The sequence below is a fragment of the Agromyces agglutinans genome (assembly GCF_009647605.1).
In the GTDB taxonomy this organism is placed as follows: domain Bacteria; phylum Actinomycetota; class Actinomycetes; order Actinomycetales; family Microbacteriaceae; genus Agromyces; species Agromyces agglutinans.
The window spans coordinates 225,562-282,512 of record NZ_WJIF01000002.1; the positions used below are offsets into that span (position 1 = coordinate 225,562).

The window sequence follows — 56,951 nt, forward strand, 5'->3', positions numbered from 1 at the left end:
CCGGCCAGCATCATGGCGGCGGCTCCCAATGCGGTGATGGTCAGGGCGGTCTTGCTGGCCTTGCTGTTCACGGTGTCGCCTCCTTCTGTGCGATGCGGATGGATGGTGGTGCGAGTGGTGCGGGTGAAACCGGTGGTGCGGGTGAAACCGGTGGTGCGGGGTCAAACCGGTGGTGCTCCCGGCCTGCGGCGGATGCCTCAGGCGTGGGTGATCCCCGCGGCGAGCGTGGCGCCGTCGGCGGGGTGGATGACGAGGAATGAGCCGGCGGACCGGTTCGCCTCGTACGGCTCGAGCGGCAGGTCCGCCGCGAGGCGGAGGGTCGCACGCCCGATGTCGTTGACCTCGAGCACGGTGGCCGGCTCGTGGGAGAGGGTGTCGAGGTCGCGACGCGACGTGACCTCGGAGACGAGCGCCTGCACGACCTGCGTGCCGTGCTTGACGAGCACGCGCGACCCGGCGGCGAGCGGCCGCGCATCGAGCTGGAACAGCTCGGCGTCGATCTCGCGCCGCGCCGCGGGCAACGAGCCGGCCCCGCCGATGACCGCGCCGCGCGCGGCGTCGACCTCGTCGGCCAGGCGCAGCGTCACCGACTGCGGGGCGACGGCCTCGTCGGCCGGTTCGCCGGCGACGTCGATCGCCGCGACGGTCGTCTCGATGCCCGACGGATGCACCGACACGCGGTCGCCCACGCGCACCCGGCCGCTCGACACCCGGCCGGCGAAGCCGCGGTAGTCGCGGTACGCCTCGGCGGTCGCGGGGTCGTCGGCGAGGTCGGGCGCGAGCCCGCCCTGCGGGCGGATGACCAGCTGCACGGGGAGCCGGAACTCGTCGTACTCGGTCTCGAGCTCGTCGTGTGCGGGCAGCGCCTCGAGCAGCTCGAGCAGTGCCGGCCCGTCGTACCACGGCGTGTTCGCGGAGCGCTCGACCACGTTGTCGCCCTCGAGCGCCGACACCGGCAGCACGTGCACCTCGCCGAGGCCGAGCTCGGCCGCGACCCGGCGCACCTCGTCGTCGACGCGCGCGTACGCGGCCTCGTCGTAGCCGAGCAGGTCGATCTTGTTCACGGCGATGATCACGTGCGGCACGCGCAGCAGGGCCACCACGGCGAGGTGGCGGCGGGTCTGCTCGAGCACGCCGTTGCGGCCGTCGATGAGCACGACGACGGCGTCGGCCGTGGTGGCGCCCGTGACCATGTTGCGCGTGTACTGCACGTGGCCCGGGCAGTCGGCGAGGATGAAGCTGCGCGTGCCCGTGGAGAAGTACCGGTACGCGACGTCGATCGTGATGCCCTGCTCGCGCTCCGCGCGGAGCCCATCGGTCAGCAGCGCGAAGTCGAAGCCGGTGCCCTGGCCGAAGCCGCGCTCGGCCGAGGTGCGCGCGACCTGCTCGAGCTGGTCGGCGAGGATCGCCTTCGAATCGTGCAGCAGCCGGCCGACGAGCGTCGACTTGCCGTCGTCGACCGAGCCGGCCGTGGCGAAGCGGAACAGCGTGCCCATCAGAAGTACCCGTCCTTCTTGCGGTCCTCCATGGCGGCCTCCGACAGTCGGTCGTCGGCGCGCGTGGCCCCGCGCTCGGTCACGGTCGTGCGGGCGACCTCGCGCACCACGGCCGCGACGTCAGAGGCATCCGATTCGACGGCGCCCGTGCAGCTCATGTCGCCGACCGTGCGGTACCGCACGACGCGGCGCTCGACGGGCTCGTGGGGTGCCGGCTGCGACACCTCGCCGACCGCGCGCCACATGCCGTCGCGGCGGAACACCTCGCGCTCGTGCGCGTAGTAGAGCGGCGGCAGTTCGATGCCCTCGCGCTCGATGTATCGCCACACGTCGAGCTCGGTCCAGTTCGAGATCGGGAACGCGCGCACGTGCTGCCCGGGCGTGTGCCGGCCGTTGTACAGGCTCCAGAGCTCGGGGCGCTGGTTGCGCGGGTCCCACTGGCCGAACTCGTCGCGCAGCGAGATGATGCGCTCCTTCGCGCGCGCCTTGTCTTCGTCGCGACGCGCGCCGCCGAAGACGGCGTCGTGGCGGCCCGCCGCGATCGCGTCGAGCAGCGGCAGCGTCTGCAGCGGATTGCGCGTGCCGTCGGCCCTCTCCTGCAACCGGCCGTCGTCGACGTAGTCCTGTACGGATGCCACTTCCAGGCGGATGCCCAGTCGCGCCACGGTCTCGTCGCGGAACGCGATGACCTCCGGGAAGTTGTGGCCCGTGTCGACGTGCAGCACCGGGAACGGCACCCGGCCCGGCCGGAACGCCTTCGCCGCGAGGTGGAGCACGACGACCGAGTCCTTGCCGCCCGAGAACAGCAGCACGGGCCGCTCGAACTCGGCGACGACCTCGCGGATGATGTGGATGCCCTCGGCCTCGAGCAGGTCGAGGGTGTCGAGGCGGGCGTCGAGGCGGGCCGGAGCGCCGGCGACGGCCCTTGACTCGGTTTCAATCACTGTGCAACCCGCATTCCGTCTTGCCGAGCCCGGCCCAGCGGCCAGACCTCGGATCCTCTCCGGGGGCGACCCGCTTCGTGCAGGGCTCGCACCCGATCGACGGGTAGCCCTGCCCCAGCAGATCGTTGACGGGCACGCCGAAGGCGCCCGCGTAGTCGAGCAGGTCGTCGAAGCTCCAGGCCGCGAGCGGGTTGACCTTGACGAGGCCGTTGCGCTCGTCCCACTGCACGAGCGGCGTGTTCGTGCGCGTGGGCGCCTCGTCGCGGCGCACGCCCGTGAACCACAGCTCGTAGCCGCCGAGCGACCGCTGCAGCGGCTCGACCTTGCGCCGCGCGCAGCACAGGTTCGGGTCGCGCGAGAAGAGTTCGGCGCCGAGCTGCGCGTCCTGCTCGGCCACGGTCTGCTCGGGACGCACGTCGACGATGCGCACATCGAGGGCCGCGGCGACGAGGTCGCGCGTCTCGTACGTCTTCGCGAAGTGGTAGCCCGTGTCGAGGAAGAGCACGTCGACGCCCGGCAGCGACTGCGCGACCACATGCGGCAGCACGGCATCGGCCATCGAGCAGGCGACCGCCGCGGCATCCGTCGAGAAGTTGGCCGCGACCCAGGCGACGACCTCGTAGGCGGATGCCTCGTCGGCCGCGCCGTTGCGCAGCGCGGCGTTGCCCGCCTCGGCGAGGGCGCGCAGCTCGTCGGCGCCGCGTTTCGTCGGTCGAGTGGCGCGACCGGCGGCGCCGAGGTTGCGCGCGCTCACTGGAGGGCCTCCTCGTCGGCTCGGTGCGCCCACTCGGCGAACGTCTCGCCGACGGCGGCGTCGTGCTCGTCGAGGAAGCGGCGCACGACCCGCTCGACGTAGTCGGCGAGCCCCGTCGCGGTGACCTTGAGGCCGCGCACGGTGCGGCCGGTGCCGGCCTCCTCGCGGTCGGCCGAGGCGAGTCCGCCGCCGAGGTGCACCTGGAAGCCGGGGGTCTGCCCGCCGTCGCCGTCGGGCAGCAGCTGGCCCTTGAGCCCGATGTCGGCCGTCTGGATGCGCGCGCACGAGTTGGGGCATCCGTTGACGTGCAGCGAGATCGGATGCGGCAGGTCGATGCCCGCAAGCCGTTCTTCGAGCGCGATCACGGCGTCGGTCGCGGTCTGCTTCGTCTCGACGATCGCGAGCTTGCAGAACTCGATGCCCGTGCACGCGATCGTGCCGCGGCGGAACAGCGACGGCCGCGCCTGGAGGCCCAGCTCGTCGAGCTCGGCGATGACCTGCTCGACCTCGTCGGCCGGGATGTCGAGGAGCACGAGCTTCTGGTGCGGCGTCGTGCGCAGGCGCTTCGAGTCGTGGCGCTCGAGCAGGTCGGCGAGGGCCGTGAGGGTCGAGCCCGAGATGCGGCCGACGAAGGGCGTCACGCCGATGTAGGCGCGCCCGTCGTTCTGGGCGTGCACGCCGACGTGGTCGCCCTGGGTCAGCGGCTTGGGTGCGGGCGGCCCGTCGGGCAGGGCGTAGCCCAGGTACTCGGTCTCGAGCACCTCGCGGAAGCGCTCGGCACCCCAGTCGGCGACGAGGTACTTCAGCCGCGCGCGGTTGCGCAGGCGCCGGTAGCCGTAGTCGCGGAAGATCGAGACGACGCCCTCCCACACCTCGGCCACGCGCGCGGGTTCCACGAAAGTGCCCGTGCGCACCGCGAGGTGCGCGTTGGTCGAGAGGCCGCCCCCGACCCACAGGTCGTAGCCGATACCGAGTTCGGGGTGCTCGACCGCGACGAACGCGACGTCGTTGATCTCGTGCACGACGTCCTGGCTGGGATGCCCCGTGATCGCGCTCTTGAACTTGCGGGGCAGGTTCGCGAACTCGGGGTCGCCGATGTACTTCCGCTGGATCTCCTCGATCTGCGGCGTCGGATCGATCAGCTCGTCGGCAGCGATGCCCGCGACGGGCGAGCCGAGGATGACGCGCGGCACGTCGCCGCAGGCCTCGGTCGTCGACAGCCCGACGCTCTCGAGGCGGCGCCAGATCTCGGGGACGTCCTCGACGCGCACCCAGTGCAGCTGCACGTTCTGGCGGTCGGTCAGGTCGGCCGTGTCGCGTGCGAACTCGGTCGAGATGCCGCCGATCGTGCGCAGCTGCTCGGTGGTGAGCTGCCCGCCGTCGATGCGGACGCGCAGCATGAAGTACTCGTCCTCGAGCTCGTGCGGCTCGAGCGTCGCGGTCTTGCCGCCGTCGATGCCGGGCTTGCGCTGCGTGTACAGGCCCCACCAGCGGAACCGGCCGTGCAGGTCGGTCGGGTCGATGCTCGCGAAGCCGCCGGCCGCGTAGGTCTGCTCGATGCGCTCGCGCACCGCGAGGCCGCCGTCCTGCTGCTTCCACGCCTCGTTGGCGTTCAGCGGTTCGGTGCCGTCGACCTTCCACTGTCCGTTCGGCTTCGACGACGGGCGAGCGGGGCGGGCGGCGCCGGCGGGGCGAGCCGGGCGCTCGGCGCGCTCGCGCGCGCCGGTGCGGGTCGGCTCCTCGGGCCGCACGGTCGCCTCGCTGATCGTCATGCCCCGAAGCTAGGCGAGGCGTGCCGAGGCGGCATCCCGGTTCCGTCGCCTTCCGACACGTCGGGTCACGCGGCGTCACACGGTGCGAAAAACCGTCACAGAGTTGACGCCACGGGCCCGTCGATGCAGTCGAGGTAGCGGTCGACGACCAGGTCGACGAGCTCGGGCGCCGGGTCGTCGGCGTCGAGCAGCGGTCGCGTGATCAGGTCGCCGCCGCCCTTCGCCGCGAGGTCCTGGAAGTAGCCCGGCGCGAGCAGATAGCTCGAGACGAGGACGCGGTCGTGCGCGGCGCGCGCCGCTTCGACCGCCGTGTGCAGGCGGGGTTCGGCGGCGGCGAGGAAGCCGACGACGACGGGCCGGCCGAGTTGCTCGGCCAGCATGGATGCCTCGCGCCGGCAGTCCTCGTTCGCCCGCTCGTCGCTCGAACCGGCCACGGCGAGCACGACGGCGTCGGCGGCGCGCGCGCCGGAGGCATCCGCCCGCAGTTCGCCGAGCCGGCGCGCGAGCACGCGGGCCAGCCGCGGATCGGGACCGAGCGCGGCGGCGAGGTGCACCTCGGGATGCGCGGCGGTCGCCTCGGTCAGGTCGACGTGCACGTGGTAGCCCGCCGACAGCAGCAGCGGCACGACGACGACCGGCGATCCGGCCGGCAGCGCGGCGAGGGATGCCTCGACGTCGGGGTCCTGCACGTCGACGTGGCCGAGCCGCACCGTGACGTCGGGGAGCCGTACCGCGACGGCGTCGACCAGGCGGCGCACCGCGTCCTGCCCGGCGAGCGAGGCGGTGCCGTGCGAGATCGCGAGGAGCGCCGGGGTCGTCATGCCCCTATTGTGCCGCGCAGCTGCCGCCGGCCGCGTTCACGCGCCGCCGCTCGACGCGCCGCCGCTCGACGCGCCGCCGCTCGCGTTCACGCGCCGCCGGCCGGCACGCGCTCCCCGAGCGCGCCCGCCGCTTGCCGCGTCGCCTTCACCGGGATCAGCAGCACGAGGCCCAGCGCGAGCACGAGCACGATGCCGAGGATGCCGAAGTACGGCGCCCCGCCGATGATGACGAACAGCGAGAACGCCGTCGGCGCGAGGAAGCTGACCGCGCGCCCCGTCGTCGCGTAGAGGCCGAACACCTCGCCCTCGCGGCCGGGCGGGATGAGCCGGCCGAGGAACGAGCGGCTCGCCGACTGCGCCGGGCCGACGAACAGGCACAGCGCGAGACCGGCCGTCCAGAACACGATCTGGCCGCCGTCGTGCAGCAGGAACACGAGCGAACCGCTGATGACGAGGCCGATGAGGGCCGCGACGATCACGGGCTTCGCGCCGAGCCGGTCGTCGAGTGCGCCGACCGCGATCGTCGAGATGCCCGCGACCACGTTCGCCGCGATCGCGAACACGATCACCTCGCCCGCCGAGAATCCGAAGACGGATGCCGCGAGCACGCCGCCGAACGTGAACACCCCGGCCAGCCCGTCGCGGAACACCGCGCTCGCGAGCAGGAACCACACCGTGTTGCGCTCCTCGCGCCAGAGCCGTGCGATGTCGCGTCCGAGCCGCGCGTACGAGGCGAAGAACCCGACGCGGTCGCGCGCCGCGCCGGCCGGCGGGCGGAACTCGGGCACCGCGAAGAACACCGGCAGCGCGAACAGGCCGAACCACAGTGCGGAGACGATCATGGCGACGCGAACGTCGAGGCCGCCCTCGCCCGTGACGCCGAACAGGCCGACCTCGGGCTGGATGAAGCCGAAGTACACGACGAGCAGCAGCACGATGCCGCCGACGTACCCCATGCCCCAGCCGAAGCCCGAGACCTTGCCGATCGATCGTGGGGTCGAGACCTGCACGAGCATCGCGTTGTAGTTGACGCCGGCGAACTCGAAGAACACGTTGCCGGCCGCGACCAGCGCGAGACCGAGCAGCAGGTACGCCGGGTCGGGTTGCACGAAGAACATCGCCAGCGTGATCGCGACGACGATGTACGTGTTCACGGCGAGCCAGAACTTGCGCCGGCCGCTCGTGTCGGAACGCTGCCCGGTCACCGGCGCGAGCACCGCGATCAGCAGGCCCGCGATCGCGAGCGCCCAGCCGAGCTGCGCCTCGACCGTGCCCGTCGGGCCGAACGACTCGCTCGTCAGGTACACCGTGAACACGAACGTCGTCACGACCGCGTTGAACGAGGCCGAGCCCCAGTCCCACAGGCCCCAGGCGAGGATCCGGCCCTTGCGCGCGCCCGCCTCCTGCACCGCCTCGACCTGCTCGGTCGAGACGCCGATGGTCGCCGCCGCGCCGTCGGGCGGTGTCAGCGGGGTCGGCGGGAAGTTGCGCGGCGGTTCGGTCGGGGCGTTCGGGTCGGTCATGTCGGCAGTCTCATTCCGTCGGGTGAACGAACGATGACGGATGCCGCGTGGCCGAGGCATCCGCCGGCCGTGCCGCCGAAGCGGGCGGTCGATCGTCGGCGATCTGCGCGGAACACTACCGGGTCGGATGCCTCACCACCCGCCGATCTCGCCCACGAGCTCGCCGAACAGCTCCTCGGCGTCGCACTCGAGCCGTTGGCGGGTGAACCAGGTGCACATGTTCACGCAGTCGCGATGCAGCAGGTCGAAGCCGCTCGGGTTCGCGATGAGGTCGATCACCTGCGGCAGGTCGATGACCACGAGGCGGCCGTCGTCCACGAGCGCGTTGTACGGCGACAGGTCGCCGTGCGCGAGGCCCGCGCGGGCGAGGATCCGCATGAAGTCGACAACCTGGTGGAAGAGATCGCGGAGCGCCGGGGCATCCGCCCGCACCTGCGCGAGTCGCGGCGCGGCGACGCGACCGTCGCCGACGAACTCCATCAGCACCTCGGTCTGGCTCACCTGCACCGGGTAGGGAACGGATGCGCCGAGCTGCCACAGCCGCGACAGCGCCTCGAACTCGGCGCTCGCCCACTGCACGCGCGCGACCTCGCGGCCGAACGTGGTGCCCGCCTTGACGGCGCGCGCGTCGCGGCTGCGGCGCGTGCCGCGGCCCTCGGTGTAGATCGCCGACCGGTGGAAGTCGCTGTGCTCGCTGCCGCGGTACCGCTTCGCGGCCAGCAGTACGCGCTGCCCGACGGCGTCGGGCCCGGCGTGCGGAGAGCCCGGCACCGCGCGTTCGATGAGGTGGAGGTCGGCCTCCTTGCCGGTCTTGACGACGCCGAGCTCGGTGTCGATCGCGGCCGCGCTGGTCACGACCCAGTCGGGTCGGGGCAGCGGCCCGCGTTCGCTGGGCAGGGTCGCCGGCCACGTGGACCAGCGCTGGTCGTCACCGGGCTCCGCGTCCTGGAAGACGAGGGCGGGATCGGCGCCGAGCGACGCCGGGTCGAAGGGGTGCTCGAGGGAATCGTCGAGCGACGAGAGGAAGTTCACGGTGGGTTGCTCCTGATGGGGAGGCCACCGTGCGACGACTAGCGGCGGGCGGCCTCGAGGGAAGGGATGTCTGCTGAGCGCTCGACAACGACAGCGTTCATGGCTCACTCCCTTCGACTCGTTCCACTGCGGCCCTGTGCCTCTTCGGCCCGACGGCTCGCATGAGTGGATGCCGCACCCGCGGCCTGCACGAGGCTACGCCCTCGCGCGCCGCACGTAAAGCACTCCCCCTTCCTTCCCTTCCCCCTCCTTCCCTTCCCCCTTCCTTTCGAGTGTCCAGTTGGGGCGGGTTCTGCGAGCCGAAACCCGCACCAACTGGACACTCGATCCGCCGAGGCCTACGCGAGCTCGCTGCGCGAGGCGAGGGCCAGGGCGAGATCGCCGAATGCGCGCTCCCGGTTCGAGCGCGCCCCGACTCGGATGACGATCCATCCGGCGCTCGCGAGGGCGCTCAGCCGTTCGAGGTCGCGCGCGAACTGCAACGTATCGGTGCGGTGATGATCGCCCTCGTACTCCATGAGCACCTTCTCGCGACGGAATACCAGGTCGCCGTAGACGCGACCCGTGGGCAGGTCGATCGGACCGTTGCATTCGGGCTCGGGAAAGCCGCGCCGGATCACGTCGAGCCGGAGCAGGCTTTCGCGACGAGAAGCGGACCCGGGCCGGATGTCTCGCCGCGCACGGTCGCGGGCGAGCGTGCCGCGCGACCCGCGGTGCCGGTCGATCGCCGCGTCGAGCTCCTCGACGCGAATGAGCGGCCGGGGCCAGCCGAGCAACCGGTCGCCGGCTGCGACGAGGTCGTCGTGCGAGAACGCGGGGCCGCGCATCGAGGCGAGCTGGCACCAGGCGTCTGCGGCGGAGACGGTTCGCACGCCCTGCCGTGAGCGGATCTCGATGCGCGAGGCATCCAGTCGATGACCGACGATGCCGCGCATGCGGGGCTCGCGCCCGCTGAGCGCGGACACGTGCAGCGGCGACTCGCGCATCGACGGCAACGGCAGGCCGAAGAGCTCGGCGGCCGTGACGTGGCTGAACGCATGCGCCGACGGCATTCTCGTGGCGTACGCCCGGCAGCGGTCGACCGCGTCTTGGGCGAGCACGGGCGATCGGACGCCGCGGAAGGGCCGCTCCAAGTCGTTCGCGCGCAGTCGGCTCCGGCTGACTCCCGCCTCCGTCGCCTGACGAACGGTGAACGGCCGGAAGGCGAGCTCGAAGGGGAGCGGAGCACGGCGGGTCATCTGCCCAGCGTGGGCCCGGACCACCCCCGGGCGGCGGGCCGGCTCGAGTGCGTGGGCCGGTCTCGCACGCTGCTCCGTGTGGAGGAGTACACCCACTCGGCCCGTTGGCTCGACCGCGGGCTGAGCGTTCGGGCTTCACTCGCCGGCGAGTGTCCAGTTCTGGTGAGTCGCGGCGGGCATGACCCGCTCGAACTGGACACTCGACGGGTGCCCGAGCTCCGGTCAGCCCACGTCGGCCAGCGAGGTCACGAACTGGGCGCCGCTCACGAAGATGGTCGCCTCGTTCGCGTGGATCATGGCGGGGATGTAGTTCGCGTCGTAGTCGGCCGGCGCGACGATCGTGCCGGGCACGGGGTCGTCGGTCTCGGTCCAGCCCGCGACGAGCAGGGTCTGCTTGCGCGACTCCCAGTCGGAGTCGGCCTCTGGCAGCCGCACGACCCAGAACCCGATGTCGGAGTTCGGCTTGGCCCAGTGGCAGGAGAGGGCGCCCACCGCCACGAGCTCCTCCATGACAGGGCCGAGTGCGAAGGTCGGCTCGGGCCGGTAGGTCAGGCCCTCAGCGGCGAGGTCGGCGTACTCGGCCTCGGTCAGCACGGTGTCGCAGGTCGGCTCGGCGACGGGGGCGGGGGTCGCCGAGGGGTCGGCGGTCGGGGACTGCGACGCCGAGGCCTCGGTGGCGGAGGACGGCTTGGGCGAGGCCGATGACGACGAGGTGCCGGGCGACGCGGTGCACGCCGCGAGCGCGACGAGCACCGAGGCGGCGAGCAGGGTCGATAGGGTCCGGCGGTGGAGGGGCGTCATGGCGTCACTGTAGGGGATGCCGCCCACTCGTGGGTCAGGGCTCTCCCCGATGCGCGGCGTTCAGCCCTCGGTCGCGAGCTGCCCGCAGGCGCCGTCGATCTCCTTGCCGCGCGTGTCGCGGATCGTGGTGGGGATGCCGGCGGCCTCGAGCCGGCGCACGAACTCCCGCTGCACGTCGAGGTCGGACGCGGTCCAGATCGACCCCGGCGTCGGATTCAGGGGGATCGGGTTGACGTGCACCCAGCCGTGCCCGCGCTCGTTCAGCTTCTCGGCGAGCAGGTCGGCGCGCCAGCCGTGGTCGTTCATGTCCTTGATCAGTGCGTACTCGATCGAGACGCGGCGACCCGTCTTGTCGAAGTAGTCGCGCGCGGCGTCGAGCGCCTCGTCGACCTTCCAGCGCGAGTTCACGGGGATCAGCTCGTCGCGCAGGCCGTCGTCGGGCGCGTGCAGGCTCAGCGCGAACGTCACGGGGATGCCCTCGTTCGCGAGCTTGCCGATCGCCGGCACGAGGCCGACGGTCGAGACCGTGATGTTGCGGGCTGACATGCCGAGGCCGTTCGGGGCCGGGGCGACCATGGTGCGCACGGCCTGCATGATGCGCGCGTAGTTCGCGAGGGGCTCGCCCATGCCCATGAAGACGATGTTGGAGACGCGCTCCTGCGAGTGGTCGTCGCGCTTCTTGCCGCCCAGCGCGCCCGACGCGATGACCCGGTTGGCCTGCACGATCTGGTCGACGATCTCGGCGGCCGACATGTTGCGCGTGAGGCCCTGCTGGCCGGTCGCGCAGAACGGGCAGTTCATGCCGCAGCCGGCCTGGCTCGACACGCACAGCGTGATGCGGCCCGGATAGCGCATGAGCACCGACTCGACGAGCGCGCCGTCGTGCAGCTTCCAGAGGAACTTGATCGTGTCGCCGCGGTCGGTCTCGAGGCGCTTCACCTCGGTGAGCAGCGGCGGCAGCATGCCCGCGACCAGCTCTTCGCGGCCGGCGGCGGGGAGGTCGGTCATCTCGGCGGGGTCGGTGGTCCACCGTGTGTAGTAGTGCCGCGCGAGCTGCTTCACCCGGAAGCCGGGGAGGCCGAGCTCCTCGGCCTTGCCTTTCCACTCCTCTGGCTTCAGGTCGGCGAGGTGCACCGGCGGCTTGCCGCGCTTGGGCGAGGCGAACTGCAGCAGCGGCCGCCCGTCGGCGCCCTTCTGCTGCTGCCAGCCCTCGGTCGCAGGCCGTACCTGGCGCGCGCCGGTTCGGCGGATCGCCGGACGGGCGGGCTCGGCGGTCTCGAGATCGGCAGGCATCCCCTCAGGGTACGCGGGCTTGCCGAGCATCGGCTGGATGCGAGGATGCCTCGCCGGCCCGGCCGCCGTCAGGTCAGGAGGAAGTACGCCAGCGCGGCGAGGCCCACCGCGACGATGACGACGCGATACACGGCCTGGGGGATGCGCCGGCCGTAGCGGCCGCCGAGGGAGCCGCCGACGAACGAGCCGATCGCGATCGCGATCGCAGCGGGCCACGCGACCTCCGTCACCGACACGAACACGACGGCGGCCGCGACGTTCGCGACCGCGGCCATCGCGTTCTTGTAGGCGTTCGCGCGCACCAGCGTTCCGGCCAGGGTGATCGACAGCAGGGCCAGCAGCAGCACGCCCTGCGCGGCGCCGAAGTAGCCGCCGTAGATCGCCGTGAGGCCCGCGACGGCAAGCGTCGCGCCCCGGTGATCGCGGTGGTCGCCGCCGGCCCCAGCGTGCCGGCGTGCGGTCCAGCGCTTGATGGCCGGGCCGAAGACCACGAGCAGCAGTGCGAGCACGATGAGCACGGGCACGATCACCTCGAACGCCTCGCCGGGCAGCAGCAGGAGCAGGAGCGCGCCCGCAGTGCCGCCGGCCGCCGAGAAGCAGAGGATGAGGGCGAGCCGGCGCCACTCGCCGGTGAACTCACGCCGGTTCGCCCAGGTCGCCGCGAGGGAGGCCGGAAGCACGCCCACGTTGTTGGTGACGTTCGCCAGAACGGGCGGATAACCGAAGGCGAGCAGCGCGGGGAAGGTCACGAGGGAGCCCGAGCCGACGACCGCGTTGATGGCACCGGCGAGGACGCCCGCGAGACCGAGGACGAGGAACTCGACGGGGTTCATCGGGTGCGGCGTCTTGCGAGGGGCATCCCACGATTCAATCAGCCGCGGCCGCGCAGCCGGGAATACCGCCGCCGCGACCATAGTTGAGTCAACTGCACTCAAGTTTCACCGTCTCAACTTGACACGTTCACCGGGCCGGAGGACACTTGAGTCGGCAAGGCTCAACCTTGTCACCACCTGACTTCGGCTGCGGGCCAGAACGGCCGGGCCACCAGTCCGAGAACGACCGCCGGGCATCCGCGCGGCCGGTTCCGGGCAGAAGGAGAAACACACATGTCACGTGCAGTTGGAATCGACCTGGGCACCACGAACTCGGTCGTCTCGGTCCTCGAGGGCGGCGAGCCCGTCGTCATCGCGAACGCCGAGGGCTTCCGCACGACCCCCTCGGTCGTCGCATTCACGAAGGACGGCGAGGTGCTCGTCGGCGAGACGGCCAAGCGCCAGGCCGTCACCAACGTCGACCGCACCATCGCGTCGGTCAAGCGCCACATCGGCACCGACTGGAAGACCGACGAGATCGACGGCAAGCGGTACACCCCGCAGGAGATCTCGGCGCGCATCCTGCAGAAGCTCAAGCGCGACGCCGAGCAGTACCTCGGCGACACGGTCACCGACGCGGTCATCACCGTGCCCGCGTACTTCAACGACGCCGAGCGCCAGGCCACGAAGGAGGCCGGCGAGATCGCGGGCCTGAACGTGCTGCGCATCATCAACGAGCCCACGGCGGCCGCTCTCGCGTACGGCCTCGACAAGGGCAAGGAGGACGAGCTCATCCTCGTCTTCGACCTCGGCGGCGGCACGTTCGACGTGTCCCTCCTCGAGGTGGGCAAAGACGACGACTTCTCGACCATCCAGGTGCGCGCGACCGCCGGCGACAACCGCCTCGGCGGCGACGACTGGGACCAGCGGGTCGTCGAGTGGCTGATCAAGCGCTTCAAGGAGTCGACGGGCGTCGACGTCTCGAAGGACAAGATCGCCCTGCAGCGCCTCAAGGAGGCCGCCGAGCAGGCCAAGAAGGAGCTCTCGAGCTCCATGGCGACCAGCATCCAGCTGCCCTACCTCTCCCTCACCGAGAACGGCCCCGCGAACCTCGACGAGAAGCTCACGCGCGCGCAGTTCGAGGACATGACGAAGGACCTTCTGGACCGCACCAAGAAGCCGTTCGAGGACGTCATCCGCGAGGCCGGCATCAAGCTGTCCGACGTCGCGCACGTCGTGCTCGTCGGCGGTTCGACCCGCATGCCCGCCGTCGCCGACCTGGTCAAGCAGGAGACCGGCAAGGAGCCCAACAAGGGCGTGAACCCCGATGAGGTCGTCGCCGTCGGAGCCGCCCTCCAGGCGGGCGTCCTCAAGGGCGAGCGCAAGGACGTGCTGCTCATCGACGTCACCCCCCTCAGCCTCGGCATCGAGACCAAGGGCGGCATCATGACGAAGCTCATCGAGCGCAACACGGCCATCCCGACCAAGCGCAGCGAGACCTTCACGACCGCCGACGACAACCAGCCGTCGGTCGCGATCCAGGTCTTCCAGGGCGAGCGCGAGTTCACGCGCGACAACAAGCCGCTCGGCACGTTCGAGCTGACCGGCATCGCGCCGGCGCCCCGCGGCATCCCGCAGGTCGAGGTCACCTTCGACATCGACGCCAACGGCATCGTGCACGTGTCCGCGAAGGACAAGGGCACCGGCAAGGAGCAGTCGATGACGATCACGGGCGGCTCGAGCCTCCCGAAGGACGACATCGAGCGCATGGTGCGCGAGGCCGAGGAGCACGCGGCCGAAGACAAGAAGCGCCGCGAGTCCGCCGAGACCCGCAACTCGGCCGAGCAGCTGGCCTACTCGGTCGACAAGCTGATCAAGGACAACGACGACAAGCTGCCCGCCGACGTCAAGACCGAGGTGCAGGGCGACGTCGACGCGCTGAAGACCGCGCTCGCCGGTGACGACGACGACGCCGTGAAGTCGGCGTTCGAGAAGCTGTCGCAGTCGCAGGGCAAGCTCGGCGAGGCGATCTACGCGCAGCAGCAGCAGACGGATGCCTCCGCCGCTGCCGGCGAGGACGCGACCCCGACGGGCGAGGCCGGCGACAGCACGTCCGACGAGGACGTGGTCGACGCCGAGGTCGTCGACGACGAGGACGAGAAGAAGTAACCATGGCAGACGAGCAGAACCACGACCACGAGGAGCCGGTGGTGCGCGACAAGCGCCGCATCGACCCCGACACCGGCGCGGTTCGCCAGCCCGAGGCCGAAGGGGCGCCCGAAGCGGGCGCCCCCGAGGCGGGCGGCGCGGGCGCCGAGGCATCCGGCCTGCCCGACGACGAGACCGAGCTGACCGTCGACGACATCCTCAACGCCGCCCAAGCCGAGGTTTCCGAGCCGACCGACGAGCACCTCGCCGACCTCAAGCGGGTCACCGCCGAGTACGCGAACTACCGCAAGCGCACCGAGGCGAACCGCGAGGTCGAGCGCGAGCGCGCGATCGGCCAGGCCGTCGCGGTGCTGCTGCCCGTGCTCGACGACCTCGACCGTGCCGAGAAGCACGGCGACCTCGAGGGCGACGCGCCGTTCGCGACGATCGCGGCCAAGCTGCGCGGCCAGGTCGAGAAGCTCGGCCTCAAGCCGTTCGGCGAGGTCGGCGAGCCGTTCGACCCGCAGCGGCACGAGGCGATCTTCCAGCAGCCCGCCGACGACGTCGAGGTCGACACCGTGGCCGATGTCGTAGAGACCGGGTACACCCTGGGCTCGACCCTCATCCGCGTCGCGAAGGTCGTCGTCAAGACGCCGGCCTGATGACCATTCCGGCGGGCGAGTAGCGACGCAGGAGCGTATCGAGGCCACGTCACCCGGTCTCGATACGCTCCGCTCCTCGACCAACGGACACGACAGAAGGGAGGTGCCGGTTGGCCAGTCAGGATTGGTTCGACAAGGACTTCTACGCCACGCTCGGCGTCTCCAAGGACGCGAGCGACGCCGACATCAAGAAGGCGTACCGCAAGCTCGCCCGCAAGTACCACCCCGACCAGAACCCGGGCGACGCCGCGGCTGAGGCGAAGTTCAAGGAGATCAGCGAGGCGAACTCGGTGCTCTCCGACGCCGAGCAGCGCAAGGAGTACGACGCGGTCCGGGCGATGGGCTCGGGCGCGCGCTTCACCGCGCCCGGCGGCGGCGCCGGCGGCTTCGAAGACGTCTTCGGCGGCATGTTCGGCCAGCAGGGCGGCGGCACCAGGTACACGTTCCAGCAGGGCGGAGCCGGCTCCGACTACGACGACCTGCTCGGCGGGCTCTTCGGCGGCGGCCGGTTCGGGCAGTCGACGGGCGGCTACCGGGGATTCGGCGGCCCGACGCCCGGCCGCGACGTCACGGCGACGACCACCCTCGACTTCCTCACCGCGACGCGCGGCGAGCAGGTGACGCTGCAGACCTCCGAGGGCAAGCCGATCACCGTGCGCATCCCCGCGGGCGTCGCCGACGGCCAGAAGATCCGGCTGCGCGGCAAGGGCCACCCGTCGCCCGACGGCGGCGAGCCGGGCGACCTCATCCTCACGGTCAAGGTGCGCAAGCACCCCGTGTTCGAGCGCGACGGGCTGAACCTGCGCGTGAACGTGCCCGTGACCTTCGCCGAGGCCGCGCTCGGCGCCACCATCGAGGTGCCCACGCTCGGCGGCAAGCCGGTCAAGTTGAAGGTCGCCGCCGGCACCCCGAGCGGCCGCGTGCTGCGCGTCAAGGGCCGCGGCGTCGAGACCGCCAAGGGCACGGGCGACCTCCTCGCCGTCGTGCAGGTCGCGGTGCCCTCGCACCTGTCGAAGGATGCCAAGGAGAAGCTCGAGGCGTTCGTCGCCGAGCTGCCCGACGAGGACCCGCGCACCGACCTGCTCGCCCAGGCCGGAGGCTGAGCGTGAACGAGACCAGCCCGCTGTTCGTCATCTCGGTCGCGGCTGAACTCGCCGGGATGCATCCGCAGACACTGCGCCAGTACGACCGCATCGGCCTGGTCTCGCCGACGCGCACGGCCGGCAAGTCGCGCCGGTACTCTATGCGCGACGTCGTGCAGCTGCGCGAGATCGCGCAGCTCTCGGCCGAGGGCGTGAGCCTCGAGGGCATCCGGCGCGTGCTGGGTCTCGAAGACGAGGTGACCGCGCTGCGCGCGCGGGTGCGCGAGCTCGAGGCCGCGCTGGCCGACGAGATGCTCAATCGCCCCGGCCGCCGCGTGTTCGCGGCGGGCACGGCCGGCGAGATCGTGACCCTGAAGGCCGGTACGCGCACGCGCCGCGAGAACGCCGTGGTGGTCTGGCGGCCGCTCGAGCGCTGATGGCCGAGCCGCCGGCATTGTGTACGACCGGCCGGGCCCGCGGCCGCGATCTGGCACACTCGTCGGACCCGACCGAGAGGATGCCATGACCGCGCCGTACCCGCAGACGCCCGACCTCCGGCAGGTCCCGCCCGCTCCGCCGGCGCGCCGCGCCCGCCCGCCGCTTCCGCGCGAGCACCGCACCCCCGCGTTCATCGCCGGTGGTCTGGGCACCCTGCTCGGCTCCTGGGGGCTCTCGGCGCTGTCCGCCGCGCTGCTCCTGGGCTTCATCGGGCTCGTCTTCGGGCTCGTGGCGAGCAGCATCCGGTCGAGCGACCCCACGAACGGCTTCGTCGAGTTCGTCGACTCCGTGCCGGCCTGGGTCGGCGTCGTGGCCGTCCTGACCACCGTCGTGCTGGCGACGGGGCTCCTCATTGCAGCGGTCGTCGTGCCGCGGGCGATCCTCCGGCGTGCGGGCGTGCATCGGCCCACCGCCGTCACCTGGAGCGCGCTCGGCATCGGCATCGTCGCCAACTGGTTCCTCGGCGGCATCCTCTCGATACCGTTCTCGCTGATCCAGACCTTCACCGTCGACCCCACCGCCCTGCTGGTGCTCGTGCTCATCGGGCTCGTCGTGTCGCTCGCGGCGACGGCCGCGATCGGCGCCTTCGCCGGCTGGTGGATGGCCCACGCGTACCGTGCCCAAGCGGCCCCGGCACCCGCCGCCCCGATCCCGGGGCCGATTCCGGCACCCGGGCCGGCGCCTCAGCGCCCCCAGGCCGAGGCCGGCGCCTCGATGATCTCGTAGGGGCGCGAGCTCCAGTGGGTGCCGTAGCCGTAGTGGCTCGACGCCCACGGCGAGGCCCAGATCGCCTGCGCGGTCGCGTCGGCGGAGTCGCCGCGCTGGAGCGCCGCGTCGACGGCCGGATACCGGCCCGACTTGAGGTTCTCGGCCGCGTAGTAGGCGGCATCGACGAGGGTGGCGTAGCTGCCGAGCCCCGAGCCGCCGCCCGAGCCCTGCCCGTTGTTCAGCGGGTTGTTGCGGTTCCACCAGTTGTCGGCGCCGTTCTCCTGGCGCATCCACCGCATCATGAACGTGATGTTCTCGTCGGTCATGGGCCAGCCGCCCTCGACGAGCACGAGCTTGGCCCAGTCGAGGTTGGTGCCGCCCTGCACGAGGGTCTGCGGGCCGGTCGACGCGGTGTACGACTGGTGCACGATCGTCTGGCGGGCGGCGTCATCGGCGACGTCGACCCGCTGCACGTCGTCGCCGAAGCGGGTCTCGGCGACGGATGCCTCGGCCACGGCGTCGAGCGGCGGGGCGGTCGGCGCGAGGGCGAGCGTCGCCACGATGCCGAACACGGCGGCCGTCGCGAACAGTCCGGCGACGCGACGGATGCCTCGGGTCCGGCCGCGCGGACGCGAAACGGACGGCGCACCCCTGCGGGGCGCGCCGTGCCTTCCCCCTGCTTGCTCCGGCTGACGCATGCGGGTGCGAGGGTAGCAAACCGAACCGGATGCCTCCAGTGAGCGGGGCTCCCGGTGGTCGAGGAGACGCCGGAGCGCGTCCTCGACCACCGAGGTTCGTCAGCCGATGCGCACGCCGTCGATCGTCAGCCACCACGACTCGTCCGAGAAGTCGGCGGGGTCGATGACGCCGCGCTCCTGGGCCCAGTCGATCAGCAGCTGCCGGATCTCCTTCTGCTCGTCGTAGACGACGGGTGCCGACGCGATGTGCGGGAACCCGCCGCCGCCCGAGCGACGGTAGTTGTTGACCGCGACGACGACCTGCTGGTCGTCGGCGAGCGAGGTGCCGTCGGCCAGCGTCAGCTTCTCGATGCGCGCACCCACCGGCTGCGACAGGTCGATCTCGTATTCGAGGCCCGAGATGATGTCGAGGTTGTAGTCGGGCGTGTTGCCCGCACCGGTGTGCGCCTCGGGGTCGAATGTGCCGCCCGCGGGCACCTGCGCGTAGTACTTCGCCGAGTACTCGAGGTAGTCCTTCACCTGCGCCCCGGTCATCTGCACGGCCTGCAGCGTGTTGTCGTAGATGTACAGGCCCGCGATGTCGCGCACCGAGACATCCCCCTGCGGGAAGATCGCCGTGCGACTGAAGGGCGCCGCGATCGACAGCACCGGCAGCCCGTCGGCCGCGGTGCCGGCGATGCCGGCGGCGACGGTCTCGGTCTGCACCTGCTGGATGAAGTCGATGATCGGCGTGTCCTCGTACCGCGACGCGGTGGCCGGCAGCGCCTCGGTCGACTGCGCGACGACCTGGTTCACGTACGCGACGGTCGTCGCGTGCTGGTCGGCGACGAGGTCGAGGATCTCCTGCGACGGCGCGAAGCCCTTCGTGCGGATGGCGGATGCCTCGGCGTCGACGACGTCCCACTGGCCGCGCACCTTCTCGAGGTCGAGGTCGACGCGCGAGACGGTCGATCCCCAGCGGTAGGGCTGGGTGAGGAGCACCTCGTCGCCGGTCTCCTCGTTGACCACGACCTGGCTCGGCTTGTCGAGGTGGGTGTGGCCGACGACCATGACGTCGATGCCCGGCACCTCGCGCGCGATCGCGTCGGATGCGTTCTCGGGGGCCGCGATCGACTCGTCGTACGAGGAGGCGCCGGTGCCCGAGTGCGAAAGCACGACGACGACGTCGGCGCCCGCGGCGCGAACCTTCGGCACCCACTCCTCGGCCGTCTCGACCATGTCGCGGAACTCGAGTTCGCCCTCGACGTTGGCCTTGTCCCAGATCGCCGATCCGGGCGTCGTGAGCCCGAGGATGCCGACGGTCACGGGTTTCTGGCCCTTCACCTTCTTGCGCACGAGCGTGTACGGGTCGAACGCGGGCTCGCCCGAGTCGACGTCGATCACGTTGGCGCCGAGCAGCGGGAAGCCCAGGTCGCCCTCGTACGCGTCCAGCAGGTCGAGGCCGTAGTTGAATTCGTGGTTGCCGAGCACCTGCGCGTCGTACCCGATCGCGTCGAACGCGGCCGCCATCGGATGCGTCGCGCCGGTCTCCTGCACCGGCTCCTGCACGGCGTAGTAGTAGCTGAGCGGGGTGCCCTGGATCGCGTCGCCGTTGTCGACCACCAGCAGGTGGTCGTCGCCGACCTCGTCGCGCACGGCATCGACGACGGATGCCACGCCCGCGAGGCCGACCGTGTCGCCCGCGCGATCGGTGTACGGCGCGTTGCTGAAGTAGTCCCAGTTGGCGACGCGGCCGTGCAGGTCGGTCGTCGCGAGCAGCGTGAGGTCGAGCGCGTGCGCGCCGCCGCCGTGCTTCGCGCCGGATGCCTCGGGTGCGGCCGCCGCGGGCGCCGCGGCGAGGCCCGCGAGCACGAGCGCTGCGACGGTCGCGGTGCCGAGGGTTCGAGTGGTTCTCAAGTGGATTCCTTCCATCGGGGATGAGGGCCGGGTGGCCCTCGCATGGGGGACACCGTATTCCCGGCGGGTTCCGGGCGTGTGAACCGCCGCGCACGTCGGGGTGAACGCCGACGCGGCTACCCTTGCCCGGATGGACTTCGCAGCACTCCGCCGGTGGCCCGACGTCGAGGGGCCCGACCTCGCGGCGTCCGATGCCGCCGATCGGCTGATCCTCGACGAGGCGGCGGGCGTGGTCGCGGCCGTCGGCGCCACGGACGCCCCGGTCGCCGTCATCGGCGATACGCACGGCGCCCTCGCGGTCGGTGCGGTCGTGGGGCTCGGGGCGACCGACGTGCGCGCGCACCAGGACGCGCTGCTCGGCGAGCGCGCGATCGCCGCGAACGCTGAACGGCTCGGGGTGGCGGGGGCGATCCGCGTGGGAGCGCTCGATGCCGACCTGGTGCGCGGCGCGCGGCTGGTGCTGCTGCGCCTGCCGCGCTCGCTCGACGCGCTCGACGAGCAGGCCGCCCTCATCGCCGCGCACGCCCACCCCGCGGTGGTCGTGGTCGCGGGCGGGCGGCTCAAGCACATGACGCTCGGTATGAACGACGTGCTCTCCCGTTGGTTCGGCCGGCTCGACGTCTCGCACGCGCGGCAGAAGTCGCGGGTGCTCATCGCATCGGCGCCGACTCGACCGCCGGCACCCGGCGCGTGGCCGCGACACGCGCACGACGCCGCGCTCGACCTCGAGGTGGTCGCGCACGGCGGCGTGTTCGCCGGTGCCGCGATCGACATCGGCACGCGGTTCCTGCTCGAGCACCTCGATGCCGCGCTCGCCGGGGGCCCGGCGCCGCGCACCGCGGTCGACCTGGCCTGCGGCACGGGCGTGATCGCGGTCGAGCTCGCTCGACGCCTGCCGTCCACGCGCGTCACCGCGACCGACCAGTCGGCTGCGGCCGCAGCCTCCGCTGCGGCGACGGCGGCGGCGAACGGCGTCGGCGACCGGGTCGAGGTGCGCCGCGCCGACGGCCTCGAGACCGAGCCCGGGGCATCCGTCGACCTGATCGTGCTCAACCCGCCGTTCCACGCCGGCGCCGCCGTGACGACCGCGCTCGCCGAGCGGCTGTTCGCCGACGCCGGACGCGTGCTGGCGCCGGGTGGCCGCCTCGTCGCCGTGTGGAATTCGCACCTGCGCTACCGGCCCGCGCTCGAGCGGCGCGTCGGCTCGACCGTCCAGGTCGCCCGCGACCCGAAGTTCACCGTCACGGTCTCGACCCGCCGATGACGGGCGACGACGTCCGCGCGCCGGTCCCCAGAAGTGCGGGGATGCATCCGTCGGCGGGAAGTGTCAGTCTGGAACGGTGACGGACACGCTCGAACGCACCGACCTCGACCAGGAGACGCTCCGCGTCCCCGAGGCGTCCTGGCGCACGATCGTGTGGGACGACCCGGTCAACCTCATGACCTACGTCACCTACGTGTTCCGAAGCTACTTCGGGTACCCGCGCGAAGAGGCCGAGCGGCTCATGCTGCTCGTGCACCACGAGGGCCGCGCGGTCGTCGCCACCGGCAATCGGGAGGCGATGGAACGCCACGTGCACGCCATGCACGGCTACGGCCTGCAGGCGACGGTGTCGAGGGCCGAGCCGTGATCGTCGCCGGCCGCGGCGCGGGCGACGGCGTGCGCCTGGTGCTCGAGGCCGAGGAGGCGATGCTCCTGTCGGAGCTGGCCGACCAGGTCGACTCGGTGCTGCTGCTCGGCACCGACGACGACCCGGCGCTCGGCCGGCTGCTGCCCGACGCGTATCCCGATGACGTCGACGCCGGCCGCGAGTTCACGCGCTACACGCGCGACAACCTCGTCGACGGCAAGCGGCAGGCCGCGCAGTCGGTGCGCGACGCCACCTCGGTGGGCGACGGCGAACGCCTCGTCGAGATCGAGCTCGACCAGGTGCAGGCCTGGGGGTGGCTGACCTTCCTCACCGACCTGCGGCTCATCCTGGCCGAACGCGTCGGCATCATCGAGGAGGGCACCCCCGAACAGGACGAGCAGCGCGACGACTACCTGCGCGCGGCCTACGAGTGGGCGGGCTTCGTGCAGGGCTCGATGCTCGAGGTGCTCGACCCGACCGAGTCCTGACTGGCAGTCTGGTGCCAGCGCCCACGGGCGCCGCGGCACCCGCGGCCTCCGCGGGGGCGCGACGGAGATCCAGGGGGAGACGGATGACCCACGCCAGACCGCACGCGAACGAACGCGCGACCCCGCTGCGAAGCATCCTGCGCCGGCCCGCGGCGAATGCGGAGTCGCTCGAATCGGTCGCCCTCGTGATCGGCGCGATCGGCTTCGTCGTGATCGGCCTCATCGCGCTGGCCGCGTTCTGGGGTCGCGACCTGCCGATCGCGGGTTCGGGCTCGCTCGCCGAGTTCGTCGCGATCTCCGCCGCCCTCGTCGCCGTCGTCGCCTTCGTGCTCGGGCGGCTCGTGCTGCGGAGCCCGTCGCCGCAATTGCGGTCGGAGATCGGCAACGGGCTCGACGTCGAGGGCACGCGCCTGCACTGGTTCGACCTCGTGGCGCTGGCCCTCGCGCACGGCGCGATCGTGCTGCTGGGCTGGATCGGCCTCGGCGACCTGCTCGAGCGCAGCTTCATCGGGGCGGTGGTGTTCACCATCCCGGGTGCGGTGCTCGCCGGCGTCGGCGCCGCGGTCACGATGTACGCGGTCTTCCTCTCGGCGGCCCGGCTCACGCCGATGCTGCTCTCGCTCGTGCTCGCGGTGTTCCTCGTGGTCGGGGCTCTCGCCAGCATGCTGAGCTCGAGCGACCCGCTCTGGTGGCAGAAGAACCTCTCGGCGCTCGGCATCACGGGCGACTTCTCGTCGCTCGCGTTCAACGTGACGCTCATCGTCGCGGGCGCGATCGTGACGACGATCGCGCGCTACGGCACCGCGACGCTGCCAACCTCGACGCCGCTCGAACTGCGCCACCGCAACGTCATGCGCATCGGGCTCGTCCTGATCGGCGTGTTCCTCGGCTGCGTCGGCATCTTCCCGGTGAGCGAGTTCTTCCTGCTGCACAACACCGTCGCCACCGGCATGGCGGTCGCGTTCGCCGTGATCGTGATCGGCCTCCCGCGCTTCGTGCCGTCGATGCCGCACGTGTTCGTGATCCTCGGCTACGTGTACGTCGCCGTGATCGTGGTGCTCGGGGTCTTCTTCGCCGTCGGCTACTACAACCTGACGGCGGTCGAACTGGTCGCCGCGGTGCTCATCTTCAGCTGGATCATCGTCTTCCTGCGCAACGCGGGCGCGATGCGACCGGATGCCTCGGTGCCCGTCGATGTCGCGACCGGGGCGGCCGCCCCGCAGACGACGGATGCCCCGGGCTCGGGGCCCGGGGCATCCGTCGTGGTGTGAGGCGGAGGCCTACGCCTGGTGGGCCAGCGCCTTGGCCTTCAGCAGGTCGTACTCCTGCTGGGTGATGGTGCCGGCGTCGAGGAGCGACTTCGCCTTGGCGATCTCGTCGGCGGGGCTCGCCGCGGTACCGGCGGTGGCGCGAATGTACTCGTCGGTCGCCTGCTGCGCCCGACGGGCATCCTTCTGCGCGCGCTCGGCCATGCCGTTGCCCCGGGCGATCAGGTAGACGAGCGCCGTGAGGAACGGCACGAAGATCAGGAAGATGATCCAGACCGCCTTCCACCAGCCGTTCAGCTTGTGGTCACGGAACAGGTCGCTGATGATCGCGATGACCGCCCAGAGGTAGGCGAAGAACGCGAAGACCCAGATCGTCCACCAGATGATGTCCCAGAAACTTTCCCAGAAGCTCAATGAAGTGCCTTTCTTCGGTTGTGTGAGCCGGCCGCAGGGGGCGGTCGGCGGTTCGCAACCGGATCGGGAAGGCGACGGTGCTCCGGCAATGCCGTGATCATCCCCCTGATCGTCGGTGTTCCCCGGGTGCAGCGTAGCGCGCCGGTCGACTCGGTGTCAGCGTCATTCCGCGGGATTTCGGGCATCGGTGGCTCCGCGCCGGGCGCGTGTCGTCGTCGGCGCGGTCGCCGCGGCCGGTAACGTCGCGCTCGGGGAGGGCGGCATGACGGACTGGTGGGGCACGCTCGACATCGACGGGTGGAGCCTGTTCGCGGCCGTCGCCGTGCTCATCGCGACGTGGATCGTGGCGCGCCTCGCGAGGTCGGGCGCTCGCCGCGTGGTCGCGCGCGTGCCGAACCTCTCGTTGCCGGTGCAGGTCGGCGCCGTGCGCATCACGGGCTACGCGGTGTGGTTGATCGGCATCGGCGTGGCGTTGAGCTTCCTCGGCGCGTCGGTGCAGCCCGTGCTGGCAGTAGCGGTCATCGTCGCGGTCGTGCTGGCGCTGATGCTGCGCGGCGTCGCCGACAACTTCGCGGCGGGCATGGTGCTGCAGACCCGACGGCCGATCGACGTCGGCGATCTCGTGACGTCGGGAGACTTCACCGGCGAGGTGCTCGAGGTGAACGGGCGCTCGGTCATCGTCCGCACCGGTGACGGGCGCACCGTGCACCTGCCGAACGCGACCGTGCTGCAGGAGCCGCTGGTCAACCACTCGGCGCACGGCGCGCGGCGCAGCGAGGTGCAGGTGCGCATCGCGGATGCCGCGGGCTCCGGTCTCGACGAGGCATCCGGCGACGACGAACCGGGCGCGAGCGGCGGCATCCGGTCGGCGATCGGCGAGGCCGCGGTCGCCGTGCCCGGGGTTCACCATCGCGAGGCCGTGCACGTGCTCCCGGTCAGTCGCGGCGGCGGCCGCGAGGTCTATCGCGTGCAGTTCTGGCATCATCCGGCGCACGGCGTGACCGTGACCGGCGACGTGGTCGACGCCCTCGCCGAGCTGCTCGATCGGCGCGGCATCGCCGGCGCCGTCACGAGCGAGCCGCCCCCGCCGGCGCTCGCGGCGGCGACGGAGGTGTGAGATGACCGCGGGCGACGACCTCAGCGGGGCGACGCCGACGCCGCGGCAGTTGCTCGCGCTCTCGGTGCCGGCGCTCCTCGTGGGCGCACTCACCGCGGTGGTGCTGTGGCTGCTCGATGTCGTGTCCGAATCGCTGGGCGACCTGATCTGGAAGGCCGTGCCCGGGTCGCTCGGCTTCGATCCGGACGCGTCCTGGTGGATCCTCCTCGTGCTGACCTCGACCGGCGTCGCCGTCGGGCTCGTCACCTGGCTCGTGCCCGGCCACGCCGGGCCGGACTCGGCGACGACCGACCTGCTCGAGCCGCCCCTCCGCCCGTGGGTGGTGCCGGGGCTCGCGCTCGCGGCCGTGATCGGGCTCGCGGGCGGTGTGAGCCTCGGACCGGAGAACCCGATCATCGCGATCAACGCGACGCTCGTGGCGTTCCTCTTCGCGCGGCTGCTGCCGAAGGTGCCCGTCCAACTGGCCGTCTGGCTCGCCGCCGCGGGAACCATCGGCGCGCTGTTCGGCACGCCGGTCGCCGCAGCACTCGTGTTCACCAGCGCGATGGCCGGGACTCCGGTGCGCGGGCATCTCTGGGACCGGCTGTTCCTTCCGCTCGCTGCCGCGGGCGCCGGATCGATCACGATGCATCTGCTCGGCGCGCCGTCGTTCGGATTCGAGGTTCCCGCGTACCCCGGCCCGGCGGCCCTGGACCTGCTGACCGGCTCGCTCATCGCTGTCGGCACCACCGTGGTCGGCCTCGCTGCGCTCGCGGTGTTCCCGTGGGTCCATCGCGCGTTCCACGCACTGCGGCATCCGCTGCTGATCCCCGTCGCCGGGGGCCTGGTGCTCGGCCTGCTCGGCGTGCTCGGCGGGCCGCTCACGCTCTTCAAGGGACTCGAGGAGACCGGCGAGCTGCTCGAGAACTCCGACGAGTACGCGGCCGGCCAGCTCGTGGTGCTCGCGCTCGTGAAGCTCGTGGCGCTCGTCGTCGCCGCATCGTCGGGGTTCCGGGGCGGACGGATCTTCCCCGCGGTGTTCGTGGGCGCCGCGCTGGGGCTGCTCGGCCACGCGCTCATCCCGGCGGCGCCGCTGGCACTCGCCGTGGCGTGCGGGGTGCTGGGCATGGTGCTCGTCGTCGGCCGCGACGGGTGGGTCGCGCTCTTCGTCGCCGTCGCCGTCGCGGGCGACGTGACGCTCCTGGCCGTCCTCTGCGTCATCATCCTTCCGGCGTGGCTGCTCGTGTCGCGGGCGCCCGAGTTCCGAATCGTCGAGCCGGAGCCGTTCCCCTCGGCCGCACCCGGTCGATAGGGTCGGGCGAGGGGATGGGGGGATCCGTGCAGAAACCGCTCGTGGGACTGAGCCGGCGCAATCTGCTGCGCGAGCTCACGGCCGGCGTCACGTTGCTCGCGATCGCGATCCCCCTCAACATCGGCTACGCGCAGATCGCCGGCCTGCCCGCGACGGCCGGCCTGTACGCGCTCATCGTGCCGACGGTGATCTACGCGCTCACCGTGTCGAGTCGCCAACTCGTCGCGTCTCCGGATGCCGCGGCCGCCGCCCTCGTCGCGAGTTCGCTCGGCGGGCTCGCGGTGGCGGGGTCGGCGGACTACTCGACGCTCGCGCTCGCGCAGGCGATCCTCGGCGGCGTCATGTTCCTGCTCCTGGCGTTCTTCAAGCTCGGCTTCCTGGCGAACTTCCTGTCGAAGCCGATCCTCGTGGGCTTCGTCGGGGGCTTGGCCCTCGACATCCTCATCAGCCAGATCGCGAAGATGCTCGGCGTGAAGATCGACTCGGGCGGCGAGTTCGTCGACAAGGTCGCCGGGCTCGTCACCGGGCTGCCCGGCCTCAACTGGTGGTCGGTGGCGATCTCCGTCGTCGCGGTCGCCGTGCTGCTCCTCGGCAAGCGGTTCGCGGGCGCCGTGCCCTGGGCGCTCGTCGTGATGATCCTCGCGACCGTCGTCGTGCTCGTCTGGCACCTCGACGAGGCCGGCGTCGCCGTGCTCGGCGAGGTGCCCGCCGGCCCGCCGGCGATCACCTGGCCCATCATCGACTGGACGATGTGGCTCGCGCTCATCCCCTCGGCGATGGCGCTCACGCTCGTGACGACCGCAGAGGGCCTGCTCGTCTCGCGCTCGTACGGCGAGAAGAACGGCTACCGCACGAGCCCCAACCGCGACCTGTTCGCCTTCGGCGTCGGCAACATCGCGGCCGGCGCCAGCGGGAGCTTCACCTTCGGATCATCTACCTCGCGCACCGCGGCGATGGACCAGGCCGGCTCCCGCACGCAACTGCCCTCGCTCGTGCTCGCGGCCGGGACGCTGCTGCTCCTGCTGTTCGGCACCGCGCTGCTCGCCGACATCCCGTCGCCGGCGATCGGCGCCATCGTGGGCGTGGCGATCCTGCCGCTGCTGGGCATCCGCGAGTTCCGCGAGCTGTGGCATGCCGACCGCTTCGAGTTCCTCATCGGCGCGGCGTGCTTCCTCGTGACGCTGTTCGTCGGCTCGATCCCCGGCATCCTCGTCGCGTTCGTGCTGGCGCTGCTGAACCTCGCCAAACGCGCCGCGAACCCGGCGATCGACGTGCTCCAGGCCACCGGCGAGCCCGGCGACTCCCTCCTCGACGGGGCGGCCAAGGGCCAGGTCACCGCGCCCGGCGTCATCGTGGTCCGTCTCGCAGCGCCGCTGTTCTTCGCGAACGGCAGCGTGTTCTCCGACGCGGTGAAGCGCGCCGTCCGGGCAGCCGACGGCGAGGTCCGCCACGTCGTCGTCGACATGGAGGCCGTCACCGATATCGACGTGACCGGCGCGGAGAGCTTCGAGGCGCTGCTCACGTGGCTCGAGCGCGAGGGCATCGACCTGTCGTTCAGTCGCGTGCGCCCCGACGCGGTGCGGCGACTCGAGCAGCTCGACCTGCTCGGCGACCGGGCGAGGTACGTCACGAACCGCGAGGCCATCGCCGCAATCGCCGGCGAACGACCGGAAGACGAGGAATGAACATGGGCTCCGTCATCGGCGACATCCTCCCGCTCGCGCTCGGCGTGGCCATCAGCCCCGTGCCGATCATCGCGGCGATCCTGATGCTGCTCTCGCCGCGGGCGAAGGGCACGAGCCTCGGTTTCCTGGGCGGTTGGGTGCTCGGCATCGTCGTCGCGGTCGTGCTCTTCACGCTGCTCGCCTCGGTGCTGCCCGAGGACGACCCCGACGCCTCGAAGCCGATCGCCGGCACGATCAAGCTCGTGCTCGGCGTGCTGCTGCTCCTGCTCGCGGTGAAGCAATGGCGCAGCCGGCCGAAGCCCGGCGAGGAGGCCGCCCTCCCGAAGTGGATGGGCGCGATCGACCAGATGACGGCGGTCCGCGCGCTCGTGCTCGGCTTCCTGCTGTCGGCGGTGAACCCGAAGAACCTGCTCATGGCCGTGGCGGCCGGCACGATCATCGGCACCGCGGGGGCGAACGGAGGCGAGATCACCGTTGCCATCGTCGTGTTCGTGCTCATCGCGGCGTCGTCGGTCGCGGTGCCGGTCATCGCCTACCTCCTCGCCTCGCAGCGCATGGCTGCGCCGCTCGAATCGCTGCGGACGTGGCTCGTGCACAACAACGCGACCGTGATGGCGGTGCTGCTGCTCGTGATCGGCGTGGTCGTCATCGGCAAGGGCATCGGGAGCTTCTGACGTGAGCGAGGCGTCGCACGAGGCATCCGCCGGCCTCTCGCGCGGCACGCGGGTGCTGATCGCTCTCGCCGCAGCCGTGCTCGTGTTCGGCGGGGTGTGGCTGGCCCGAGACATCCTCGCGCCGGCGGCACTCGCCGCGGTCGTGGTGATCATCGCCCACCCCGTGCGACGACCGCTCGAGGCCAGGGGATGGCCGCGGTGGGCGGCCACCACGGCCGTCATCGTCGTCGCCTACCTGATCCTCGCGCTGCTCGCCGTGCTGCTGCTGTTCGCGGCCGCGCAGTTCGCGGGCATGCTGCCCGACTACGCCGACGACCTCGAGGCGGTCGCGGCATCCGTCACCGACGCCCTCGCCGCCATGGGCCTGGCCGACCAGGCGGCGGATGCCGCGTCATCGGTGCTGAACGCCGACACGCTGGTCGGCATCGCGACCGGGGTCGCCGACGCGGTGCTCGGATTCGCGACCGCGTTCTTCTTCGTGCTCGCCTACGTGATCTTCATGGCGGCCGACGCGGCTCGCTTCGCGCGGGCCGGCGGGGTGTTCGGCTCGCCGGGCGCCGACGCCGTCGGCGCCCGCTACTTCACCGGAGTCCGCCGGTACTACGTCGTCAACGCGACGTTCGGCGCCATCGTCGCGGTGCTCGACGGCCTCGTGCTGTGGGGACTCGGGATCCCGATCCCGATCGTGTGGGCCATCCTCGCGTTCGTCACGAACTTCGTGCCGAACATCGGCTTCGTGCTGGGGCTCATCCCGCCGGCGGTGCTCGCCCTCGTCGTCGGCGGCTGGCCGCTCGCGCTCGTCGTCGTCCTCGTGTACTGCGTGATCAACGTCACGCTGCAGGTGCTTGTGCAGCCGAAGTTCGTCAGCGACGCCGTCGACCTCAGCCTCACGCTCTCGTTCTTCTCGGTCGTGTTCTGGGCGTTCGTCATCGGGCCCGTCGGGGCGATCCTGTCGATTCCGCTGACGCTCCTCGTCCGTGCGCTCGTGGTCGAGCCCGACCCGACCGCGGAGACCCTCCGGCGCCTGTCGGGGAACCCGAAACTGAAGGAGGCCGGCCATGTGGTGGAACCGTCGTAAGGGCGGCGCGAAGTCCGCGGACGCACCCCCGCCCGAGCCGGCCGTGCAGGCGGAGCCCGTGCCGTCCCACCGCGCCGCGTTCATCCTGCTCGGCCTCGCCGGCGCGGCCGTCGCGAGCTTCGGGCTCGCCGCGATCGCCGACGTCTTCGTGTGGAGCTTCTTCGCGCTGGTGCTGACCATCTGCGTGTACCCGCTGCGCGCCTGGCTCGAACGGCACGGCGTGGGGAGGGGTCTCGCCACGCTGACCGTGATCCTCGCGGTGGTGCTGCTGCTCGGCACGTTCGTGTTCGCGTTCTTCTTCTCGTTCACGCAGTTCCTCACGCTGCTGCCGCAGTACGCCGACGAACTCGAGTCGTGGGCGGCGGGCGTCGGCTCGTGGCTTTCGGGCCTCGGGTTCGGCCAGGCCCAGATCGACGAGATCGTCACCTGGTTCGACCCGGGAAAGGTGCTCGACGTGATCGGCGGCGTCGTCGGCAGCGCCGCCGGGTTCGTCACCGCGGCCGTGATCCTGCTGACCATGCTGCTGCTCATGGCGATGGATTCCTCGTACGCACGCACGCTGGTCGCCAAGATCTACCCGACCCGGCCCGTGCTCGCGACCGCGAGCGTGGCCTACACGATCGGCGTTCGGCGCTACATGGTCGTGACCACCCTGCTCGGCATCGCGCAGGGCCTCATCAATTGGATCGCGCTCGTGCTTCTGCAGGTGCCGGGCGCTGCGCTCTGGGGCGTACTCGCGTTCCTCTGCAGCTTCATCCCGAACGTCGGCTACTTCATCGCGATCATCCCGCCGATCGTGTTCGCCGCCCTCGTCGGCGGGTGGCCGCTCGTCATCGCGGTCATCGTGGTCTACGGCGTCATCAACGCGGTCGTGCAGTCGGTCGTGCAGCCGCGCGTCGTCGGCAACGCGGTCGCGCTCAGCCAGTCGATCACGTTCTTCTCGGTGCTCTTCTGGGCGGTGGTACTCGGCCCGATGGGCGCCATCCTCGCCATCCCGCTGACGCTGCTCGTGCGGATGCTCCTCGTCGACTCGAACCCCAACGCGGGCTGGATGCGCGAGGCACTCGGCGACTTCGACGAGGCGAAGAAGATCATGGACGCCGAGGATGCCGCGTCGAAGGCGCGGCGACGGGAGCGCAAGGCCGCCAGGGGCTGATCGGCGGGCGCTTCGGCCGGGAGCATCAGGCGGCGGGCGTCGACCCGTGCCGGCCGGGAAGCCGCCGGGTGAACGGCAGGGCGACGAGCGCCGCCGCCGTGCACGCCAGCATGCCGGCCTTCACCCCGACGAGTTGGGCGGCCGAATAGCTCTCGACGACCTGCGTGGCCTGGTCGGTCGCGAAACCGGCGTCTAGCAACGCGCGTTCGACCTGCGCCGGCGGGAGGTACTCGATGCCGTCCGCCACTCGCACGTGCGCTTGGTCGGCGACCGCGGCCTCGATCCCGGGGTCTTCGGCGATGAGCCCCAGCACCGAGGTCGCGAGGGCGCCCACCATGAACGAGCCGATGAGGGCGGTGCCGAGCGAGGAGCCGAGGTTCTGCGCGGTGTACTGCAGGCCGCCGGCCTCACTGCGTGCGGCCGCCGGCACCGACGACTGCACGACGTTGCCCAGCTGCGACGCGAGCAGCCCGGTGCCGAGGCCGACGAGCGCCATGCCGATGCCGAAGGGGAGCGTCGCGAGCTCCGGTTCGATCGTCGCGACGATGACGATGCCGGCGACGGCGATGGTCAGGAGCCCGACGCGCACGATCGCCCGCGCGCCGAACCTGCTGCCGACCCGGGCGCCGATCGTCGCGGCGAGCAGCATCGCGATCGACGTGGGCAGCAGCCGCAGTCCGGTCTGGAACGCATCCATCCCCTGCGTGACCTGCAGGTAGATCGGCACGGCGAAGAAGATCCCGAGCAGGATGAGGTTCTGTGCGAGCAGGCTCGCGAGCCCGGCGCGCAACTCCGGGATGCGCAGGTTCCGGATGTCGAGCAGCGGCACCCGGCCTCGCGCGACGACGCGCCGTTCCCAAGCGAAGAACCCCCACAGCACGAACAGCCCCGCCGCGATGACGAACGGCGTGAGGGCGAATCCGAACGGCGTGATCGGCGACTGCACGGGCTGCAGCCACCCCCAGGTGCCGCTCTGGAGCACTCCGACCACGATCAGGGCGAGGCCGAGCGCGGAGAGCAGGGCGCCGACGAGGTCGAGCCGGAAGCGGGGGCCGGGGGTGTCGCGGGCGATCCATCCGCTGACCGCGAGCACGACGATCACGAGCACGACCTCGCCCGCGAACACCCATCGCCACGAGTACGCCGTGGTGAGCCATCCGCCGATGAGGGGTCCGACGGCGATGCCGGCACCCGCGACTCCGCCGAGCAGCCCGTAGGCGCGAGCGCGCGCAGGGCCCTCATAGCTGCCCGCGACGAGCGCCGCCAGCGCCGGGAGTACGAGCGCGGCCCCGGCGCCCTCGATGAACGACCACCCCACGATGAGCACTTCCACGGTCGGCGCGAACGCCGTCATCAGCGATCCGACGGCGTAGATGACGAGGCCGACGCGGAACATCCGCAGCCGGCCGAAGAGATCGCCGATCTTGCCGCCCGTGAGCATCAGCGCCGCCATCACGAGCGCGTAGAGCGTGATCGCGAGCTGAATGGTCGACACGGTGGTGTCGAACTCCTCGACCAGTTGGCTGATCGACACGCTCATCACCGAACTGTCGAGCACCATGATGAACTGCGCGATCGCCAGCGGCAGGACGGCCCGCGATGCGGGTGCCGTCGTGCGGCCGGTCTCCGGGGCGTCGGCGGCCGTCATGATGCGGATGCCTCGACGCGACCCGCGGCGATGGCGGCGAGGAGCGCCGCGTGATCGGCGGCGTTGCGGTCGGCGTAGGCCGTCGCGAACGCCGCGAGCGCGGCCGACAGCGTGCGGCCGGCCCCGATGTAGCCCGTCAGCACCGCGGGATCGCCGCCTCGGGCGTGCGCGCGCGCGAGCACCAGGCCGCAGTAGCGGGCGTACGCCGGCATGGTCTCGGGGCCGAGGCGTTCGACGTCGACGCCGCCCTTCCAGTCCCGGAACTGGCGCACGGAGAACTCCCGCTGCCGGCCCTGCGGGTCGGCGCCGCTCGTCCAGCCGAGCAGCACGTCGCTCAGTGCCTGGAGCGTGCGCTGTCCGCGCACCACCCGCTCGCCCTGATGGGCGTACGCTCCCGCCCGCCCGGCCGGTTCGAGCACCGAGCGCTCCGCCTCCTTCGCCTGCAGCACGAGGAGGTCGCGCTTCACGTCGCCCTCGAAGAGGAGCACCCAGGCGCGCAGTCCGACGCTTCCCACGCCGACGACCTTCACGGCGGCGTCGGCCAAGCGGTACCGATCGAGCAGGCGACGCCGTTCCGGAGCGAGCGATTCCCGGTAGCGCCGGCGCACCTCGTCGAGTCGCTCCTGGGCGTCGCCGGCGGTGATCCGCCCCTGCTCGACCATGCGGTGCACGGGCACCAGCAGCGGCGGGTCGGAGCGGAACCGGAGGCCGTCGTCGTCGCGGACGGCGAGCTGCCGGGCGGCGCTGCGGCTGTCCCGTCGCAGCATCGCCGCGACGGCGGAGGCCGCACGCCGCGAGACCTTGCGCGGCAGTTCCTCCTCGAGGTCGGCCAACAGGTCGGCGACGTCGAGGCGTCCGGTGAACAGTTCGATGGCGGGGGTGCGGGAGGCCGTGCGCATCGCGGACGCGTACGCGCGGACGAGCTCCTCGAGGACCCGATGCCGGACGTCCTCATCCAGTGCACCGGCACGGCCGGCGATCTCGAAGCTGGTCGCCATCCGCTTGAGATCCCACTCGAAGGGCCCCGGCGCGGTCTCGTCGAAGTCGTTCAGATCGCCGATGAGCGCCCGCTCGGGCGAGGCGTAGAACCCGACGTTGTCGAGGTGCGCGTCGCCGCAGAGCTGCGTCGTGGTGCCGGAGTCGGGCAGCTGCCGCAGGTCTTCGGCCATGATCGCGGCGGCGCCGCGGTAGAAGGCGAACGGCGAGCTCGCCATCCGAGCGTGGCGGATGGCGAGGAGCTCGGGGATCCGGCTGGCACCCTGCCGCTCGAGCACCTCGACGGGGTCGCGCTCCGATGCAGCGACCACGGCGTGCTCCTGCAGGGCGAGGCGGTCGCGGAAGGCGCGACCGCGTGCCTTCCGCTCCGCACGCGGGAGGCGCACCGTCCGGTCGTCGCGCGGCATCATCGTCCCCCTGGGTCGGCGACGGCTTCGGTGGGCGCAGCGATCTCGGTGGGTGCAGCGATCTCGGCGGGTGCGGCGATGGCGTCGATGAAGCGGATGAAGACCGTGATCCAGCTGAAGATCACGGCGAACGCGACGAGCTCGAAGGCCGTCAGGTTGTAATAGCCGATCGGTGAGAACAGCAGGAACCCGCCGATCAGGACGGCGAACGTCGCGAGGCACATGGCGATGAACCGCTTCGGCAGGCCGGCGAGGAAGTACGGCGATCCCAACACCATCACCGCGAACGCGGCGGCCATCCCGGCGGCGCAGCCGTTGTGCAGCGCGGCGTTCACATCGAGCGGGAACAGGCCGACGCCGGCCAGCATGATGCCGAGCACGACGAACGCGACGGAGAACAGCCGCGGCGTCCACCGGTGCACGAGGATGCCGCGCTCGACGAGCACGTCGAGGTCGCGATGGAGGTAGAGCGTGAAGGTGGTCGCGAAGAACCCGCCGACGATGAGGGTGGTGTTGAACATCCATGCCGAGAAATCACCCGAGGTGCCCAGCTGGCTGAAGTGGTACTCCCACCAGTGTTCGTCCTCCACGGCGGCGATGCTCGCCAACGTGGACAGCGCGATGAATGCGACGAGCAGGGTCGCCATCCGGCGCGTGGTGATCTCCGACGCCGAGAGGAACACGAGGTAGCCGGTCGCGGCGGCCGCGGCGCCGACGGTGATCGTTCCGATGATGACGTCCACCTCGAGGCCCTCGAAGCTGCGCTGGAGCACGACGAAGACCGATGCCGTGAAGATCGCCGCGAGGAACGCGTGCACGAGGGCGACGGTCGTCGCGTCGAGCACGAACTTCCATGGACGGATGCTCCGGCGCCACTCCTGACCCGGACGGGCTCGCGCCCGCCAATAGGCGACGTAGGCGACGACGATGCCGACCACGAGCGTGGACAGCGCCGCCACGGCGCCGGCGGACCACCCGCCCCACAGCGGGACCGTGCGATCCGCGATCGTCACGATGGCGACCAGGCCCGCCCCGACGGCGGCGAGGCTCGCCGCAGTCACGGCCTCGCTCTCCACCCGGAGGCGCGGCGACCTGAGCGCTTGGGCGGGCTCGCTCGTCGTCGTGCTGGTGTCCACGCCGACCCCCGTCCTCGCGCCGAAGCGATCGCGTCACGACCCGCCTGCATGATACGGCGGGCCGACGGGCGCCGGTAGGCCCAGAACGGGCGCCCTGCGGTCAGGAGAGGTCGCACCCCTCCGCCCCGGCGGACGTTCGGGACGGAGGGGTGCGAGTCGGGCGGATTCGGGTTCCTAGCCTGCGTACGTCTCGAACTCGGCGACCCGCGGGGTGCCGGTCGAGCTCGTGATCTCGAAGTCGATCTTGTCCAGCGTCGTCGCCGGGAACGTGATGGTGCCCGCACCGGTGCCGGTCTTCAGCACCGCACCGGTGTCGTGGTTCACGACCCGCCACGCGCCGATGTTGCCGACCGCGCCGGCGGCCTCGCGGATGACGATCGAGGACACCGTCTTCGCGGCATCCCACTTGACGGAGATGCGACCCGTCGACGATGACGGCGACCAGTACGTGCTCATCGACCCGTCGATGGCGCTGCCGTAGCTCGTGCCGCTCGCCTTGCCCGAGCCGTCGGCGCTGGCGCCGAGGCTCAGGTTGGTGCCCGTCGGAGGCGTGGTGGGCGGCGTGGTCGGAGGAGTCGTGGGCGGGGTGGTCGGGGGCGTGGTGGGCGGGGTCGTGGGTTCGGGGTTCTGCGGCGTGCACGAGCCGTCGGAGACCTTCAGCCCGCGGTTCGCTCCCGCGGTGGCCGCGACGATCGCCGGCACGCAGGACGCGCCGTCGAGGGTGAACGAGTAGGGGATCGACACGGTCGTGGTCGACACCGGGTTCGGCCCCGCCGGCTGGTTGTCGCCGCTGCGCGCCGACCAGGTGACGTTGTCGAAGATGTTGCCGTTGACCTGCCAGTACCCGGCGGCATCCGTGTAGAAGGTGCCCAGCACGTCCTTCGAGTCCTCGAAGTAGTTGTGGTCGACCTTCGCCTTGGCGCCGGCGCGCGAGTTGATGCCGGACTCGTTCAGGCTCACGTAGTGGTTGTTGTAGATGTGTGCGATGCCGCCGCGGAGCAGGGGCGCGCGCGAGTCGATGTTCTCGTAGCGGTTGTGGTGGAACGTCACGAACCCGTTCGACAGGTCGCTCTCGCTCGAGCCGATGAGCCCGCCGCGCCCGGAGTTCTTGAGCACGCTGTACGAGAGGGTCACGTACTTCGTGTCGGCCTTCATGTCGAAGAGGCCGTCGTAGCCCTCCGACTCGCCGCCCGAGGCCTCGAGCGTCGCGTGATCGACCCACACATTGCGCACGCCGCTCTCCATGCCGATCGCGTCGCCGCCGTTCGAGGTCGGCGAGCCCGACTTCTTGACGTTCCGCACGTGCACGTTCTGGATGATGATGTTCTCGGATCCGCGGATGTGGATGCCGATCTGGTCGAACAGGGCTCCGGCGCCGACGCCGACGATCGACACGTTCGAGATGTCCTTGAGCTCGATCACCCCGTCCGCGGTGCTGCAGCCCGGTCCCGACACCTTCGCGGTGTTGCCGTGGTTGATGGTGCCCTCGACCTGGATGGTGATCGGGGTCGAGGTGCTCGCGCGGTTGCAGAGCGCCGCGTGGATCTGGGTGCCGGTGGTCGCGCGGACGGTCTGGCCGCCCGCGCCGCCGGTCGTGCCGCCGTTCTGCGTCGCGAAGCCGGTGGCGCTGCCGGTGGCCGCGTTCGCGGCGGGCAGCGCGAATCCCATCACCCCCAGCGCGGCGACGAGGGCGCCCGCTGATGCGGTCGCGATGGTACGGCGGACGTGGGTGCGTGTCATGCTTTCGTTCCTTCTCATCGTTGAGTGGAGCACTCGTCCAGCGAGTCCGGGCAGACGTGGGTGCATGCCCGAGACGGGTCGCCGAACGACCTGGGCTTCCCGGCGTCCGCTCCGAGAAAGCGTTTTCCTGAGCATCATAGGGTCACGGGATGCCGCGACTCAAGCCCCGGTCGGAAACGATGGCGAGCCGCCGCAATCGGCTCTGGTGCCGCCGATCCCCGGCGGCTAGGGTCGAACCGGGGAGAGGGGGAATCCATGGCGGACTTCGAATACGGGCCGGTCGAGCTCTATCTGGTGGGCTTCGAGGGGGACCGGATCGATCCGGGCACTATCGAGGCGCTCGCCGAGTTGGTCGACGCCGGCGACATCCGGTTGATCGACCTGCTGATCGTCTCGCGGGCCGAGAACGGCGATCTCGAAGTGACCGAGGTCGAAGACCTCGGCGATGAGATCGACGTGACCGAGCTCTCGCTCGAGGCGAGCGGCATCGTCGGCGAGGAAGACCTGGCCGAGTTCGCGGAGTCGATTCCCCCGGGAACCTCGGCGGCGGTGCTCGCGGTCGAGTTGGTGTGGGCGAAGAAGCTCGCATCTCGGTTCAACCAGTCGGGCGGCGTCGTGCTGCAGACCGAGCGCATTCCCGCGCCGGTCGTCAACGCGGTGCTGGCCGAAGCGGAAGGGGAGTAGGCATGCCGGGATTCAGGAGAGTCGGGCGTCCGGGGCTCATCGGCATGGCCGCGCGGACCGCAGTCGTCGCCGGCACGGCCACGGCCGTCTCTGGCAACGTCGCGCGACGCCAGCAGGGTCGGGCCGAACAGCAGCAGGAGGCCCAGGCCTACGAGCAGCAGCAGGCCGCGGCCCAGCAGCAGGCGTACGCCCAGCAGCAGGCGGCGGCCCAGCAGCAGGCGTACGCCCAGCAGCAGGCGGCGGCCCAGGCCGCGCCGGCCCCAGCGGCGGGCGGCACCGATGTCGTGGCCGAACTCCAGAAGCTCGGCGACCTGAAGGCGCAGGGCCTGCTCAGCGACGAGGAGTTCGCGGCGGCCAAGGCGAAGCTGCTCGGCTGACGTGACGATCGCACTGCGCGGACTCTCGACGGCGGTGCCGCCGACCGTGCTCGTGCAGCACGAGGCACGCGACGTGTTCGCCGGGCAGCCGGGCCTCACCCGGCTCGCCCAGCGGCTCGTCACCACGGCGTTCAGCGTCTCGGGCATCGAGACCCGCCGCACGGTCGTCGACGAGCTCACGACCGCGCCGCGTGCCGACGCCGGTGACCCGGTCTTCTACGACCAGGCCAGCGGCGAGCTGCTCATGCCCGGCACGAAGGTGCGCAACGAGCGGTACGCCGAGCATGCCGCGGCGCTCTACCTCGAGGCGGGGGGAGCCGCGCTCGACGCGACGCCCGGCATCGAGGCATCCGATGTCACGCACGTCATCACGGTCAGCTGCACCGGCTTCTACGCGCCGGGGCCCGACTTCCAGCTGGCACGCGACCTCGGCCTGCCGGCCGGGGTGCAGCGCTACCACCTCGGATTCATGGGCTGTTACGCGTCGCTGCCCGCGCTGCGTCTCGCGCGCCAGCTCTGCGAAGCGGATGCCTCGGCCGTCGTGCTCGTGGTGAGCGTCGAGCTGTGCACGCTGCACCTGCGCACGTCGAACGACCCCGACACGATCGTCGCGACGTCGCTGTTCGCCGACGGCGCGGGCGCCGGCATCGTCACCGCGCGGCCACTCGAACCGGGTGAGCGGGCGTTCGACCTCGACCGCTTCTCGACGCGCATCACGCCGAACGGCGAGGGCGACATGGCGTGGCGCATCGGCGACCACGGGTTCGAGATGGTGCTCTCGAACGCCGTGCCGTCGATCATCGGGGAGCACATCACGGGTGCGCTCGAGCCGCTGTTCGAGGGCGAACCGACCCTGGCCGAAGCGCTGGCGAACGACGCCGCGGGTGACGCGATCGAGCACTGGGCGATCCACCCGGGCGGGCGGAGCATCCTCGACAAGGTCGAGGCCCGCCTCGGGCTCGGCGAGACCCAGCTCGACCCCGCGCGCGAGACGCTGCGCGAGTTCGGCAACATGTCGAGCGCGACGGTGCTGTTCGTGCTGCGCCGCATCCTCGACGACCCCGCTGCGGCCGACGGCGACCTCGTCGCGGCGATGGCGTTCGGGCCGGGCCTGACCGTCGAGACGGCGCTGCTCACCGTCCGGGGCTGACCGGTGTCGATCGTCGGCGATCTGCGCTCGCTCGCGGCGCGCGACGGCGACGCCCGTGAGCTCATGGACGACCCCGATGCAGACCCCGAGGCCATCGCGCGCACGTACGCGCGGTTCGAGCTCGTGAACGCGATCGTCTCAGGCCATCGCGAGACCTACGAGCGGTGGGTGCGGCCGAGGCTCTCGCCCGTGTGGCGCACGCGCGTCCTCGATGTCGGCACGGGCGCGGCCGACCTGCCGAGGCGCCTGCTGCGCTGGGCCGCCGCCGAGGATCTGCGGCTCGAGGTCGTCGGCATCGATCCCGACTCCCGGGCGATCGATGCCGCGCGCGCACAGCAGGAGCGCGACCCGGTGCCGGGCCTCGAGCTGCGTCGGGTCGCGACGTCGGTGCTGGCCGACGCCGGCGAGCGGTTCGGCGTGGTGCTCTCCAACCACGTGCTGCACCACCTCGACGGGCGTGAGTTCGGGCGGCTGCTCGCCGACTCCGAGCGGCTCGTGGCGCCCGGCGGCGTGGCCGTGCACGGCGACATCGCGCGGACCCGGTGGGGCTACGCCGGGTTCGCCGCGGGTACGTGGCCGTTCGAGTGGTCGCTCCTGCGCGGCACGTACATCCGGCCCGACGGGCTCACCTCCATCCGTCGCAGCTTCACGGCGCGCGAACTCGCCGTCCTGCTGCCCCGGGGGTGGCGGGTGCGCCGCGCGTTCCCGTCGCGTCTCGAGGTCGTGTGGAGGCCGGAGCCGCGCCCGTGAACGCCGGAGCCCCGCACATGAACCGCGTGCGCGTGGGCGGCGGATCGCCGACCGCGCACCACGACGTCGCGATCGTCGGCGCCGGCGCGGTGGGCCTGCTGCTCGGCTGCCTGCTCGCGCGTCGCGGACTCGATGTCGTCGTGCTCGAGCGGCGCGAAACACCGGGCGAGCGCACCCGGGCCATCGGCATCCACCCGCCCGGGCTGCGTGCGCTCGACGCGGCGGGCGTCGGTGCCGCCGTGCGGGAGGCATCCGTACCGATCCGCAGCGGCGTCGTGCTGTGCGAAGGAGCGGTGCTCGGCACCATGCGATTCCACGGCGAGCCCATCCGCTCGCTGCCGCAGCGCGACACCGAAGCGCTGCTCGCGGCGCGCCTCGCGGAGGTCGCTCCCAGCGCGCTCCGGCGCGGCATCCGGGTGACCGGTGTCCGAGATCGCGGCACCCACGCCGAGGTGTTCGTCGACGGCGATGCGGCCATCGCGGCCGCGTACGTCGTCGGCGCCGACGGCATCCGCAGTACGGTGCGCGAGGCGCTCTCCATCGAGGTGCGTGCGCGGCGCGGCACGGGCGAATACGTGATGGTCGACACAGTGGATGCTTCGGACGACGGCGACCTCGCCCGCCTCCACTTCGAGCCGGCCGGCGTGGTCGAGTCGTTCCCCCTGCCCGGCGGGCGGCGCCGGTGGGTCGCTCGGGTGCGCCGCGCGCCCGCCGTGCTCGAACCGCGAACGATCGCGACCATCGCCGCCGCGCGCGTCGGCGTCGACCTCGAGGCCGACGCCATGGATCGGCCGGCCGCCTTCACCGCGCGCCAGCGGCTCGCCGATCGCTTCGCCGAGGGACGGATCGCCCTGGTCGGCGACGCCGCGCACGAGATCAGCCCCATCGGCGGGCAGGGCATGAACCTCGGCTGGCTCGACGCTGTGCACCTCGACCGGGCCCTCGCCGCGGCCCTCGCCGGAGGTGCCTCGGCGGCCCCGCACGAGGCGTTCGACGCCTACGCCGCGGCACGTCGCCGGGCCGCGATCCGCGCGATGCGGCAGGCCGCGTTCAACATGGCGATGGGCGCGCCGATCACGGGCATGCGACTGCACGCGCGCAATGCGGCCGTCCGTGTGCTCGCCGTGCCGCCGATGCGCGGCGCGCTGGCCGCGGCGTTCACGATGCGGCGGCTGTGAGGGCGCGCGCCCTCCAGGGTCGGGGGCCGCTCCGTCGCCCGCCGGGGCGACCCGCCGTCGCGCTCAGGCTCCGGTGCGCGTGAGCAGGAACAGCGGGATCAGCCGGTCGGTCTTCGTCTGGTAGTTCGCGTAGTCGGGCCAGGCCTCGACCGCACGTGCCCACCAGGTCGCGCGCTCGTCGCCGTCGAGCTCGCGGGCCACGTAGTCGTGCTTCTCGTCGCCGTCCTGCAGCTCGACCTCGGGGTGAGCGACGAGGTTCCAGTACCACTTCGGATGCTCCGGCGCGCCGCCCTTCGACGCCACCACGACGTACTCGCCGTCGTGCTCGACGCGCATGAGCGCGGTCTTGCGCAGCTTGCCCGACTTCGCCCCCACCGTGGTCAGCACGATGATCGGCTTGCCTCGAAGCGTGTTCGCCTCGGCACCGTCGGATGCCTCGAACGCCTCGGCCTGCTTGCGCGCCCACTCCGACGTGCTCGGTGCGTACTCTCCCTGCAGCGGCATGCGCCCTCCCTTTCGCTTCGATTCTCTCAGGCCCAACCGGGCGGCGCGCGGTCGTTATTCCCGTTCGACGCGCAGCGAGATCTCGACGAACCCGTCGGGCTCGACCGAGACGAAGCCGAGGTTCGGCGCCTCGACGCCGAAGTCGGCGAACGTCACGGGGATGCTCCCGGCGACCTGGCCGCCCTCGCCGTCGAACACGGCCTCGAGTTCGACGGTGACCTCGCGCGTGGTGCCCGCGAGGGTGAGCTCCCCGGTCGCCTGCACGGTCTGCACCTCGCCGGCGACCGGCGCGGTCGACGTGGTGACGGCCTCGGTCAGCACGAATGTCGCGGTCGGGAACTCGTCGACCCGCATCGCGGTGTCACGGAAGTAGTCGTCGCGATTGCCGGAGTCGGTCTCGATGGAGGCGACGTCGACCGTGATCTCGGCCGCGGTGAGCGACAACCCCTCGACCTCGAGCGTGCCGGTGACCTGCTCGGTACGGCCGACGACCGTGACATCCGTGCCGTTGAGCACCTCGTCGACGCGGTAGCCGGCGAACGAGCCGGCGCCGACCGCCCAGGTGCCAGAGAGATCGCCCGCCTCGGCCGACGCGGAACCGTCGCCCGGAGCCGATGCCGAGGGCGCCGCGGTGACGCTCGGCGCGGCATCGGCCTCGCCGACGATCAGGTCGCGGTAGATGATCGGCCCGGCGATGGCGGCGGTCGCGCCGAGCACGAGCACTCCGGCGACGATCGAGGCGGTCAGGATCTTGGTGCGCTTCTGCATGGGCTCCCTGTCGGTCGTCGAGACTCCAGCCTCGCAGGCTCAGCCGCGCGTCGGCTCCCAGCCCAGGCTCGGCGCGACGTGCTCGGCGAACGCGGTCACGAGCCGCAGGTTGAAGGCGACGCCGAGCTGGCTCGGGATGGTCAGCATGAGCGTGTCGGCCGAGCGGATCGCGGCGTCGCGCGCGAGCTGCTCGACGAGCTTGTCGGGCGTGCCCGCGTAGGTCTTGCCGAACGTCGAGCGCAGGCCGTCGATCATGCCGACGCCGTCGGCGTCCTGCCGGCCGCCGAAGTACAGTTCGTCTTCTGCCGTCGTGATCGGGAAGATCGAGCGGCTCACCGACACGCGCGGCTCGCCCGCGTGGCCGGCTTCGCGCCAGGCCGCGCGGAACGCCTCGATCTGCTGCGCCTGCAGCTCGTCGAACGGGATGCCCCGGTCCTCGGTGAGGAGGGTCGACGACATCAGGTTGACGCCGACGCGGCCCGCCCATTCGGCGGACTCGCGATTGCCGGCGCCCCACCAGATGCGGGAGCGGAGGCCCGGCGAGTGGGGCTCGATGCGCTGCATCCCGTGCCCGCCGCCGAACGGCGACGAGGCATCCCGTTCCGCGAGGCCCTCGCCCTCGATCGCGCGCAGGAACCGGTCGAAGTGGTCGCGCGCGAGGTCGGCCCCGCGCGGGTCCTGCGACCCCGTGTAGCCGAACGCCTCATAGCCGCGCACGACGGCCTCGGGTGAGCCGCGGCTCACGCCGAGCGCGAGTCGCCCGCCCGAGATGAGGTCGACCGCGGCCGCCTCCTCGGCGAGGTGCAGCGGGTTCTCGTAGCGCATGTCGACGACGCCCGTGCCGACCTCGATGCGCTCGGTGCGGGCCGCGATCGCCGCGAGCAGCGGCATGGGCGAGGCCTGCTGGCGCGCGAAGTGGTGGACGCGGAAGTACGCGCCATTGACGCCCAGGTCGTCCATGCCCTGGGCGAGGTCGATGGCCTGCAGCATCGAGTCGGCGGCCGACAGCTCGCGGCCGCCGCCGAGCGGGCCGTAGTGACCGAACGAGAGGGTTCCGAAGCTGCGCACGTCAGGTCGAACGTGGGTTCGCCGGGTGCTATTCCGAGACGCTGGCGGTGGCCGAGGCATCCGTCTACCGTGATCAGCGGGGGATGGCGCCGGCGGAACGCGCCGGAATACTCGCCCGCTTCGTAAAGTTGAGTCTTGTAGGCTCAAGTTTTGAAGAAGGGATGACCGTGGCCAACATGCAGGGCGCGCCGAGCTCGCAGGAGGAGCAGAAGTCGGCGCTCGAACAGTACGGCGTCGACCTGACCGACCTCGCGAAGTCGGGCAAGCTCGACCCGGTCGTCGGCCGTGACGCGGAGATCCGCCGCGTCAGCCAGGTGCTGACCCGGCGCACCAAGAACAACCCCGTGCTCATCGGCGAGCCCGGCGTCGGCAAGACCGCCGTCGTCGAGGGCCTCGCCCAGCGCATCGTGGCCGGCGACGTCGCCGAGTCCCTCAAGGGCAAGCGCCTCATCTCGCTCGACATCTCCGCGCTCGTCGCGGGCGCGATGTACCGCGGCCAGTTCGAGGAGCGCCTGAAGGCCGTGCTGAAGGAGATCAACGAGGCCGAGGGCGAGATCATCACGTTCGTCGACGAGCTGCACCTGCTCATGGGTGCCGGTGGCGGCGAGGGCTCGGTCGCGGCATCCAACATGCTGAAGCCCATGCTCGCGCGCGGCGAACTGCACCTGATCGGGGCGACCACCCTCGACGAGTACCGCGAGTACATCGAGAAGGACGCCGCGCTCGAGCGCCGCTTCCAGCAGGTGTACGTCGGCGAGCCGTCCGTGGAGGACACGATCGCGATCCTCCGCGGGCTCAAGGGCCGCTACGAGGCGCACCACGGCGTCACCATCACGGATGCCGCGCTCGTCGCCGCGGCATCCCTCTCGAACCGGTACATCACCGCCCGGCAGCTGCCCGACAAGGCCATCGACCTCATCGACGAGGCCATGTCGCGGCTCAAGATGGAGATCGACTCCTCGCCCGTCGAGATCGACCAGCTCAAGCGCGAGGTCGACCGTATGCGGCTCGAGGAGCTCGCCCTCAAGCGCGAGAAGGACGACGCCTCGAAGGAGCGGCTCGCGAAGCTGCGCGAGGCCCTCGTCGGCAAGGAGCGCGAGCTCGCCGGCCTCGAGGAGCGCTGGGCGCGCGAGCGCCAGGGCCTCAACCGCGTCGGCGACCTCAAGAAACGGCTCGACGAGGCGATCACGCAGCGCGACCTCGCGCTGCGCGCGGGCGACTACGCGAAGGCGTCGAAGCTCGAGTACGAGACGATCGCGCAGCTGCAGCGCGACATCGTCGCCGCCGAGCAGGCAGAGGCCGCGCCCGCCGAACCGCGCATGGTGAACGAGCAGGTCACCGACGAGGACATCGCGGCCGTGATCTCGGCGTGGACCGGCATCCCGGTCGGCCGCCTCATGCAGGGCGAGACCGAGAAGCTGCTGCACCTCGAGGCCGAGCTCGGCCGGCGGCTCATCGGCCAGAAGCGCGCCGTCGCGGCGGTCGCCGACGCGGTGCGCCGGTCGCGTGCGGGCCTCAGCGACCCGAACCGGCCGACCGGCTCGTTCCTGTTCCTCGGGCCGACCGGCGTCGGCAAGACCGAGCTCGCCAAGGCGCTCGCCGAGTTCCTCTTCGACGACGAGCGCGCCATGGTGCGCATCGACATGTCGGAGTACGGCGAGAAGTTCTCGGTGTCGCGGCTGGTCGGCGCGCCTCCGGGGTACGTCGGCTACGACCAGGGCGGGCAGCTCACCGAGGCGGTGCGCCGTCGCCCGTACAGCGTCGTACTGTTCGACGAGGTCGAGAAGGCGCACCCCGAGGTCTTCGACGTGCTGCTGCAGGTGCTCGACGACGGGCGCCTGACCGACGGCCAGGGTCGAACGGTCGACTTCCGCAACGTCATCATGATCCTCACCTCGAACCTCGGCTCGCAGTACCTCATCGACCCGACCCTGTCGTGGGACGAGAAGGAGCAGGCCGTCATGCAGGCCGTGCGCCAGTCGTTCAAGCCCGAGTTCGTGAACCGGCTCGACGACCTCGTCGTGTTCTCGGCGCTCAGCGAGCACGAGCTCGCCGAGATCGTGAACCTCTACGTCGACCGGCTGTCGGCGCGGTTGCACGAGCGCCGGCTCGAGCTCGGCGTCACGCCCGACGCGCGCGCCTGGCTGGCCGAGCGCGGGTACGACCCGCTCTACGGCGCGCGGCCGCTGCGCCGGCTCATGCAGAAGGAGATCGACGACCGGCTCGCGCGGGCGCTGCTCGCCGGCGAGATCCGCGACGGCGACGCGGTCGTGGTCGGCCTCGCGCCCGACGGCGAGGCGCTCGCCGTCACGCGCGGCGAACCGGTCGCCGGTCGCGGTGCGTCGGGCGACGCGGATGCCTCGGGCCGGGCGGATGCCTCGGGTGCGGGCCCGGCGGGGCCCGACGACGTCATCGACGCGGAGATCGTCGAGTAGGCGCGACGGCGCGGCATCCGTTCACCCGGTGATGAGCGGATGCCGCGACCGGCGTCACACGGTGTGGTCGGCGAGGATCTCGCAGAAGTCCCAGGCGTGGTCGTTGCCGACGACCTTGGTCGGGTCGCTCTCGAACTCCAGCGTGTCGTCGGAGTAGTCGCCGGGCGTGCCGTTGTGATCGACGACGACGAAGTACGAGTACTGCCGGCCGATGCTCACGATGTTCTTGCCGTGATCGCTCTTGATGAGCGTGTGGCCCTGGTCGTGCACGGTGATCGTCACCGTGCCGTCGCCGTTGTCGGTGACGTCCTGGTCCTTGTTGATGCCGGAGGAGGAGATCGTCACGTACCGTCCGGTCTCGGTGTTCGTGAACCTGCCGGTGAAGTGGTGGGTCGACTGGCCGGCGTAATTGCCGTCGCCGCGCCGGCGGAAGACGGCGTTGCCCGACTCCTGGAGCTCGTAGGCGACCTCGAAGTCGACCACGTCCTCGCACCAGCCCGGGCCGAAGTCCTCCTGTGCGAGGCCCGAGCTCGCCTCGTCCCAGTGCTCGACGAGCGCGTTCGGCGCCGCTGAGGCGGGGATCGGGACCATCGCCAGCGCGGCCGCCGCGAGCGCCGCCGCCACCGCCGTGAATCGTGTGCTTCGCTGCATCAGCTGCTCCTTGTCGAGGGCGCAGCGGGTAGGGCCGCTCGGCTCACTGCCTTGGGAGCCGCGGCCCACCGTAGGGGACGCGCCGGGCGCGAGGCATCCGCGCTACCACTGAGCTCGCGGCGATCGGATCGGTGATGCGCCGCCCTGGCACGCCGCGCCGTCGACCGCGTCGTCTGGGACTCGGTATCCGAGTATCCGCCGGATACCTTTCTCCCGGCTCCGGGACGGACACGCGCCCCCTCCAAGCGGCTCGTCTGCGTGCTCGGCCGGAACTCAGCGGAGTCCGAGCAGGGATCGCCTCGGCTCAGTCGGCCGCTTCGCCGGCCGCGACCGGCACGCCGTTCACCGAGGGCGTGATGCGACGCTCGAGCGCGAGGGCCAGCACGGCGATGCCCGCGCACCCGGCGACCATGACCGCGATGAACCATCCGCCGAGTCCCTGGTCGAGGAGCAGGCCTGCGGCGATCGGGCCGGTGATCGCGCCGCCTTGGAACGCCGCCGCGTTGATCGCGTTGTATCGGCCGCGGCTGCGATCGGATGCGAGGTCGTTGTACACGGCCGGCACGGTGGGCTGCAGCATCGTCTCGCCGAAGGCGAAGATGCCCATGAACGCGAGCACGCCGATGACGGCGACGACCGTGTCGGGCAGCAGGCCGGCCGCGCCGAGCACGAGCCACGAGATCGCCCAGACCAGCGCCATCACTTGCATCACGCGCGTGCGCCGATGCCCGCGGATGAGCTTCAGCACCGTGAACTGGAGCAGCACGATGACCGCCGTGTTCACCGCGAACGCGAAGCCGATCACCCGCGTGTCGACCTCGGCGACCTGGCGCGCGTAGGCCGGGAAGCCGGCCTCCATCTGCCCGTAGCCGATGAACATGGCGATGAAGGTGAGCAGGGTCACCCAGAGCACCGCCGGCCGGCGCAGGATCTGCCGGTATCCCTCGGCGGGCGGGTCGGCCTCGGTCGACTCGACGTGCGTGCGCACGTGCCGCAGCGGCCCGAGCAGCAGGGCCATGGGGATGAGGCTCGAGGCCGCGTCGATCAGGAAGATCGTGGTGAACGTCTCGGGCTCGTGCACGTCGACGTAGAACCCGCCGACGATGCCGCCGACCCCGATGCCGAGGTTGATGAGCGCGAAGTTCACGCCGAAGTACTGCTGGCGCAGGTCGCCCTCGACGACCGAGGCGATGAGGGCGTTGAAGCCGGGCCACGAGACGCCGAAGTTCACGCCGATCAGCACGAGTGCGACCGCGGCCACGGCCGGGTCGGTCGCGAACGCGAGCATCGTGCAGCCGACGATCATGGCGACGAGCCCGGTGAGCAGTACGACGCGGGCCCCGAAACGGTCGATCAGCGTGCCGCCCGGGCCGGTGACGATGAGCCCCGTGACGGCGATCAGGCTCATCAGGACGCCCGAGAGCCCGAGGTCGAAGCCGCGCACCTCGTGCAGGTAGATGATCGTGAACGGCAGCGTCAGCCCGCGCCCGAGGGTCTGGATGGCGACGGTCGAGAGCAGCCAGCGGCCCTCGGTCGGGAGGGCTCGCCAGAAGGTACGCATGCCGGTCACTCGGAAGAGTCTGCCCGATGCCTCCGACACCCGCCGAGTGTTCACCCCCACGCGCTACCCTGCCGCCATGCTGCTCGGGGGAGGCATCCGCGTCGACCGCGATCTCGTGGTCGAGACGACGACCGGCGCCGTGCGCGGCGTCCGTGCGAACGGTGTGCGCCGCTGGCGGGGCATCCCGTACGCCGCATCGACGGCGGGCGACGGGCGCTTCCGCGCGCCGCGGCCGGCCGAAGGGTGGGGCGATGTGCGCGACGCGTCGCGCTTCGGCCCGGTCGCGCCGCAGCACCGGCGGGGGCAGTTCATCGGGGCGGCCCCGCACCTTCCGCGCAGCGAGGACTGCCTGAGCATCAACGTCATCGCGCCCGACGGCGAGCAGCCGGCAGCCGGATGGCCCGTCATGCTGTTCCTGCACGGCGGCGCCTACAGCGTGGGCTCGTCGGGCGAGTATCCGCGCCAGGGCGAGCGGCTCGCGCGCTCGCACGGCATCGTGTACGTGAGCTGCAACTACCGGCTCGGCGCGCTCGGATGGCTCGACCTGCGCGCGTACTCGCGGCCGGGGCATCCGTTCGAGGCCAACGTCGGCCTCCGCGACCAGGTCGCCGCGCTCGAGTGGGTGCGCCGCGAGATCGCGCGGTTCGGCGGCGACGCCGACCGGGTGACCCTGTTCGGTGAGTCGGCCGGCGGCAACGCGGTGACGACCCTGATGACCGTGCCCGCGGCCGAGGGCCTGTTCGCGCGCGCCATCGCGCAGAGCTCGCCGCCGAACGCGGTGTACCTGCCGGAGACGGCGGGCGAGTGGGCGCGCGAGTACGTGCACCTGCTGAGCCGGGTCGTCGACGACGACGACCTCGACAGCGAATCGCGAGAGGATGCCTCGGCCATGCTCTCGGCCGCCGATCCGATGCAGCTGGCGGCGGCGACGACGACGCTGACCGTGCGCACGCCCGACGAGCATCCGGGCACGATCGCGCTCGCGCCGGTGATCGACGGCGACTTCCTGCCGATGCGTCCGCTCGACGCGTTCCGCGACGGGTTCGCCCACCGGGTGCCGCTGATCATCGGCACGAACGATCGGGAGGGGTCGCTGTTCGAGGGCCGTATCGACATCCTGCCGACGACGAAGCCCCGCATCCGGGCGATCTTCGCGAACACGCGCAAGAAGGCGCGCAAGGCGATCAAGCGGCAGTACCCCGGGCTTCCCGAGCGGCGGCCGGCCGCCGACTTCGCGGGCGACTTCACGTTCTGGTATCCGAGCGTGAAGGTCGGCGAACGGCACTCGCGGTACGCGCCCACGTGGTTCTACCGGTTCGACGCGGCGCCGCGCACGGCGCGCCTGCTGGGCCTCGACGCGACGCACGGGCTCGAGCTGTTCGCGCTGTTCGAGAAGTTCGACACCCCCGTCGGCACCGCCCTGACGCTGCTCGGCGGGCGCGGCATGTTCCGTTCGGTCGGGCGGCGGATGCAGGCGCACTGGGCCGCGCTCGCCGCGACCGGCTCGCCGCTCGAGGGTTGGCCCCGATACGACGAGCGCGAGCGGCGCACGCTCGTGTTCGACGCGGTCGACCGCGTCGAGCACGACCCGCGCCGCGAGAAGCGGCTCGCCTGGCAGGCCTTCGTGCCGCACGTGTGACGTTCGGTACCCTGCGGGCATGTCGGATGCCACGCCGTCGGCCGGGCGCACGTCGGCCGAGCGCCTGAAGGCGTTCACCGACGGCGTCGTCGCGATCGCGATGACGCTGCTGGTCCTGCCGCTCGTCGAGAGCGTCACCGACCTCGGCGGCGAAGGGCGCGGCGTCGCCGACTTCTTCGTCGAGGAGTACGGCCAGATCGTGAGCTTCGCCCTGAGCTTCGTGCTGATCGCCAACGCCTGGTTCACGAACCACCGCGTGCTCGCGAGGGTCGAGTACGTGAGCCCGGCGCTGATGTCGCTCAGCGTGCTCTGGATGTTCACGATCGTCTGGCTGCCCGTGCCGACGGCGATGCTCGGCTCCATGCCGACCGACACCCTGCAGAAGGTCGTCTACATCGGCAGCCTGATCGCGACGGCGGTCGTGATGGTGGTGATCCGCGTGCACCTCTCCCGGCACCGCGAGTTGCACCGGTTCGCCCCCGGGGAGCTTCGCAGCGGCATCCTCGCAGACTCGATCGTGATCGCGCTGTACCTCACCGCGCTCGCCGTGGCGATCGCGGTGCCGGCGATCGGCTACTGGGCCATGTGCGTGCTGTTCCTCGTCTCGCCACTCCACCGGCTGGTGACGTCGGCGTTCGACCGGCGCGACGCGGGGCGCGCGGCGTAGGCTCTGGGTCATGCTCGCGACCGTCATCCACGCCGCCCGTGACATCCGACTCGACGAGGTCCCCGACCCGGTGCTCGCCGGTGGGCGCGACGCCATCGTGCGCGTCGTCGCCGCCTGCGTCTGCGGCTCAGACCTGTGGCCGTACCGCGGCATCACGCCGACCGCCGAGCCGCACCGCATCGGGCACGAGTTCGTCGGCGTCGTCGAGGCGGTCGGCGACGAGGTCGACCTCGTGCAGGTCGGCGACTTCGTGATCGCCCCCTTCTACGTCTGCGACAACACGTGCGTGAACTGCCGCAACGGGGTCTCGACCTCGTGCCTGCACGGCAGCTGGTGGGGCGGCGACGACCGGTTCGGCGGTTTCGCCGACGGCGCGCAGGGCGAGCGCGTGCGCGTGCCGCTGGCCGACGGCACGCTCGTCGTCGTGCCCGGCCCCGTGGCCGACGACGAGATCCCGGGGCTGCTCACGCTCGCCGACGTCATGGGCACCGGCCACCACGCGGCCGTGTCTGCGGGCGTCCGCGAGGGCAGCACGGTCGCGGTCGTCGGCGACGGTGCGGTCGGCCTGTGCGCCGTGATCGCGGCTCGCCGGCTCGGGGCATCCACCGTCATCGCGATGTCGCGGCACCGCGACCGGCAGGATCTCGCCCGCGAGTTCGGAGCGACGCACATCGTCGCCGATCGCGGCGACCTCGGCGTGACCGCCGTGCGCGAGATCACCGGCGGCATCGGCGCCGATTGCGTGCTCGAGTGCGTCGGCACCAAGGAGTCGATGGACCAGGCGCTGCGCTCGGCCCGCCCCGGCGGCATGGTCGGGTACGTCGGCGTGCCGAACGGCGGGCCCGAGCTGCCCGTGCGACGCCTGTTCAACACGAACGTCGGCGTCAACGGCGGTGTCGCGCCCGTGCGCGGCTACATCGAGGAGCTGCTGCCCGACGTGCGGTCGGGCGCGATCTCGCCCGGGCGCGTGTTCGACCTCGAGCTGCCGCTCGCCGACGTCGCCGAGGCGTACGCCGCGATGGACGAGCGCCGGGCGATCAAGGTGCTGCTGCGGCCGTAGCTGCGGTCCCCGTCGCCCCAGCGCCGCGTGCCGCGGCACCGCGCCGCGGCGCCTCGTACGATGTCGGGATGATCACCCTTGACGGCCAGGCCGCGCGAGTCCTCACGGCGTACGTCGACCTCGTCGTCGAGAAGGGACTCGGCGGCGCCACGCTCGAGGCGCTGGCCGGCCGGGCGGGGCTGTCGAAGTCGGGCACGCTGCACCACTTCGCGTCGATGCGGGCGCTTCGGGTCGCGCTGTTCGCCGAGCTGCGCGCGCAGGCCCGCCGCGACGCCGAGCGGCTCCGCGAGGCGCCCGAGGGTCCGGTGCGCTACTACCTCGTCTCGTCGCTCGATCGCGACAGCGAGCTCGAGCGGCTCATCGAGGCGGCGTACCGCATCGCGCAGACGGGCGACGAGGCGGCGCTCGAGGTGCTGCGCGCGTGCCGCACCGACTGGATCGACGCGCTCGTCGCCGCGACGGGCGACCCCGCGCTCGCGCGCATGGTGCTGCTCGTCGGCGACGGTGTGAACCACAACGCGCTCATGTCCACGGGCGCCGACGACGAACTGCTCGCCACGTCGCACGTGGAGGAGCTGGTGCAGGCGCTCGACGCGATGCGGGCCGGGTCGCCGCAGGGCTGACCTCCACCGACGCGCGCTCGCCGAGGCGGCCGGCGCAGGTACGCCGATGCGACCGACCGACCAAACGGTCGGTCTTCTGCTACGCTGCTCGGACCCACCACCCACTTCTCGATGGCGAGCAGCACAGTGACGAACTCCTCCCAGGCAAGCGCTCCGGCGACCACCCTCGACCACGCCTCGAACCCGCCCACCAAGGGCCTCGCGATCGGCAAGCTCGGCCTCTGGGGCTCGACGGTCATCGGCGTCGCCTCGACCGCTCCGCTCTTCTCGCTGGCCGCGACGCTCGGCTACGTCGTCATCGCCGTCGGCGCGCAGGCGCCGGTCGCGTTCATCCTCGCGTTCGTGCCGATGCTGTTCACGGCGTTCGCCTACCGCGAGCTCAACAACGACGTGCCCGACTGCGGCACGGTGTTCACCTGGGCGACGAAGGCCTTCGGCCCGCGCACCGGGTGGATGGCCGGCTGGAGCATCGCCGTCGCCGGCGTGCTCGTCATGGCGAACCTCTCCGAGATCGCGTCGATCTACCTGCTCGGCCTGATCGGCGACGGATCGCTCGCCGACAACCGGGTGATCGTGACGGTCTTCGGATGCCTCATCATCGCGGTCATGACGTGGGTGTCGCTGCGCGGGGTCGAGATCGGCGAACGCATGCAGCAGGTGCTGCTCGCGATCCAGTACCTCGCGATGGCCGCCTTCGTGATCGGATGCCTCGTCGGCTACTTCACGGGCAACGCACCCGACCCGACCGCCGTCTCGGTCGACTGGTTCAACCCGTTCCTGGCCGACGGCACCGGCATGGTCCAGGCGATCCTGCTCGCCCTGTTCATCTACTGGGGCTGGGACACCTGCCTCGCGCTCACTGAGGAGACGAAGGACCCCCGTCGCACGCCCGGCCGGGCCGCGATGCTCTCGACCGTGCTGCTGCTGGTCACCTACGTCGGGGTCACGGTCGTCGCCATGATGTACGCGGGCGTCGGCGACTCCGGCGCGGGGCTGGCGAACGAGGAGCACGCCGACGACGTCTTCTCGGGCCTCGCGGGCATGGCGATGGGGCCGCTCGGGTGGTTCCTTGTGATCGCCGTCGCGGTCTCGGCCCTGTCGTCCTCGCAGACGACGATCCTCCCGACGGCGCGCGGCACGTTCGCCATGGGGATCTACAAGGCCCTGCCGGCTCGCTTCGCGAACGTGCACGCGTCCTCGAAGACGCCGACCTTCTCGACGACGCTGATCGGCGTGGTGGCGATCGTCTACTACGCGGGCATGAACTTCGTCTCCACGAGCGTGCTCGCCGACTCGGTGCTCTCGATCGGCCTGGCCATCGCGTTCTTCTACGGCATCGCGAGCTTCGCGTGCATCTGGTACTTCCGTCGCAACCTCTTCGACACCTGGCGACACGCGCTGTACCGCTTCGTGTTCCCGCTCATCGGCGGCGTGTTCATGGCGTGGGCGTTCGTGCAGTCGGCGATCGACATGGCGAACCCCGACTACGGTTACTCGCAGCTCGCCGGCATCGGCAGCGCGTTCCTGATCGGGGTCGGATCCCTCGTGCTGGGCGTCGTCCTGATGTTCGTGTGGGCGCTCTTCCCCGCGTCGCGGGACTTCTTTCAGAAGCGCTCGCTCAACCGCGACACCGAGGTGCTCGCACCCGAGTAGGCCGGCGCCCGAGGCATCCGGCGCGCTCGCGACACCCATCGATCTCCATACGACCTTCGAAAGGCCACCCATGCGCATCCTCATCATCGGTACCGGCGGCGTCGGCGCCGCGGCCGCCCGCATCGCGAGGCGCCGCGACTTCTTCGAGTCGTGCCTGCTCGCCGACTACGACCCGAAGCGACCCGAGGCCCTCGTCGCCGAGCTCGGAGACCCCCGCTTCACCGCGGCCCGCATCGACGCGAGCGACGCCGACGCGGTCGCAGCGCTCATCGTGGAGCAGGGCGTCACGCACGTGCTGAACGCCGTCGACCCGCGCTTCGTGATGCCGATCTTCACGGGCACGACGGCCGCCGGTGCGACCTACCTCGACATGGCGATGAGCCTGTCGCGTCCGCACCCCGTGCGGCCGTACTCCGAGACCGGTGTGAAGCTCGGCGACGAGCAGTTCGCGCGCGACGAGGAGCTGCGCGAGCGGGGCATCCTCGCTCTCTGCGGAATCGGCGTCGAACCGGGCCTCTCCGACGTGTTCGCCCGGTACGCCGAGGACGAGCTGTTCGACGAGATCGACGAGCTCGGCGTGCGCGACGGTGCGAACCTCACGGTCGACGGCTACGACTTCGCCCCGTCGTTCTCGATCTGGACGACGATCGAGGAGTGCCTGAACCCGCCCGTCGTGTTCGAGCGCGACCGCGGCTGGTACACGACCGAGCCGTTCAGCGAGCCCGAGGTGTTCGACTTCCCCGAGGGCATCGGCCCCGTCGAGTGCGTCAACGTCGAGCACGAGGAGGTGCTCCTGATGCCGCGCTGGACGAAGGCTCGCCGCGTGACGTTCAAGTATGGCCTCGGCGACGAGTTCATCGACGTGCTGAAGACGCTGCACAAGTTGGGGCTCGACCGCACCGACCCGGTCGACGTGAAGGGCGTGCGCGTCTCGCCGCGTGACGTCGTCGCGGCGGTGCTGCCCGATCCGGCGACCCTCGGCGACCGGATGCACGGCAAGACCTGCGCCGGCGTGCTCGTGACGGGGCGCGCGAAGGATGGCTCGCCGAAGCGCGTGTACCTCTACCACGTCGCCGACAACCAGGAGACGATGGCCCGCGACGGCTCGCAGGCCGTCGTCTGGCAGACCGCGATCAACCCGGTCGTCGCGCTCGAACTGCTTGCGACCGGCGCCTGGTCGGGCGCGGGCGTGCTCGGGCCCGAGGCGTTCGACGCGAAGCCGTTCCTCGAGCTCCTCGCCGCGCCCGAGCCGGTCGGCTACGCCTCGCCGTGGGGCATCGACGACCGTACGCACGAGCTGGGCTGAGGCGGGCGCGGGCGGCGCCGCGGGGGTCCGGTCGGCGCGCCCTGCGCTCCTCGGAGCGGGGGCGCCGGGGGTCTCGCGCTACTCGCCGACGATGACGAGTTCGTCGAGCGGCTTGCGCTGGCGCGGGGCGACCTCGCGCTCGCGGAGCGCCTCGGGCAGCGCGTCGACGTCGCCGAGCACGCCGATCGCGGTGACCGAGACGACCTCGAGCCGTTCGTCGAGGTCGAACGCGGCGCGCAGCCGGTCGCCCTCGAACCCGCCCATCTGGTGGGTGTGCAGGCCCTCGTGCTGGGCCTGCACGCTCAGGTGCGCGACGGCCTGGCCGAGGTCGTAGCGTGCCCACGGGCGCGGCTTGCCCTCGGGGTCGACCGTCTCGGCGACGTTCGCGACGAGCACCGCGGCCGAGTCGGCCCACGCCTGGTTGAAGCCCATGAGCGCGTCGTGGATCTTGGTGAACGCATCGCTTCCGCGCCGGGCGACGATGAAGCGCCACGGCTGCGTGTTGTTCGCCGACGGCGCCCAGCGGGCCGCCTCGAGGATCGTGCGCAGCACGTCGGTCGACACCTCGGCGGCCGGGTCGTAGGCGCGAGGGCTCCAGCGCTCGACGAGCGGGTGGATCAGCGGCGCGGTGGTGTCGGCCTTGCGGGACGTGAGGTCGGTGACGAGCGTCATGGTGCGGTCTTCCTTCGTGCGGAGTGACGGTTGCCGGGGCGCCGTCGTCCCAGCCCATTACAACGCATGGAAGCTGGGTGTATTCCGGAGACCGCTGCGCGCCCGCGCGAGGTGTTCCCTTCGCGATTCGCCGGAACTTCGGTACTCCGGAACTCCGGCACTTCGGAACCGACTTCGCGGGCGGACGACTCTCCCGAGAGCCGAGAGCCGAGAGCCGAGAGCCGAGAGCCGAGAGCCGAGGGGCGGAGAACCGGAGAGCGGAAGAGGCAGGAAGAAGCCCGAGCCGCGCCCGCCGGATCCGAGCCCCGCTACGCTCCCTGCAGCTCCTCGCGGATGCCCGCCACGAACGCGTCGATGTCGGCCTCGCTCGTGTCGAACGAGCACATCCAGCGCACCTCGCCGCGCGAGGCATCCCAGTCGTAGAACTTGAACCCGCGGTCGCGGAGCCGGTCGGCTGCCCCCGCCGGCAGCGATGCGAAGACGCCGTTCGACTGCGTCTCCTGCGTGAACCCGAGCCCCGGCAGCTCCCCCGCGGCGATGCCGGCGTCGAGCGCGTCGCGCAGGCGCCGCGCCATCGCGTTCGCGTGCGACGCGCTGCGCAGCCACAGGTCGCCCTCGAGCAGCGCGATCAGCTGCGCCGACACGAACCGCATCTTCGACGCGAGCTGCATGTTGAGCTTGCGCAGGTACTTCAATCCATCGGATGCCTCGGGGTCGAGCACGACGATCGCCTCGGCGCCGAGGCATCCGTTCTTGGTGCCGCCGAAGCTCAGCACGTCGACGCCGGCGTCGCGAGTGAAGGCGCGCAGCGGCTGGCCGAGCGACGCGGCCGCGTTCGCGAGGCGCGCACCGTCGAGGTGGAGCCGCATGCCGCGCTCGTGCGCGTGATCGGCGATGGCGCGGATCTCGTCAGCCGTGTAGGCCGTACCGAGCTCGGTGGTCTGCGTGATCGAGACCACGAGCGGCTGCGCGCGGTGCTCGTCGCCCCAGCCCCAGGCCTCTCGGTCGATCAGCTCGGGGGTGAGCTTGCCGTCGGGGGCCTCGACCGTCAGCAGCTTGATGCCGGCGACGCGCTCGGGCGCCCCGCCCTCGTCGGAGTTGATGTGCGCCGTCTTCGCCGAGATCACGGCACCCCACCGCGGCAGCATCGACTGCAGGCCCGTGACGTTCGCGCCGGTTCCGTTGAACACCGGGAACGCCTCGACGCCCTCGCCGAAGTGCTGCGCGAACACCTGCTGCAGGCGCTCGGTGTAGTGGTCCTCGCCGTAGGCGACCTGGTGGCCGCCGTTGGCGACCGC

The 56,951-nt window shown here is 71.5% G+C and carries 53 protein-coding genes (2 of these 53 only partly in view); 27 read left to right on the forward strand and 26 right to left on the reverse strand.

Features of this window, described 5'->3' with window-relative positions:
- From GE115_RS04255 to GE115_RS04310, 12 genes are all read right to left on the reverse strand, one after another.
- Window positions 1–71, reverse strand: partial view of an ABC transporter substrate-binding protein gene (locus tag GE115_RS04255; protein WP_376765690.1) — the start only. It extends 1,009 nt beyond the left edge of the window; the window shows 71 of its 1,080 coding nt (coding positions 1–71); the start codon lies at window positions 69–71; its stop codon lies off the left edge, out of view.
- A gap of 126 nt (window positions 72–197) precedes the next feature.
- A complete protein-coding gene (locus tag GE115_RS04260; protein ID WP_153683555.1) occupies window positions 198–1,496 on the reverse strand; it encodes a sulfate adenylyltransferase subunit 1 in 1,299 nt (432 codons plus the stop codon).
- Window positions 1,496–2,440, reverse strand: a complete 945-nt coding sequence (gene cysD / locus GE115_RS04265) for a sulfate adenylyltransferase subunit CysD (RefSeq protein WP_376765691.1) — start codon at window positions 2,438–2,440, stop codon at window positions 1,496–1,498. The genes GE115_RS04260 and cysD overlap by 1 nt, the downstream gene beginning before the upstream one ends.
- Window positions 2,433–3,194, reverse strand: a complete 762-nt coding sequence (locus GE115_RS04270) for a phosphoadenylyl-sulfate reductase (RefSeq protein ID WP_312854887.1) — start codon at window positions 3,192–3,194, stop codon at window positions 2,433–2,435. Before GE115_RS04270 ends, cysD begins: the two co-directional genes overlap by 8 nt.
- Entirely contained in the window at window positions 3,191–4,966 is a 1,776-nt protein-coding gene (locus GE115_RS18725) for a nitrite/sulfite reductase (RefSeq protein ID WP_153683556.1), read from the reverse strand. The genes GE115_RS04270 and GE115_RS18725 overlap by 4 nt, the downstream gene beginning before the upstream one ends.
- A gap of 95 nt (window positions 4,967–5,061) precedes the next feature.
- Window positions 5,062–5,787, reverse strand: a complete 726-nt coding sequence (locus tag GE115_RS04280; RefSeq protein WP_153683557.1) for a sirohydrochlorin chelatase — start codon at window positions 5,785–5,787, stop codon at window positions 5,062–5,064.
- 86 nt (window positions 5,788–5,873) lie between these two features.
- Window positions 5,874–7,310, reverse strand: coding sequence for an MFS transporter (locus tag GE115_RS04285; protein WP_153683558.1), 1,437 nt, complete (start codon window positions 7,308–7,310; stop codon window positions 5,874–5,876).
- 132 nt (window positions 7,311–7,442) lie between these two features.
- Window positions 7,443–8,342, reverse strand: a complete 900-nt coding sequence (locus GE115_RS04290; protein WP_312854888.1) for a serine protein kinase RIO — start codon at window positions 8,340–8,342, stop codon at window positions 7,443–7,445.
- A 338-nt stretch (window positions 8,343–8,680) separates the two neighbouring features.
- Window positions 8,681–9,580: a putative endonuclease domain-containing protein gene (locus tag GE115_RS04295; RefSeq protein ID WP_153683559.1), complete on the reverse strand. Its 900-nt coding sequence runs from the start codon at window positions 9,578–9,580 to the stop codon at window positions 8,681–8,683.
- Window positions 9,581–9,802: 222 nt separating this feature from the next.
- Entirely contained in the window at window positions 9,803–10,381 is a 579-nt protein-coding gene (locus GE115_RS04300) for a hypothetical protein (RefSeq protein ID WP_153683560.1), read from the reverse strand.
- A gap of 60 nt (window positions 10,382–10,441) precedes the next feature.
- Window positions 10,442–11,674, reverse strand: coding sequence for a dual-specificity RNA methyltransferase RlmN (gene rlmN / locus GE115_RS04305; RefSeq protein ID WP_153683561.1), 1,233 nt, complete (start codon window positions 11,672–11,674; stop codon window positions 10,442–10,444).
- 68 nt (window positions 11,675–11,742) lie between these two features.
- Complete coding sequence (locus tag GE115_RS04310) at window positions 11,743–12,507, reverse strand: sulfite exporter TauE/SafE family protein (protein ID WP_153683562.1); 765 nt, start codon at window positions 12,505–12,507, stop codon at window positions 11,743–11,745.
- 273 nt (window positions 12,508–12,780) lie between these two features.
- Here GE115_RS04310 and dnaK point away from each other — a divergent pair, with 273 nt between their 5' ends.
- The 5 genes from dnaK (at window position 12,781) to GE115_RS04335 (ending at window position 17,602) form a co-directional block, all read left to right on the forward strand.
- Window positions 12,781–14,655 (forward strand): molecular chaperone DnaK, encoded by a 1,875-nt coding sequence (gene dnaK, locus GE115_RS04315; RefSeq protein ID WP_153683563.1) that lies wholly within the window; start codon window positions 12,781–12,783, stop codon window positions 14,653–14,655.
- A 2-nt stretch (window positions 14,656–14,657) separates the two neighbouring features.
- Complete coding sequence (locus GE115_RS04320; protein ID WP_153683564.1) at window positions 14,658–15,296, forward strand: nucleotide exchange factor GrpE; 639 nt, start codon at window positions 14,658–14,660, stop codon at window positions 15,294–15,296.
- Between the two features lie 110 nt (window positions 15,297–15,406).
- Entirely contained in the window at window positions 15,407–16,399 is a 993-nt protein-coding gene (locus tag GE115_RS04325; RefSeq protein ID WP_153683565.1) for a DnaJ C-terminal domain-containing protein, read from the forward strand.
- Complete coding sequence (locus GE115_RS04330; protein WP_153683566.1) at window positions 16,396–16,815, forward strand: heat shock protein transcriptional repressor HspR; 420 nt, start codon at window positions 16,396–16,398, stop codon at window positions 16,813–16,815. The genes GE115_RS04325 and GE115_RS04330 overlap by 4 nt, the downstream gene beginning before the upstream one ends.
- Window positions 16,816–16,900: 85 nt before the next feature.
- Entirely contained in the window at window positions 16,901–17,602 is a 702-nt protein-coding gene (locus GE115_RS04335) for a hypothetical protein (protein ID WP_153683567.1), read from the forward strand.
- Here GE115_RS04335 and GE115_RS04340 read toward each other — a convergent pair.
- Together GE115_RS04340 and GE115_RS04345 are read right to left on the reverse strand one after the other, a co-directional pair.
- Complete coding sequence (locus tag GE115_RS04340) at window positions 17,560–18,156, reverse strand: hypothetical protein (protein ID WP_153683568.1); 597 nt, start codon at window positions 18,154–18,156, stop codon at window positions 17,560–17,562. The genes GE115_RS04335 and GE115_RS04340 overlap by 43 nt on opposite strands.
- Window positions 18,157–18,381: 225 nt before the next feature.
- A complete protein-coding gene (locus tag GE115_RS04345; RefSeq protein WP_246190538.1) occupies window positions 18,382–20,178 on the reverse strand; it encodes a bifunctional metallophosphatase/5'-nucleotidase in 1,797 nt (598 codons plus the stop codon).
- A gap of 130 nt (window positions 20,179–20,308) precedes the next feature.
- Between GE115_RS04345 and GE115_RS04350 the strand changes: the two genes are divergently transcribed.
- The 4 genes from GE115_RS04350 to GE115_RS04365 all read left to right on the forward strand — a co-directional run bounded on the left by GE115_RS04350 (window position 20,309) and on the right by GE115_RS04365 (window position 23,568).
- Window positions 20,309–21,442 (forward strand): class I SAM-dependent methyltransferase, encoded by a 1,134-nt coding sequence (locus GE115_RS04350; protein WP_153683570.1) that lies wholly within the window; start codon window positions 20,309–20,311, stop codon window positions 21,440–21,442.
- Between the two features lie 76 nt (window positions 21,443–21,518).
- On the forward strand, window positions 21,519–21,809 hold the full coding sequence (clpS, locus tag GE115_RS04355) for an ATP-dependent Clp protease adapter ClpS (protein ID WP_312854890.1): 291 nt from the start codon (window positions 21,519–21,521) through the stop codon (window positions 21,807–21,809).
- Window positions 21,806–22,297 (forward strand): DUF2017 family protein, encoded by a 492-nt coding sequence (locus GE115_RS04360; protein ID WP_153683571.1) that lies wholly within the window; start codon window positions 21,806–21,808, stop codon window positions 22,295–22,297. Before clpS ends, GE115_RS04360 begins: the two co-directional genes overlap by 4 nt.
- A gap of 83 nt (window positions 22,298–22,380) precedes the next feature.
- Window positions 22,381–23,568 carry a hypothetical protein gene (locus GE115_RS04365; RefSeq protein ID WP_216648748.1) on the forward strand — a complete coding sequence of 396 codons (1,188 nt, stop codon included), beginning with the start codon at window positions 22,381–22,383 and terminating at the stop codon, window positions 23,566–23,568.
- A 9-nt stretch (window positions 23,569–23,577) separates the two neighbouring features.
- Here GE115_RS04365 and GE115_RS04370 read toward each other — a convergent pair whose 3' ends face one another.
- Entirely contained in the window at window positions 23,578–23,979 is a 402-nt protein-coding gene (locus tag GE115_RS04370; RefSeq protein ID WP_153683572.1) for an SHOCT domain-containing protein, read from the reverse strand.
- A gap of 262 nt (window positions 23,980–24,241) precedes the next feature.
- On the opposite strand from GE115_RS04370, the gene GE115_RS04375 reads away from it, so the two are divergent.
- From GE115_RS04375 to GE115_RS04400, 6 genes are read left to right on the forward strand one after another with little or no spacing between them, the layout of a single operon-like run.
- Entirely contained in the window at window positions 24,242–25,096 is an 855-nt protein-coding gene (locus tag GE115_RS04375; protein WP_153683573.1) for a mechanosensitive ion channel family protein, read from the forward strand.
- Between the two features lies 1 nt (window position 25,097).
- Window positions 25,098–26,387: an ion channel protein gene (locus GE115_RS04380; RefSeq protein ID WP_153683574.1), complete on the forward strand. Its 1,290-nt coding sequence runs from the start codon at window positions 25,098–25,100 to the stop codon at window positions 26,385–26,387.
- Between the two features lie 26 nt (window positions 26,388–26,413).
- The gene (locus GE115_RS04385) at window positions 26,414–28,072 is read left to right on the forward strand and encodes a SulP family inorganic anion transporter (RefSeq protein WP_312854891.1); all 1,659 of its coding nucleotides are present in this window, start codon (window positions 26,414–26,416) and stop codon (window positions 28,070–28,072) included.
- A 2-nt stretch (window positions 28,073–28,074) separates the two neighbouring features.
- Window positions 28,075–28,746 carry a GAP family protein gene (locus GE115_RS04390; RefSeq protein WP_153683576.1) on the forward strand — a complete coding sequence of 224 codons (672 nt, stop codon included), beginning with the start codon at window positions 28,075–28,077 and terminating at the stop codon, window positions 28,744–28,746.
- 1 nt (window position 28,747) lies between these two features.
- Window positions 28,748–29,824: an AI-2E family transporter gene (locus GE115_RS04395; protein ID WP_312854892.1), complete on the forward strand. Its 1,077-nt coding sequence runs from the start codon at window positions 28,748–28,750 to the stop codon at window positions 29,822–29,824.
- Window positions 29,805–30,980, forward strand: a complete 1,176-nt coding sequence (locus GE115_RS04400; RefSeq protein WP_153683577.1) for an AI-2E family transporter — start codon at window positions 29,805–29,807, stop codon at window positions 30,978–30,980. The genes GE115_RS04395 and GE115_RS04400 overlap by 20 nt, the downstream gene beginning before the upstream one ends.
- Before the next feature lie 25 nt (window positions 30,981–31,005).
- Here GE115_RS04400 and GE115_RS04405 read toward each other — a convergent pair whose 3' ends face one another.
- The 4 genes from GE115_RS04405 to GE115_RS04420 all read right to left on the reverse strand — a co-directional run bounded on the left by GE115_RS04405 (window position 31,006) and on the right by GE115_RS04420 (window position 36,907).
- Window positions 31,006–32,628: an MFS transporter gene (locus tag GE115_RS04405; RefSeq protein ID WP_153683578.1), complete on the reverse strand. Its 1,623-nt coding sequence runs from the start codon at window positions 32,626–32,628 to the stop codon at window positions 31,006–31,008.
- Window positions 32,625–33,935, reverse strand: a complete 1,311-nt coding sequence (locus GE115_RS04410) for a DUF2252 domain-containing protein (RefSeq protein ID WP_172979695.1) — start codon at window positions 33,933–33,935, stop codon at window positions 32,625–32,627. The genes GE115_RS04405 and GE115_RS04410 overlap by 4 nt, the downstream gene beginning before the upstream one ends.
- Window positions 33,936–34,030: 95 nt before the next feature.
- A complete protein-coding gene (locus GE115_RS19200) occupies window positions 34,031–35,167 on the reverse strand; it encodes a DUF998 domain-containing protein (RefSeq protein ID WP_153683580.1) in 1,137 nt (378 codons plus the stop codon).
- 174 nt (window positions 35,168–35,341) lie between these two features.
- Entirely contained in the window at window positions 35,342–36,907 is a 1,566-nt protein-coding gene (locus tag GE115_RS04420) for a pectate lyase family protein (protein ID WP_153683581.1), read from the reverse strand.
- Between the two features lie 255 nt (window positions 36,908–37,162).
- On the opposite strand from GE115_RS04420, the gene GE115_RS04425 reads away from it, so the two are divergent.
- Genes GE115_RS04425 through GE115_RS04445 form a run of 5 tightly spaced genes read left to right on the forward strand, consistent with a single transcriptional unit; the run spans window position 37,163 to window position 41,046 of the window.
- On the forward strand, window positions 37,163–37,591 hold the full coding sequence (locus GE115_RS04425; protein ID WP_153683582.1) for a DUF6325 family protein: 429 nt from the start codon (window positions 37,163–37,165) through the stop codon (window positions 37,589–37,591).
- A 44-nt stretch (window positions 37,592–37,635) separates the two neighbouring features.
- Complete coding sequence (locus GE115_RS04430; RefSeq protein ID WP_246190539.1) at window positions 37,636–37,968, forward strand: SHOCT domain-containing protein; 333 nt, start codon at window positions 37,636–37,638, stop codon at window positions 37,966–37,968.
- Window position 37,969: 1 nt separating this feature from the next.
- Window positions 37,970–39,118: a type III polyketide synthase gene (locus GE115_RS04435; protein WP_312854893.1), complete on the forward strand. Its 1,149-nt coding sequence runs from the start codon at window positions 37,970–37,972 to the stop codon at window positions 39,116–39,118.
- Between the two features lie 3 nt (window positions 39,119–39,121).
- Entirely contained in the window at window positions 39,122–39,868 is a 747-nt protein-coding gene (locus tag GE115_RS04440; RefSeq protein ID WP_312854894.1) for a methyltransferase domain-containing protein, read from the forward strand.
- Window positions 39,865–41,046: an FAD-dependent oxidoreductase gene (locus GE115_RS04445; RefSeq protein WP_153683584.1), complete on the forward strand. Its 1,182-nt coding sequence runs from the start codon at window positions 39,865–39,867 to the stop codon at window positions 41,044–41,046. Before GE115_RS04440 ends, GE115_RS04445 begins: the two co-directional genes overlap by 4 nt.
- A gap of 63 nt (window positions 41,047–41,109) precedes the next feature.
- On the opposite strand, the gene GE115_RS04450 is transcribed toward GE115_RS04445, so the two are convergent.
- From GE115_RS04450 to GE115_RS04460, 3 genes are read right to left on the reverse strand one after another with little or no spacing between them, the layout of a single operon-like run.
- The gene (locus GE115_RS04450; RefSeq protein ID WP_153683585.1) at window positions 41,110–41,550 is read right to left on the reverse strand and encodes a nitroreductase family deazaflavin-dependent oxidoreductase; all 441 of its coding nucleotides are present in this window, start codon (window positions 41,548–41,550) and stop codon (window positions 41,110–41,112) included.
- Window positions 41,551–41,604: 54 nt separating this feature from the next.
- On the reverse strand, window positions 41,605–42,318 hold the full coding sequence (locus tag GE115_RS04455; protein ID WP_153683586.1) for a YceI family protein: 714 nt from the start codon (window positions 42,316–42,318) through the stop codon (window positions 41,605–41,607).
- 39 nt (window positions 42,319–42,357) lie between these two features.
- Window positions 42,358–43,386, reverse strand: a complete 1,029-nt coding sequence (locus tag GE115_RS04460) for an LLM class flavin-dependent oxidoreductase (protein ID WP_312854895.1) — start codon at window positions 43,384–43,386, stop codon at window positions 42,358–42,360.
- Between the two features lie 161 nt (window positions 43,387–43,547).
- On the opposite strand from GE115_RS04460, the gene GE115_RS04465 reads away from it, so the two are divergent.
- Window positions 43,548–45,821, forward strand: coding sequence for an ATP-dependent Clp protease ATP-binding subunit (locus GE115_RS04465; protein ID WP_216648749.1), 2,274 nt, complete (start codon window positions 43,548–43,550; stop codon window positions 45,819–45,821).
- A 54-nt stretch (window positions 45,822–45,875) separates the two neighbouring features.
- On the opposite strand, the gene GE115_RS04470 is transcribed toward GE115_RS04465, so the two are convergent.
- Both GE115_RS04470 and GE115_RS04475 read right to left on the reverse strand, forming a co-directional pair.
- Complete coding sequence (locus GE115_RS04470) at window positions 45,876–46,472, reverse strand: hypothetical protein (RefSeq protein ID WP_153683588.1); 597 nt, start codon at window positions 46,470–46,472, stop codon at window positions 45,876–45,878.
- Window positions 46,473–46,776: 304 nt separating this feature from the next.
- Window positions 46,777–48,033 carry an MFS transporter gene (locus tag GE115_RS04475; protein ID WP_153683906.1) on the reverse strand — a complete coding sequence of 419 codons (1,257 nt, stop codon included), beginning with the start codon at window positions 48,031–48,033 and terminating at the stop codon, window positions 46,777–46,779.
- Between the two features lie 76 nt (window positions 48,034–48,109).
- Between GE115_RS04475 and GE115_RS04480 the strand changes: the two genes are divergently transcribed.
- The 6 genes from GE115_RS04480 (at window position 48,110) to GE115_RS04505 (ending at window position 54,981) form a co-directional block, all read left to right on the forward strand.
- Window positions 48,110–49,672 carry a carboxylesterase/lipase family protein gene (locus GE115_RS04480; protein WP_153683589.1) on the forward strand — a complete coding sequence of 521 codons (1,563 nt, stop codon included), beginning with the start codon at window positions 48,110–48,112 and terminating at the stop codon, window positions 49,670–49,672.
- A gap of 19 nt (window positions 49,673–49,691) precedes the next feature.
- Window positions 49,692–50,339 (forward strand): TMEM175 family protein, encoded by a 648-nt coding sequence (locus GE115_RS04485; RefSeq protein WP_153683590.1) that lies wholly within the window; start codon window positions 49,692–49,694, stop codon window positions 50,337–50,339.
- Between the two features lie 10 nt (window positions 50,340–50,349).
- Window positions 50,350–51,399, forward strand: coding sequence for a zinc-dependent alcohol dehydrogenase family protein (locus GE115_RS04490; protein WP_153683591.1), 1,050 nt, complete (start codon window positions 50,350–50,352; stop codon window positions 51,397–51,399).
- Between the two features lie 68 nt (window positions 51,400–51,467).
- Window positions 51,468–52,022 carry a TetR family transcriptional regulator gene (locus GE115_RS04495; RefSeq protein WP_153683592.1) on the forward strand — a complete coding sequence of 185 codons (555 nt, stop codon included), beginning with the start codon at window positions 51,468–51,470 and terminating at the stop codon, window positions 52,020–52,022.
- 111 nt (window positions 52,023–52,133) lie between these two features.
- Entirely contained in the window at window positions 52,134–53,675 is a 1,542-nt protein-coding gene (locus GE115_RS04500) for an APC family permease (RefSeq protein WP_153683593.1), read from the forward strand.
- Between the two features lie 70 nt (window positions 53,676–53,745).
- A complete protein-coding gene (locus tag GE115_RS04505) occupies window positions 53,746–54,981 on the forward strand; it encodes a saccharopine dehydrogenase family protein (protein ID WP_153683594.1) in 1,236 nt (411 codons plus the stop codon).
- A gap of 78 nt (window positions 54,982–55,059) precedes the next feature.
- On the opposite strand, the gene GE115_RS04510 is transcribed toward GE115_RS04505, so the two are convergent.
- Both GE115_RS04510 and GE115_RS04515 read right to left on the reverse strand, forming a co-directional pair.
- Window positions 55,060–55,653 carry a nitroreductase family protein gene (locus tag GE115_RS04510; RefSeq protein ID WP_153683595.1) on the reverse strand — a complete coding sequence of 198 codons (594 nt, stop codon included), beginning with the start codon at window positions 55,651–55,653 and terminating at the stop codon, window positions 55,060–55,062.
- A 308-nt stretch (window positions 55,654–55,961) separates the two neighbouring features.
- Window positions 55,962–56,951, reverse strand: the 3' portion of a protein-coding gene (locus tag GE115_RS04515; RefSeq protein ID WP_312854896.1) for a threonine aldolase family protein. Its footprint extends 87 nt past the window's final position; only the last 990 of its 1,077 coding nucleotides appear in the window; its start codon lies off the right edge, out of view; its stop codon occupies window positions 55,962–55,964.

What these genes read in the sequence shown, in the direction of transcription:
- GE115_RS04260 (WP_153683555.1), bottom strand. Translation starts at nt 1,496, where the DNA reads ATGGGCACGCTGTTCCGCTTCGCCACGGCCGGCTCGGTCGACGACGGC.
- GE115_RS18725 (WP_153683556.1), bottom strand. Translation starts at nt 4,966, where the DNA reads ATGACGATCAGCGAGGCGACCGTGCGGCCCGAGGAGCCGACCCGCACC.
- GE115_RS04280 (WP_153683557.1), bottom strand. Translation starts at nt 5,787, where the DNA reads ATGACGACCCCGGCGCTCCTCGCGATCTCGCACGGCACCGCCTCGCTC.
- GE115_RS04285 (WP_153683558.1), bottom strand. Translation starts at nt 7,310, where the DNA reads ATGACCGACCCGAACGCCCCGACCGAACCGCCGCGCAACTTCCCGCCG.
- GE115_RS04295 (WP_153683559.1), bottom strand. Translation starts at nt 9,580, where the DNA reads ATGACCCGCCGTGCTCCGCTCCCCTTCGAGCTCGCCTTCCGGCCGTTC.
- GE115_RS04300 (WP_153683560.1), bottom strand. Translation starts at nt 10,381, where the DNA reads ATGACGCCCCTCCACCGCCGGACCCTATCGACCCTGCTCGCCGCCTCG.
- rlmN (WP_153683561.1), bottom strand. Translation starts at nt 11,674, where the DNA reads ATGCCTGCCGATCTCGAGACCGCCGAGCCCGCCCGTCCGGCGATCCGC.
- GE115_RS04310 (WP_153683562.1), bottom strand. Translation starts at nt 12,507, where the DNA reads ATGAACCCCGTCGAGTTCCTCGTCCTCGGTCTCGCGGGCGTCCTCGCC.
- dnaK (WP_153683563.1), top strand. Translation starts at nt 12,781, where the DNA reads ATGTCACGTGCAGTTGGAATCGACCTGGGCACCACGAACTCGGTCGTC.
- GE115_RS04320 (WP_153683564.1), top strand. Translation starts at nt 14,658, where the DNA reads ATGGCAGACGAGCAGAACCACGACCACGAGGAGCCGGTGGTGCGCGAC.
- GE115_RS04335 (WP_153683567.1), top strand. Translation starts at nt 16,901, where the DNA reads ATGACCGCGCCGTACCCGCAGACGCCCGACCTCCGGCAGGTCCCGCCC.
- GE115_RS04350 (WP_153683570.1), top strand. Translation starts at nt 20,309, where the DNA reads ATGGACTTCGCAGCACTCCGCCGGTGGCCCGACGTCGAGGGGCCCGAC.
- GE115_RS04365 (WP_216648748.1), top strand. Translation starts at nt 22,381, where the DNA reads ATGACCCACGCCAGACCGCACGCGAACGAACGCGCGACCCCGCTGCGA.
- GE115_RS04375 (WP_153683573.1), top strand. Translation starts at nt 24,242, where the DNA reads ATGACGGACTGGTGGGGCACGCTCGACATCGACGGGTGGAGCCTGTTC.
- GE115_RS04380 (WP_153683574.1), top strand. Translation starts at nt 25,098, where the DNA reads ATGACCGCGGGCGACGACCTCAGCGGGGCGACGCCGACGCCGCGGCAG.
- GE115_RS04390 (WP_153683576.1), top strand. Translation starts at nt 28,075, where the DNA reads ATGGGCTCCGTCATCGGCGACATCCTCCCGCTCGCGCTCGGCGTGGCC.
- GE115_RS04400 (WP_153683577.1), top strand. Translation starts at nt 29,805, where the DNA reads ATGTGGTGGAACCGTCGTAAGGGCGGCGCGAAGTCCGCGGACGCACCC.
- GE115_RS04405 (WP_153683578.1), bottom strand. Translation starts at nt 32,628, where the DNA reads ATGACGGCCGCCGACGCCCCGGAGACCGGCCGCACGACGGCACCCGCA.
- GE115_RS04420 (WP_153683581.1), bottom strand. Translation starts at nt 36,907, where the DNA reads ATGACACGCACCCACGTCCGCCGTACCATCGCGACCGCATCAGCGGGC.
- GE115_RS04425 (WP_153683582.1), top strand. Translation starts at nt 37,163, where the DNA reads ATGGCGGACTTCGAATACGGGCCGGTCGAGCTCTATCTGGTGGGCTTC.
- GE115_RS04430 (WP_246190539.1), top strand. Translation starts at nt 37,636, where the DNA reads ATGGCCGCGCGGACCGCAGTCGTCGCCGGCACGGCCACGGCCGTCTCT.
- GE115_RS04450 (WP_153683585.1), bottom strand. Translation starts at nt 41,550, where the DNA reads ATGCCGCTGCAGGGAGAGTACGCACCGAGCACGTCGGAGTGGGCGCGC.
- GE115_RS04455 (WP_153683586.1), bottom strand. Translation starts at nt 42,318, where the DNA reads ATGCAGAAGCGCACCAAGATCCTGACCGCCTCGATCGTCGCCGGAGTG.
- GE115_RS04465 (WP_216648749.1), top strand. Translation starts at nt 43,548, where the DNA reads ATGACCGTGGCCAACATGCAGGGCGCGCCGAGCTCGCAGGAGGAGCAG.
- GE115_RS04470 (WP_153683588.1), bottom strand. Translation starts at nt 46,472, where the DNA reads ATGCAGCGAAGCACACGATTCACGGCGGTGGCGGCGGCGCTCGCGGCG.
- GE115_RS04475 (WP_153683906.1), bottom strand. Translation starts at nt 48,033, where the DNA reads ATGCGTACCTTCTGGCGAGCCCTCCCGACCGAGGGCCGCTGGCTGCTC.
- GE115_RS04480 (WP_153683589.1), top strand. Translation starts at nt 48,110, where the DNA reads ATGCTGCTCGGGGGAGGCATCCGCGTCGACCGCGATCTCGTGGTCGAG.
- GE115_RS04485 (WP_153683590.1), top strand. Translation starts at nt 49,692, where the DNA reads ATGTCGGATGCCACGCCGTCGGCCGGGCGCACGTCGGCCGAGCGCCTG.
- GE115_RS04490 (WP_153683591.1), top strand. Translation starts at nt 50,350, where the DNA reads ATGCTCGCGACCGTCATCCACGCCGCCCGTGACATCCGACTCGACGAG.
- GE115_RS04495 (WP_153683592.1), top strand. Translation starts at nt 51,468, where the DNA reads ATGATCACCCTTGACGGCCAGGCCGCGCGAGTCCTCACGGCGTACGTC.
- GE115_RS04500 (WP_153683593.1), top strand. Translation starts at nt 52,134, where the DNA reads ATGGCGAGCAGCACAGTGACGAACTCCTCCCAGGCAAGCGCTCCGGCG.
- GE115_RS04505 (WP_153683594.1), top strand. Translation starts at nt 53,746, where the DNA reads ATGCGCATCCTCATCATCGGTACCGGCGGCGTCGGCGCCGCGGCCGCC.
- GE115_RS04510 (WP_153683595.1), bottom strand. Translation starts at nt 55,653, where the DNA reads ATGACGCTCGTCACCGACCTCACGTCCCGCAAGGCCGACACCACCGCG.